The sequence below is a fragment of the Dolichospermum compactum NIES-806 genome (assembly GCF_002368115.1).
Classification (GTDB): Bacteria; Cyanobacteriota; Cyanobacteriia; order Cyanobacteriales; family Nostocaceae; genus Dolichospermum; species Dolichospermum compactum.
The window spans coordinates 2567025-2624695 of sequence record NZ_AP018316.1 but is presented as its reverse complement, the minus strand read 5'-3'; the positions used below and the strand labels follow the sequence as shown (position 1 = coordinate 2624695).

At 38.6% G+C, this 57671-nt stretch carries 48 protein-coding genes (1 of these 48 only partly in view); 23 read left to right on the top strand and 25 right to left on the bottom strand.

Annotation, left to right across the window (positions count from 1 at the left end; translation table 11 throughout):
• The 5 genes from CA730_RS12530 to CA730_RS12515 form a co-directional block, all read left to right on the top strand.
• Window positions 1–967 carry the 3' portion of a sodium-dependent bicarbonate transport family permease gene (locus CA730_RS12530; RefSeq protein ID WP_096667690.1) on the top strand. It extends 146 nt beyond the left edge of the window, so 967 of the gene's 1113 nt are visible here — the last part of the coding sequence; its start codon lies off the left edge, out of view; its stop codon occupies window positions 965–967.
• Window positions 968–1052: 85 nt separating this feature from the next.
• Window positions 1053–1385 (top strand): P-II family nitrogen regulator, encoded by a 333-nt coding sequence (locus tag CA730_RS12525; RefSeq protein ID WP_096667688.1) that lies wholly within the window; start codon window positions 1053–1055, stop codon window positions 1383–1385.
• Window positions 1386–1570: 185 nt separating this feature from the next.
• Complete coding sequence (locus tag CA730_RS25615) at window positions 1571–1708, top strand: hypothetical protein (protein ID WP_157749963.1); 138 nt, start codon at window positions 1571–1573, stop codon at window positions 1706–1708.
• An 11-nt stretch (window positions 1709–1719) separates the two neighbouring features.
• Window positions 1720–2031, top strand: coding sequence for a type II toxin-antitoxin system Phd/YefM family antitoxin (locus CA730_RS12520; protein ID WP_197705440.1), 312 nt, complete (start codon window positions 1720–1722; stop codon window positions 2029–2031).
• Window positions 2028–2354, top strand: a complete 327-nt coding sequence (locus CA730_RS12515; protein ID WP_096667686.1) for a type II toxin-antitoxin system RelE/ParE family toxin — start codon at window positions 2028–2030, stop codon at window positions 2352–2354. Before CA730_RS12520 ends, CA730_RS12515 begins: the two co-directional genes overlap by 4 nt.
• A 206-nt stretch (window positions 2355–2560) precedes the next feature.
• Here CA730_RS12515 and CA730_RS12510 read toward each other — a convergent pair whose 3' ends face one another.
• Window positions 2561–3694, bottom strand: a complete 1134-nt coding sequence (locus CA730_RS12510; RefSeq protein ID WP_096667684.1) for an SAM-dependent methyltransferase — start codon at window positions 3692–3694, stop codon at window positions 2561–2563.
• Between the two features lie 479 nt (window positions 3695–4173).
• Between CA730_RS12510 and CA730_RS12505 the strand changes: the two genes are divergently transcribed.
• Both CA730_RS12505 and CA730_RS12500 read left to right on the top strand, forming a co-directional pair.
• Window positions 4174–5043, top strand: coding sequence for a lipid kinase (locus CA730_RS12505; RefSeq protein ID WP_096671489.1), 870 nt, complete (start codon window positions 4174–4176; stop codon window positions 5041–5043).
• Between the two features lie 203 nt (window positions 5044–5246).
• Entirely contained in the window at window positions 5247–5852 is a 606-nt protein-coding gene (locus CA730_RS12500; RefSeq protein WP_096667682.1) for an exopolysaccharide biosynthesis protein, read from the top strand.
• Window positions 5853–6083: 231 nt separating this feature from the next.
• Here the strand turns inward: CA730_RS12500 and CA730_RS12495 are convergent, their stop codons facing one another.
• Complete coding sequence (locus CA730_RS12495) at window positions 6084–7475, bottom strand: hypothetical protein (protein WP_096667680.1); 1392 nt, start codon at window positions 7473–7475, stop codon at window positions 6084–6086.
• A 162-nt stretch (window positions 7476–7637) separates the two neighbouring features.
• Here CA730_RS12495 and CA730_RS12490 point away from each other — a divergent pair, with 162 nt between their 5' ends.
• Window positions 7638–9236, top strand: a complete 1599-nt coding sequence (locus CA730_RS12490; RefSeq protein WP_096667678.1) for an Hsp70 family protein — start codon at window positions 7638–7640, stop codon at window positions 9234–9236.
• A gap of 138 nt (window positions 9237–9374) precedes the next feature.
• On the opposite strand, the gene CA730_RS12485 is transcribed toward CA730_RS12490, so the two are convergent.
• The 3 genes from CA730_RS12485 to CA730_RS12475 form a co-directional block, all read right to left on the bottom strand.
• A complete protein-coding gene (locus CA730_RS12485; protein WP_096667676.1) occupies window positions 9375–9623 on the bottom strand; it encodes a hypothetical protein in 249 nt (82 codons plus the stop codon).
• 206 nt (window positions 9624–9829) lie between these two features.
• Entirely contained in the window at window positions 9830–10252 is a 423-nt protein-coding gene (locus tag CA730_RS12480) for a tetratricopeptide repeat protein (protein ID WP_027403630.1), read from the bottom strand.
• Between the two features lie 255 nt (window positions 10253–10507).
• A complete protein-coding gene (locus CA730_RS12475) occupies window positions 10508–10864 on the bottom strand; it encodes an iron-sulfur cluster assembly accessory protein (protein ID WP_096667674.1) in 357 nt (118 codons plus the stop codon).
• A 297-nt stretch (window positions 10865–11161) separates the two neighbouring features.
• Here CA730_RS12475 and CA730_RS12470 point away from each other — a divergent pair, with 297 nt between their 5' ends.
• The 6 genes from CA730_RS12470 (at window position 11162) to CA730_RS12445 (ending at window position 16587) form a co-directional block, all read left to right on the top strand.
• Window positions 11162–12778 (top strand): DUF6930 domain-containing protein, encoded by a 1617-nt coding sequence (locus CA730_RS12470; protein WP_096667672.1) that lies wholly within the window; start codon window positions 11162–11164, stop codon window positions 12776–12778.
• A 335-nt stretch (window positions 12779–13113) separates the two neighbouring features.
• Window positions 13114–13284 (top strand): ribbon-helix-helix domain-containing protein, encoded by a 171-nt coding sequence (locus tag CA730_RS12465; protein ID WP_096667670.1) that lies wholly within the window; start codon window positions 13114–13116, stop codon window positions 13282–13284.
• Between the two features lie 125 nt (window positions 13285–13409).
• A complete protein-coding gene (gene zds / locus CA730_RS12460) occupies window positions 13410–14864 on the top strand; it encodes a 9,9'-di-cis-zeta-carotene desaturase (protein ID WP_096667668.1) in 1455 nt (484 codons plus the stop codon).
• 172 nt (window positions 14865–15036) lie between these two features.
• Window positions 15037–15480 carry an SRPBCC family protein gene (locus CA730_RS12455; protein WP_096667666.1) on the top strand — a complete coding sequence of 148 codons (444 nt, stop codon included), beginning with the start codon at window positions 15037–15039 and terminating at the stop codon, window positions 15478–15480.
• A 238-nt stretch (window positions 15481–15718) separates the two neighbouring features.
• The gene (locus CA730_RS12450; protein ID WP_096667664.1) at window positions 15719–15955 is read left to right on the top strand and encodes an Hpt domain-containing protein; all 237 of its coding nucleotides are present in this window, start codon (window positions 15719–15721) and stop codon (window positions 15953–15955) included.
• Window positions 15952–16587, top strand: coding sequence for a phosphoribosyltransferase (locus CA730_RS12445; protein WP_096667662.1), 636 nt, complete (start codon window positions 15952–15954; stop codon window positions 16585–16587). Before CA730_RS12450 ends, CA730_RS12445 begins: the two co-directional genes overlap by 4 nt.
• Window positions 16588–16650: 63 nt before the next feature.
• Here the strand turns inward: CA730_RS12445 and pgmB are convergent, their stop codons facing one another.
• Both pgmB and CA730_RS12435 read right to left on the bottom strand, forming a co-directional pair.
• Window positions 16651–19527, bottom strand: a complete 2877-nt coding sequence (gene pgmB / locus CA730_RS12440) for a beta-phosphoglucomutase (protein ID WP_096667660.1) — start codon at window positions 19525–19527, stop codon at window positions 16651–16653.
• 157 nt (window positions 19528–19684) lie between these two features.
• A complete protein-coding gene (locus tag CA730_RS12435) occupies window positions 19685–22081 on the bottom strand; it encodes a sucrose synthase (RefSeq protein WP_096667658.1) in 2397 nt (798 codons plus the stop codon).
• Between the two features lie 1341 nt (window positions 22082–23422).
• Between CA730_RS12435 and CA730_RS12430 the strand changes: the two genes are divergently transcribed.
• From CA730_RS12430 to CA730_RS12415, 4 genes are all read left to right on the top strand, one after another.
• The gene (locus CA730_RS12430; protein WP_096667656.1) at window positions 23423–23659 is read left to right on the top strand and encodes a HetP family heterocyst commitment protein; all 237 of its coding nucleotides are present in this window, start codon (window positions 23423–23425) and stop codon (window positions 23657–23659) included.
• 400 nt (window positions 23660–24059) lie between these two features.
• Entirely contained in the window at window positions 24060–27668 is a 3609-nt protein-coding gene (gene nifJ / locus CA730_RS12425) for a pyruvate:ferredoxin (flavodoxin) oxidoreductase (protein ID WP_407919737.1), read from the top strand.
• A 159-nt stretch (window positions 27669–27827) separates the two neighbouring features.
• Window positions 27828–28847, top strand: coding sequence for a dihydroorotate dehydrogenase-like protein (locus CA730_RS12420; RefSeq protein WP_096667652.1), 1020 nt, complete (start codon window positions 27828–27830; stop codon window positions 28845–28847).
• 48 nt (window positions 28848–28895) lie between these two features.
• A complete protein-coding gene (locus CA730_RS12415) occupies window positions 28896–29957 on the top strand; it encodes an ATP-dependent 6-phosphofructokinase (protein WP_096667650.1) in 1062 nt (353 codons plus the stop codon).
• Window positions 29958–30018: 61 nt separating this feature from the next.
• Here the strand turns inward: CA730_RS12415 and CA730_RS12410 are convergent, their stop codons facing one another.
• Window positions 30019–30222, bottom strand: coding sequence for a hypothetical protein (locus CA730_RS12410; protein ID WP_096667648.1), 204 nt, complete (start codon window positions 30220–30222; stop codon window positions 30019–30021).
• Window positions 30223–30341: 119 nt separating this feature from the next.
• The gene (locus tag CA730_RS12405; RefSeq protein WP_096667646.1) at window positions 30342–33524 is read right to left on the bottom strand and encodes a PAS domain S-box protein; all 3183 of its coding nucleotides are present in this window, start codon (window positions 33522–33524) and stop codon (window positions 30342–30344) included.
• A gap of 1216 nt (window positions 33525–34740) precedes the next feature.
• On the opposite strand from CA730_RS12405, the gene CA730_RS12400 reads away from it, so the two are divergent.
• Complete coding sequence (locus CA730_RS12400) at window positions 34741–37293, top strand: substrate-binding domain-containing protein (protein ID WP_172891183.1); 2553 nt, start codon at window positions 34741–34743, stop codon at window positions 37291–37293.
• Window positions 37294–37405: 112 nt separating this feature from the next.
• On the opposite strand, the gene recJ is transcribed toward CA730_RS12400, so the two are convergent.
• From recJ to CA730_RS25610, 5 genes are all read right to left on the bottom strand, one after another.
• Entirely contained in the window at window positions 37406–39718 is a 2313-nt protein-coding gene (recJ, locus tag CA730_RS12395; RefSeq protein ID WP_096667642.1) for a single-stranded-DNA-specific exonuclease RecJ, read from the bottom strand.
• Between the two features lie 67 nt (window positions 39719–39785).
• On the bottom strand, window positions 39786–40592 hold the full coding sequence (locus CA730_RS12390; protein ID WP_096667640.1) for a PD-(D/E)XK nuclease family protein: 807 nt from the start codon (window positions 40590–40592) through the stop codon (window positions 39786–39788).
• 137 nt (window positions 40593–40729) lie between these two features.
• A complete protein-coding gene (locus tag CA730_RS12385; protein WP_096667638.1) occupies window positions 40730–40933 on the bottom strand; it encodes a hypothetical protein in 204 nt (67 codons plus the stop codon).
• Window positions 40934–40945: 12 nt separating this feature from the next.
• Window positions 40946–41509, bottom strand: a complete 564-nt coding sequence (def, locus tag CA730_RS12380) for a peptide deformylase (RefSeq protein WP_096667636.1) — start codon at window positions 41507–41509, stop codon at window positions 40946–40948.
• Between the two features lie 475 nt (window positions 41510–41984).
• On the bottom strand, window positions 41985–42227 hold the full coding sequence (locus CA730_RS25610; RefSeq protein WP_157750065.1) for a zinc ribbon domain-containing protein: 243 nt from the start codon (window positions 42225–42227) through the stop codon (window positions 41985–41987).
• Between CA730_RS25610 and CA730_RS26050 the strand changes: the two genes are divergently transcribed.
• The gene (locus CA730_RS26050; protein WP_269076538.1) at window positions 42204–42329 is read left to right on the top strand and encodes a hypothetical protein; all 126 of its coding nucleotides are present in this window, start codon (window positions 42204–42206) and stop codon (window positions 42327–42329) included. The genes CA730_RS25610 and CA730_RS26050 overlap by 24 nt on opposite strands.
• A gap of 64 nt (window positions 42330–42393) precedes the next feature.
• Here CA730_RS26050 and CA730_RS26440 read toward each other — a convergent pair whose 3' ends face one another.
• From CA730_RS26440 to CA730_RS12340, 6 genes are all read right to left on the bottom strand, one after another.
• The gene (locus CA730_RS26440; RefSeq protein WP_096667632.1) at window positions 42394–42654 is read right to left on the bottom strand and encodes a transposase; all 261 of its coding nucleotides are present in this window, start codon (window positions 42652–42654) and stop codon (window positions 42394–42396) included.
• 195 nt (window positions 42655–42849) lie between these two features.
• Complete coding sequence (locus tag CA730_RS12360; RefSeq protein ID WP_096667630.1) at window positions 42850–44490, bottom strand: iron uptake porin; 1641 nt, start codon at window positions 44488–44490, stop codon at window positions 42850–42852.
• Window positions 44491–44706: 216 nt separating this feature from the next.
• On the bottom strand, window positions 44707–45375 hold the full coding sequence (gene phoU / locus CA730_RS12355) for a phosphate signaling complex protein PhoU (protein ID WP_096667628.1): 669 nt from the start codon (window positions 45373–45375) through the stop codon (window positions 44707–44709).
• A 281-nt stretch (window positions 45376–45656) separates the two neighbouring features.
• Complete coding sequence (locus CA730_RS12350; protein ID WP_096667626.1) at window positions 45657–46973, bottom strand: sensor histidine kinase; 1317 nt, start codon at window positions 46971–46973, stop codon at window positions 45657–45659.
• A gap of 50 nt (window positions 46974–47023) precedes the next feature.
• Window positions 47024–47776: a winged helix-turn-helix domain-containing protein gene (locus CA730_RS12345; protein WP_096667624.1), complete on the bottom strand. Its 753-nt coding sequence runs from the start codon at window positions 47774–47776 to the stop codon at window positions 47024–47026.
• 199 nt (window positions 47777–47975) lie between these two features.
• Complete coding sequence (locus tag CA730_RS12340; RefSeq protein ID WP_096667622.1) at window positions 47976–48545, bottom strand: pentapeptide repeat-containing protein; 570 nt, start codon at window positions 48543–48545, stop codon at window positions 47976–47978.
• Window positions 48546–48773: 228 nt separating this feature from the next.
• Between CA730_RS12340 and CA730_RS12335 the strand changes: the two genes are divergently transcribed.
• A complete protein-coding gene (locus CA730_RS12335; protein ID WP_096667620.1) occupies window positions 48774–49352 on the top strand; it encodes a hypothetical protein in 579 nt (192 codons plus the stop codon).
• Between the two features lie 8 nt (window positions 49353–49360).
• On the opposite strand, the gene CA730_RS12330 is transcribed toward CA730_RS12335, so the two are convergent.
• Entirely contained in the window at window positions 49361–51505 is a 2145-nt protein-coding gene (locus CA730_RS12330; RefSeq protein ID WP_096667618.1) for a DNA phosphorothioation-associated putative methyltransferase, read from the bottom strand.
• Between the two features lie 570 nt (window positions 51506–52075).
• On the opposite strand from CA730_RS12330, the gene CA730_RS12320 reads away from it, so the two are divergent.
• Complete coding sequence (locus tag CA730_RS12320) at window positions 52076–52294, top strand: hypothetical protein (RefSeq protein WP_053537647.1); 219 nt, start codon at window positions 52076–52078, stop codon at window positions 52292–52294.
• Window positions 52295–52311: 17 nt separating this feature from the next.
• On the opposite strand, the gene ribD is transcribed toward CA730_RS12320, so the two are convergent.
• On the bottom strand, window positions 52312–53478 hold the full coding sequence (gene ribD / locus CA730_RS12315) for a bifunctional diaminohydroxyphosphoribosylaminopyrimidine deaminase/5-amino-6-(5-phosphoribosylamino)uracil reductase RibD (RefSeq protein WP_096667614.1): 1167 nt from the start codon (window positions 53476–53478) through the stop codon (window positions 52312–52314).
• 5 nt (window positions 53479–53483) lie between these two features.
• Complete coding sequence (mreD, locus tag CA730_RS12310) at window positions 53484–54101, bottom strand: rod shape-determining protein MreD (RefSeq protein WP_096667612.1); 618 nt, start codon at window positions 54099–54101, stop codon at window positions 53484–53486.
• Window positions 54102–54440: 339 nt separating this feature from the next.
• Between mreD and CA730_RS12305 the strand changes: the two genes are divergently transcribed.
• On the top strand, window positions 54441–55190 hold the full coding sequence (locus CA730_RS12305; RefSeq protein WP_096667610.1) for a hypothetical protein: 750 nt from the start codon (window positions 54441–54443) through the stop codon (window positions 55188–55190).
• Between the two features lie 469 nt (window positions 55191–55659).
• Here the strand turns inward: CA730_RS12305 and CA730_RS12300 are convergent, their stop codons facing one another.
• Both CA730_RS12300 and CA730_RS12295 read right to left on the bottom strand, forming a co-directional pair.
• Window positions 55660–56799, bottom strand: a complete 1140-nt coding sequence (locus CA730_RS12300; protein WP_096667608.1) for a quinone-dependent dihydroorotate dehydrogenase — start codon at window positions 56797–56799, stop codon at window positions 55660–55662.
• A gap of 183 nt (window positions 56800–56982) precedes the next feature.
• On the bottom strand, window positions 56983–57671 hold a 689-nt coding region (locus tag CA730_RS12295), incomplete at its 5' end, for a class I SAM-dependent methyltransferase (RefSeq protein WP_096667606.1).

Below are 57671 nucleotides of genomic sequence, written 5' to 3'. Positions count from 1 at the left end.
GTTACTCACCAAAATCGGTCTAACCGGTGGAATTGCGATCCGTAACTCCAACCTAGCGGACATGGTTTTACCCGCATTGTTTGCTGTAGTCACAGGTATTGCGGTTGTATTCATCGCCCGCTATACATTGGCCAAGCTGCCAAAGGTCAAAGTCGTTGATGCGATCGCAACTGGGGGGTTGTTTGGTGCGGTGAGTGGTTCTACCATGGCCGCCGGACTGACGGTACTAGAAGAACAAAAAATTCCATTTGAAGCATGGACTGGTGCACTCTATCCCTTTATGGATATCCCCGCGCTCGTAACTGCGATTGTGGTAGCTAATATTTACCTCAACAAGAAGAAGCTTAAAGAATCACCCGAACTTGCGATGGAAGAGTCTTTGAGTAAGCAGCCCGTTGCGGCTGGTGATTATCCCAGCACCAGGCAGGAGTATCTCAGCCAGCAGAAAGATCCTGATGATAATCGGGTCAAGATATGGCCGATCATTGAGGAAAGCCTCCGGGGTCCTGCCTTATCGGCAATGTTATTAGGAATGGCTCTGGGACTGTTCACCCGTCCGGAAACTGTCTATAAAAGCTTCTACGATCCCGCCTTTCGCGGCTTGCTTTCAATCTTGATGCTGGTGATGGGTATGGAGGCTTGGTCAAGAGTGGGTGAACTGCGTAAGGTTGCCCAATGGTACGTCGTTTATAGTGTGTTAGCACCATTTATACATGGTTTAATTGCCTTCGGACTAGGTATGATTGCCCACTATACAATGAATTTCAGCATGGGCGGTGTCGTGGTACTGGCTGTCATCGCTTCCTCTAGTTCAGACATCTCCGGTCCTCCTACATTGCGAGCAGGTATCCCTTCGGCTAATCCATCGGCATATATAGGCGCGTCTACAGCCATTGGTACGCCAATTGCGATCGGTTTGTGTATACCCTTCTTTATCGGACTTGCCCAGGCGATCGGCGGCAAGTAATCCCAGACCAGTCGCGGTCTGTCGGCTCTCCCTTGACCCCGCAGACGGAGTAGATTAATATACTTGATTTAAGGAGGTAAGCAATATGTCCAAGAAAGCTAACAAGCTCGTCATCGTCACGGAAAAGATTCTGATGAAAAAGGTCGCCAAGATCATTGATGAATGCGGGGCAACCGGTTATACGGTCGTGGATACTGGCGGTAAAGGCAGTCGTAACGTGCGCTCTACAGGTAAACCCAACACTGCTGACACCGATTCAAATGTAAAGTTCGAGGTACTTACCGAAAATCGGGAGATGGCCGAGAAGATTGCGGATCAGGTCGCAATCAAGTTTTTCACCGATTATGCGGGCATTATCTATATCTGTGAAGCAGAGGTACTGTACGGAAGACATTTCTGTGGACCAGACGGCTGTTGAGTTGAAACGACACAGACCTAAAACCCACATTCCGCACCCTAAACTGTCACACAACGAAAATTGGTCGTTTGGGGATTTGGGATTGGCGAACTGCTTGCAGCAGTGCTTCGCTATCGCTACCTAAAATTTAGACCATTTTGTATCAAAATTATCCTTACAGGTCTTCAAAAATCCGATAGCGGAGCGTGGCGTTAGCCATAATTACCGATTGTGACACTGGGGGGGTGCGGAATGTGGGGTGTAACGGTTGGATTAAGCAACAACGCAACCCACTCAAAGCAGTTACCAAAAAATACTTGACAAATACCACCAATTATAATTAACATCTAATTAGATGCTAATTAAACTTGCGGTCATGATCAATCTTAGTAAAGATATACATTCCCTCACCGAATTTAAGCGTAACACTACTGAATTTCTACAACAGATTAAAAAAACAAAACACCCCTTAGTTCTCACTGTCAACGGAAAAGCCGAGTTAGTTGTTCAAGATGCAGAATCTTATCAAGAACTATTAGATGCTGCTGAGTTAGTAGAAACCTTAAAAGGTATTAAACTTGGCTTAGAACAAATGCAGAAAGGTGAAGGAAAAAAAGCCGAAGATTTCTTTAATGAATTGTTTAATAAATTAGACAGTTCCCAATGAATGATAAATATCAAATCATTATCCAACCAGAAGCACAGAAAGCAATAGAAAACGCTTATTTCTGGTTTAGTAATATTTCTCACCAAAAGGCTAGAACATGGTTAGAAGGATTATATAAATCTATTTTATCACTAGAAAAAATGCCTTCTCGTTGTTCTCTAGCATTTGAAAATGAATTTTTTGATCAAGAAATACGACAACTTATATATGGAAAGGGAAGAAACGCCTATCGAATTATTTTTACAATTATTGATGATAATGTTCAAATTATTTTTGTGCGACACACGGCTCAAAAACCAATGAGAGACGAAGAATCAGAATAACTAATGTAGGTTGGGTTAAGCAACAGCGCAACCCAAAAACAGCTTTAATTATCAAGTTTAATAATGTTGGGTTTCCTTATAACTAGTGTAAGTTAGGTTAAGCAACAGCGTAACCCAACAACAACTTTAATCATCAGGTTTAATAATGTTGGGTTTCCTTGCGTCAACCCAACCTACTGAAGCAATGCTATCACTAAAATCAAAGATTAGGCATGAACCATTAAGTATTGTCCATTACCGTTGTATTCACCATCGCAACTGGCGAAATTAGCACCTAACCAAATTAAATAAAATCTCCAGATGCGACGAAATTTAGCATAGTCAATACCGTAGTCCAAATCTTTGACTATTGCCTGAGAATTATCAAAGTTTTTTAACCAACTGGCAAAAGTTCGGGAATAATTAGAACCATTAAGATACCATTGGTCAATAGTTTTCAGGTCTTGATTGTGGCTGGTAATTGCGTCATATTTCCAGTAACGACCATGAGGAAAAATGTATTTGTGAGTGAAAACACTGGATATGTTATTGGGGGTACGGACTGTGATAATATGAATAAAAACTTTGCCGTTATCCTTGAGAAAAGATGCCAGTTTTCGGAAAGCCTTTGTTAAATTACCTACATGACAAAAAACGCCAATTGAGAGAATTTTGTCAAATTTTGTTTCAAATTGGGCATCGTTTAAATCTCCTTCGTAGAGAGTAAAACGACCGGAACTAAGGTAACTTTCAGGATCTTGCATTTTCTGACGCATATATTCACATTGGTGGTGACTCAAGTTAATTCCTGTGAATTTGACATGGGGAAATTTGGCAAGAATATAATTAGCTACACAGCCCCAACCACAGCCAAAATCTAAAATATGATCACCATCTTTGATGTCTAATTTGTCAATGACATCATCAATCATTTGCATTTGTGATTGTTCGAGATTGGTTGCTCCTTTTTCCCACAATCCCATGCTATATTTAGGATAAATAAGTTTTCCATCACCTAACATGGTATTCAGCATAGCTTGAGGTAAGTCGTACTGAATCTTCATTAATTCCTGGGAACCTTCGGCGGTATGGTCTGTTTCTGTTAATACCCATTCATAGGGTGCAAGCAGGGATGGAAAATACTTAAAAAAGATAGGCATACAACTATCAAAAAGCGATCGCAACACAGCATCCGGTACTTCTAATCCATTGATATAAGACTCGGCTATTGCCATTTGCACTGCATTAACTGTACTAACTGCAAGACGGGTTGCTTTGTAAGCAATTGGACTTTTAGTATGCACATCTCCCACTAGAGGAAGATGTTTTTCAATGTTTTGTAAAATCGTTGATGAACTCATGTTGATCTTGGGTTGCAAAACTGCCGCTATTCTAGATCAATAAAATCAAGTCAAAATATTATTAAATAATAGATATTTCTTTAGATAGAAATGAGGAGAAAAAAGGAATAAATAATGATTACTATAGCAGTTATCTTTCTTTAGGATGCAATAAAATAGAGGGCGGGGAAACCCCTATAAGCTTGACGACTGCTATATAGGATTACTATTTGATTTATGAACAAAATTAAGTATTATCAGGTGCGGATGGCACTTCGCTATGAGATTAAATCCGTAACGCAGGACTAGCAAGGGTTTAGTGTGTTACGCTGTCGCTAACATAGCTTACGGATCTTTTCAATAATCAAACTGGATTCCGATAAAACCATATTACTGTATTCTATAATCAGTTAAGTCTCAACCTTTTGATCATCCTGCACTGAGATTTTTAATAAATGGATGTAAATAATGCCATATACAAACTACAAAAGGTAGCTAAAATGAGTCTCCGCGCACTATTGTTAGTAAATAGTAATTCTCGTCAAGGACAAGAACGTTACCAAGAAGCGATAAATTGTTTAAATCAATTGGGTTTAGAGATAATTACAGAATCTACAGAACATCCAAATCAATTAGGTGATCTGATTCGGCGTTATCAACAAGAAATAAATTTGGTAATTGTGGGTGGTGGGGATGGTACACTGAATGCTGCTATTGAGGCGATAGTCGAGACTCAATTACCTTTGGGGATTTTACCATTAGGAACTGCTAACGACTTAGCAAGGACTTTAGGAATTCCTAACTCTTTAACGGAAGCGTGTCAAATTATTGCTTCTGGAAAGTTACGCAGGATTGATTTAGGTTGTGTAAATGGTAAATATTTTTTTAATGTGGCTAGTTTGGGGTTAAGTGTAAAAATTACTCAACAATTAACTAAGGAAATTAAACGGCGTTGGGGTATATTTGCTTACGCGGCAATTGCATTGCAAGTAATTTGGAGATCTCGCCCTTTTAGTGCAGAAATTCGTATGAATGATGAATCAATTTATGTTAAAACTGTGCAAATTGCTGTAGGTAATGGTCGCTATTATGGTGGTGGTATGGCTGTAGTTCACGATGCAGCTATAGATGATCAAAGGCTGGATCTTTATAGTTTAGAAATTGATCATTGGTGGCAAATTCTGCCTTTGCTGCCGGCTATGCGTCAAGGACGACATATTCATTCGCCAAATGTTCGCGCCCTTGAAGGGCAGGAAATTACAGTATACACTCGCAGACCCCATTCTATTAATACAGATGGAGAAATCACAACTCATACTCCGGCTGTGTTTCGGGTTGTTCCTCAAGCGATCGCTGTTTTAGCTCCCTAACTATCATCTTAAACTATGATTTACCTGATTTATTTGATGACATCTTGACTATATATTTATGTAATTAAACAGCAGGTTGCCAGTAACCAAGGTAAAAAATGAAAATCAAAACTCCTATCTGTCAATAAGCAAGTATCTAGCGGTTTTCACTCCTGAATTTTGCTGTATCATAAAGAATCACAAAAATCATTAAAATCATAATTATGAATTTACGCTTTTCTCAAGAAATTAAATCTCTTCTAGAACGTTTAAGTGAACAGCCGCTAACTTTAGGTGATATTCTGACAGAAACTTCTGAACGGGGTTTTAGCTTGGTAATCACCTTACTAGTATTACCTTTTTTATTCCCCATGCCTCCAGGCTTGAGTAGTCCTTTAGGTGGTGCTTGTTTATTATTATCATTGCAAATGGTTTTAGGAAGAAGAACACCTTGGCTACCCAAAAAAATTGCTAATTATAAATTTCCCAACGCTTTCGCTAAAATCATCTTACAAAATCTACGTCGCGTCACTAGGGTATTAGAAAAAATTGCCCGTCCCCGATTACAAACAGTCGCTAATCATGCTTGGATTTGGCGATTTAATGGGCTGTGCATCTCTTGGTTAACAATATTATTAATTTCCCCCATTCCTTTTACCAATCCTATTCCGACTGTGGGAATTTTACTGTTAGCAGTTGCCACCATTGAATCGGATGGTTTGTTAATGTGTATTAGCTATATTGCTACTCTCTTGATTACTTTACTATTCGGTTTTATAGGTTATGCCCTATGGTTAGCCCCCAATTTGCTGCCCGCTATTTTCAAATAAAAGTTTTGACATTTCCTCTGATAAGTTGCTAGAATAGAAATCCCAAAGCCAAGAAAAACCCCCAGCTAAAAGCCGAGGGTAATAGTTTAATTAAGGTGCATCTACTATTTAAGTATCCATCTCTTGTATTACTCCATCCGGATAGTTTGGGTGGAACTTTGATTTTTTTATGCTACTAAAATACCACGTCCCCAAATCCCCGACTTCTTCAAGAAGCCGGGAATATAATATCTAATTCTCTTGTAAATTATACCATCCGTACCAATGTAGCACAGCCAACCAAGTGGCTGATAGTAACCCAGCAATACTCAAAGTTAAGCCACTAAAAGGAATTAATAACCCAAAGACAGGTACAACAACTCCAGAGATTGTACAAATAATTGCGGCTAAAGAAACACGACGATTTGCGCCTAAACCATAACTTAAAGCTAATAAAATTAATGCAATTGTCAACCAAGCTAATTCAGTATTAATTATCCGTGATAGATAGGTTAGTGTTAATAAACAAGCAAAGAAAATACCTCCAGCAATGACGACATTTTTCAACGTCATGGGTAGGGATAAGTACAGCAGCAATATCCACCATAAAAACAAAGCTGGTGCTAACAATAATAACCGGGGAATAATACCAGTTTTGCCAATAGGTTTAGTGCTAGTAAAGACACCAAAAGGGTTTTTTACAGACACATTTTCGGCAAAAGTCCAAGTAAATTGGATACTTTTGCCATCAACTTTAATATTATCAGGAGTAATCCCACTGGCAAAGTCAGCATTATTAAAATTAGCGATCGCCACTAGACGGAATTGCGAAAGTAACTGATTTGTGGCACTATAAACCCAGCGGGGACCACCATCGGCTTTATAGGTAACTTTAAAAGTAGTTTCTTGTCCTGGTTCTAAGCGGAAAGGAAAACTATAATTATCGTTATTTGTTTGTTTTAGTCTTGTCCCATCCCGTTCTACTTTGTAATCACGCAATATTGAAGAACCATTAGGTGGTGGTATTTCCAAGAAAAAACTATTAATATCACTCAGTTGGTTAATAACTTTGTAATTAGCTGTATAGTCTGTTTGATAAATAGAACTACGATTTTGGACATCCACACTTTGATTAATTTTAACTTGAATTTCTGAACTGGCTAAAGCAAGGTAACGAGTAACTTTTTGTTTGTCGTTAACTTTAACTATCTTACCATTAACTTGGGTAGTATAAACATAAGGTTCTTCAGTAATGTAGCGAATTTGGGGAGAAACTTGTTCGAGTTTATCACCTGCTACAGTAGCCGCAACTTGGGAGACTTTTGCCTGTTCCCAATAATGGTAACGATTGCTTAAGGTTGAACATAGAAAAAAGCCAGTTACTAACAAAATTAAGATTAAAGCTAAATGCTGTAATCCTTGTAATAATTGGAAGTAACGAATTGACCATTGACCAAAAAAAACCGCTTGTTCAGTCGAATATCTTCGCCCAGAAAAACTAATTAAGGCCATTGCCACTCCCAAGGCTATAATTAAAAAAAATAATAATAGCGAACTTTGGAGTAATTGAGTACCAAATTGCAGTAATTCCTGGGGATGTGTTAAATCAGGTAAACCGGGAATACCTTTAGCGTCAACAGACATAAATAGATATTTGGGTAGTTTTTACACTCTGACAGATTTAATACCACAAAAGTTGCTAGTTAGATAGTTTATTCTGGTAATAGGTAGTGGGTAATTGGTAATAAGTAATTATCCCCATGCCCCCTCCATTCTGTTCTCTATTTTCGGAAATAATATTAAGATATGGCGATCGCTATTGATTTTGGCACAAGTAACACAGTTATCACTCGTTGGAATCCTGTCACTCAACAAGCAGAAACCCTAAATCTGCCCGGTTTATCAGCGCAACAATTCCTCAACCCACCACTAATACCCAGCTTAGTTTATGTAGAAAATGCCAGTGCGGAGACAATTATAGCTGGACAACAGGTATGCGATCGCGGTTTAGATATAAAAACCGATCAAAGATTTTTCCGTAACTTTAAACGTGGAATCGGTGCAGATATCCAGGGTTTTTTACCAGAACTGGATGGTAAAAATATTACCTTTGAACAAGTAGGAAAATGGTTTTTAAGCCAGGTAATTGCCGAATTAGCCATCCTGGAAGGGAAAATAGATTCTTTAGTTTTGACTGCACCTGTAGACAGCTTTGAAGCCTATCGTTACTGGTTAGGGAAAGTTTGTCAATCACTACCAGTCGAACAAATACGAATGTTAGATGAACCTACTGCTGCGGCTTTGGGGTATGGTTTAGCAGATCAAGGAACTCTCTTGGTTGTTGACTTTGGTGGAGGAACGTTAGATTTATCTTTAGTCAGCTTAGATCAGGGAAAACAAGCTAAAACCAAACCTTTAGGATTTCTCCTGAAATGGGGTGATAAAACTCTAGGTGAAGATTCTAAACAAAAGACTAAAACAGCCCGTGTATTAGCCAAAGCAGGGCAAAATCTCGGCGGAACTGATATTGATAATTGGATAGTAGATTATTTTGCCAAAACCCAAGGCTTACCAGTTAGTTCTCTTACAGCACGACTCGCGGAACGAGTGAAAATTCAGTTATCTACCTGCGATAAAGCTAGTGAAGTTTATTTTAACGATCAAACTTTTGAAAGTTATGAAATGGATCTTGATCTTTACACCTTTGAAAATATTTTGAAAGAAAACGGATTTTTCGATAAGCTGCATGATTCAATGATGACATTATTACAGCAAGGGCGACGCTATGGGATTGAAATTGATGATATTAATGCAGTATTATTAGTTGGTGGAACTGTACAATTACCAGTGGTGCAGACATGGATAGAACAATATTTTGAACCCGAAAAAATCCGTCGTCAATTACCTTTTGAAGCGATCGCGCATGGTGCATTACAAATCACCCAAGGCATAGAAATCAAAGACTATCTTTATCATAGCTATGGTGTGCGTTATTGGGATCGCCGTAATCAAAGTCATAGTTGGCATCCTATCATTAAAACCGGACAACCTTACCCGATGATTCAACCCGTAGAATTAGTTTTAGGTGCTTCCGTAGACAATCAACCCAGCATTGAGTTAATTATCGGGGAATTAGGCGCAGAAACAGGCACAACAGAGATATACTTTGATGGCGATCGCTTAATTACTCGTCAACTGGATACTCGTGTAACTACTGTTAAACCCCTCAATGATAGTGTAAATGCCAGTAAAATCGCCAAACTCAAACCTCCAGGATTTCCCGGCAGCGATCGCATTAAAATCTATTTTCAAGTAGATGAACAACGGTTTTTAAGAGTTACAGTTGAAGACTTATTAACCAACAACACCTTAGTAGAAAATCAACTGGTGGCACAATTGAGTTGAGGATATGGTAAGCGCCAAGGCAGTTAGGACATCAATTAACGGTCAGACTCTTGCTAACAAAAGGTTTTTCTCCTGACTCCTGACTCCTGACTCCTGACTCCTGACTCCTGACTCCTGACTCCTGACTCCTGACTCCTCCTATAACTCATTTTTAGTCAGCTTTTTGGATATCCAGCTAATAATACCACTAAGTAATGCACCGCCCATCAATATACCAATAGCAGGGTTAAATACTGGTATCCACAGTTGGTGCCACAAATCTAATCCCAGGTTAATTCCAGAAGCATCACCAATCACGGCTATCACAAGCCACCCAAAACCAAAAATTACGAGGAAAACATCAGCAACTAATATGAGATTGAGCCAGTTTAATAATTTGTCTTTCATTTTGATTGGTCAGTTGTCAGTTGTCAGTTGTTCGTTGACTATTCCCTATTCCCTATTCCCTATTCCCTATTCCCTATTCCCTATTCCCTATTCCCTATTCCCTGTTCCCTATTCCCTATTCCCTATTCCCTATTCCCTATTCCCTGTTCCCTATTCCCTGTCACCTGTCACCTGTCACCTGTCACCTGTCACTTGTCACCTATTCCCTATTCTTCAAATAACCATTTTTTAACTTTGGCTAAATTTTTCCAATCAGGTTTTCTGGTTAAACCATCTTCAATGCTATTTTTAACTTCTTCTTGCCATTCTTCATTGACAAATATCAATTGTTGTGCTACATCAATGTGTTCCCGTAAACCTTTCTGACCTGTTTCTAGCATAGCTAAAGCTAGATTAATTCTTCCTTGTGGGTCTTGGGGATTGAGTTTCACGGCTTTATTAGCAGCGTTGAAAGCTAATTTACCTTTGTTATCAAGGAGATATAACCAAGCTAAACAAATCCAGGCTGAACTAGCTTTAGGAGAGCGATCGCATACCTCTTTAAATACAGGAATCAAAGATTCTACAGATTCTCCAGCTTTATAACGTTCTAAACCTGTATCAAATAGGGAATCAATTGTATTAGTCATTTCTTCTTTGTCAGTTGTCAGTTGTCATTTGTTCTTTGTCAGTTGTCAGTTGTGAATCAGGGGTTTTCGCGTCAAGCTTAATAATTTATGGTAAAAATTGCTTCTCTGTATTCCTGATGCAAACAAATATTCTAACTTCTGACTCGGTGAATCCTCACAATATTATCAGAAATTAGGCTGATAACCCCGGAATTGACACCTAAAATCCCAAAAGTTTTTAGGTGTTAATGTCTTTTAAGCCGGGGATGTACGCTGTCAAACGCCGAAAGACTTACCGCAACCGCAAGTTTGAGCGGCATTGGGGTTAGTGAATTGGAAACCACCACCAATCATGGCATCACTATAATCGAGCATTAAGCCGTAAAGGTAAAGTAGACTTTTGCGATCGCTAATAATTTTGAAGCCATCGTAATCGAAAACCTCATCATCAGGGGTAATCTTGCTGACATCCTCAAAATCCATCATGTAAGACATTCCCGAACAACCACCTTGTCTGACTCCCACCCGCAAGCATAAATCTTGCCCTTGCTTATCTTGAAGAGACTTAACCTGACGCAATGCCGCGTCAGATAACAGAATTCCCCGTTGTTGAGTTTGAGTCGCTTGGGTCATAAATTTTTAACTCCTGAACTAGTTTTATCAATATCCCAGCAGGCATTCTTGTACCTCTGAGTTGCTATGAATGTTTTTGTATTTATTTTAGCGACATTACGACGGCAAAAAAGCATAAGAAGATGGGAAGATAGAAAGATAGGAGAAAATTTTAGAATAATCCCTTCTCTATCAAGTGTTGTTCCTTTGTCAGCAACCTGAGATTTTTATCCTAGAATTGAGGGGTTAGGTGTGTTGAAAGATTAACCATTCCCGAAATTCCCATTCTCAATCGCTTTGTTTTGATTCACTTACTCTATGACAAGTTTTAATCGCTCTACCAGTCGCCGGTTGCAGAAATTAACCCAGATTCCTTCTGTATGGGAGGGCGATCGCCGTCCATTGTCATCACCACACACCCCATTTACAGATCCAGACACCAAAGGAGACTGCATTCTTTGGGTAGATGCCTCAGAAGGCATTGTTAGAGGTATGGACATGATAGACCCCGCCCTGGGTCCCGAAGCCATTGTGCGTACCCTCATGCGGGCAATAGAACATCCCCAAAGCCCAGCTAAACCCGGTAGACCACAAAGAATAGTGGTGCGCGATCGGGAAATTCAATTTTACCTGCGCGGAGTCTTGCAGGATTTAGACATTGCCATCGACTACGTACCGGAATTACCGATAATTGACGAACTATTTCGCTCCTTTGCCGAAGTCATTGATAGCCAAACTCCCGACTTACCCCCCAAATACGCCAAACTCCTCCATGATAAAGCCTTAGAAGTCTGGCAAGCTGCCCCTTGGAGATTTCTAGAAGAACAGCAAATTTTATCCATAGAAATCAATCAATGGGACGTAGAAAAACTCTATGCATCCGTCATGGGAATGTTGGGCATTGAATATGGAATTTTGTTTTATCGTTCGGAAGATTCCCTCAAACGGTTTCGGGCTGCTGTTTTAGCTGACGAAGATGAACTAAATCAAGATTTAGAAGAAGCCTTCCTTAAACAAGACTGTCTATTTCTCACCTTTGACTCCCTGCACGACAACGAAGATGATGATTTGGGTAATTTGGCACAAATGCCCCTGTCCGAAATTCAACCTACCTTCGGCAATATTCACCCCCTAGAAGGGTTACGTTCCGTTTTGTATGAAGAAGAAGCACTACTCACTTTTGTTGCCGTAGAAAGTTTATTGCGGTTTCTCCGTGACCACCATCGGCAATTATATGACGAAGATTTTCTTACCCTGAGCCAACGTTATCGAATTTCCCTACCAGAACCCGGCAACAATCGCAAATCCTTAACTGTCATCGTTTCTACCATGCCAGAATTGACAGCAGAACTAGAGGAAATGGCTGGTTTTGATTTAGATGACGAAGATGAAGACGACGAAGATGATTCCATATTTGAAGCCTTAAGAGACGATTTAATCCCAGAGGATGCTTTCATGAGTTTGGGTGTCTTACCCTGGGAAACATTAAATCACCTGCGTCAAGCACCTAATTACCAAGCAGCAGGGGAATTTGAACCAGCCGGTGATGGTTTACCTGTGATTGTCATTCAAACCTCCCGTCCTAAAGCTAAAGGAATTATTGAAAATATTCAAGCCGCTGGAGGATTAAACGCCATCTGCTTTTACACCGTCACAGATCCAGTAGATGATGATCTATACGATTTAGGTTTATTACAAACGCATAACAGTGAATTATTTTTGTTTGGGCAATTTTTAGATGACGACCCAGTGCATATAGAAGCCAAGCGAAAATGGCATCAACGGTGTCAAAATACTAAAGGACATTGTGGGTTAATTATTGCCAAAGGATTAACTGGAGCTTCTCGTGGTAATCCCCAGTTAAGAGATATGATGGCTTTATTAGAAGCTCATGTACTTTCCTCGGAAGAATTAAGCTTGGAAACGGTTGACTAAATCAATAGATATACCTAGAATTTATAAATTAAATTACAGGATATCTATAACAATCCAATCTTGTTCTTGTAAGATTATCCTGATCTATTTTCTTCCCTGTTCCCTATTTACACATTGATAGGTCGAATCAATGACACTCAGGCTAAAATTACCAGGAGTTTCCAGTATTCAAGCAAGGTTATCGCCAAATTTATTTGGGTAAGTAGTTGACAAACTAAAGATTTTAAATAAGATTAGTATTTTTGTTACATTTTTAATTCAGACTAACTCTCATAGTCTCATTTTTGTTTTGAGTGACCAAACTCTCTAAATCAAGTTAATATACAGCAAAGTGCATGATAATGACAAACAAAAAATGGGCGGTTAAACGCATAACAGTGAATCTAGCCACACAAGAGGCAGAAAAACTAGAAAAATATTGTCAACAGACAGGTAGACCAGCCACAGATGTGATTCGAGAACTGATTAGAAGTCTCCCTCAAGGTGAAGAGATTACAGGAGGGTGATAGACGACCGGGAGCAGGGAGTAGGGGGCAGGGAGCAGGGAAAAGATATTGACAACTGACAACTAACAACTGACAACCGACTAATTCAGTTACAATTTGTAAAGAAACTGAACAAGGAAGAGGGAATGCGCGTTGCAATTGTGGGTGCGGGATTAGCAGGGTTAGCAACTGCTGTAGATTTAGTAGATGCTGGCTGTGAAGTAGAAATTTTCGAGTCTCGTCCGTTTGTGGGGGGTAAAGTTAGCAGTTGGGTGGATGGTGACGGCAACCATATTGAAATGGGGCTGCACGTCTTTTTCGGCTGCTACTACAATCTGTTTGAGTTAATGGAGAAGGTGGGGGCTGGTGATAACTTACGCCTCAAGGAACATAGTCATACTTTTATCAATAAAGGCGGACAAACTGGGGCGTTAGATTTTCGCTTTTTCACGGGTGCGCCTTTTAATGGATTAAAGGCGTTTTTTACCACTTCTCAACTTTCGGTACGGGATAAAATCCAAAATGCGATCGCTCTGGGGACTAGCCCAATAGTTCAAGGTTTGGTAGACTTTGACGGGGCAATGAAAACTATTCGCAAATTAGATAAAATCAGTTTTTCCGACTGGTTCTATAGTCACGGAGGCAGTAAAGGCAGCATCAAACGTCTCTGGAATCCTATTGCTTACGCCTTGGGATTTATAGATTGTGATAATATATCCGCCCGGTGTATGTTGACAATTTTCCAGTTTTTTGCAGTCAGAACAGAAGCTTCAATTCTGCGAATGTTGGAAGGTTCACCCCAGGAATATTTACACAAACCTATTGTTAAGTATTTAGAAGAAAGAGGCACAAAAATATACACCCGTCGTCAAGTCCGAGAAATTAAATTTGCTGAGTCTGGAGAACAAACCCAAGTGACTGGGATATTAGTTGCCCAAGGTGATGCAGAAGAGGTGATCACTGCTGATGCTTATCTTTGCGCTTGTGATGTTCCCGGAATTCAGCGAGTTTTACCCCAACCTTGGCGAAAATGGCCAGAATTTGATAACATTTATAAACTAGATGCTGTCCCCGTCGCTACAGTGCAGCTACGTTTTGATGGTTGGGTGACAGAACTACAAGATGAGAAAAAACGGGGTAAAGGCGGAGTGACACCACCCTTACAGGCAGCAGGGATAGATAATTTGTTGTATACTGCTGATGCTGATTTCTCCTGTTTTGCTGATTTGGCTTTGACTAGTCCTGCCGATTATTATCGTCCTGGGGAGGGTTCATTATTGCAACTGGTATTGACACCGGGAGATCCTTTCATTAAACAAAGTAATGAAGCGATCGCTAATCACGTTCTCAAACAAGTTCATGAACTGTTCCCCTCGTCAAGAGATTTAAACATGACTTGGTATAGTGTCGTCAAACTGGCTCAATCTTTGTACAGAGAAGCACCAGGAATGGATGTCTACCGTCCCAATCAAAAAACACCTGTTCCTAACTTTTTCCTAGCTGGAAGTTACACACAACAAGATTATATTGACAGCATGGAAGGAGCAACAGTCTCTGGAAAACGTGCGGCTAAAGTAATTCTCGAAAGTGTTAAAAAATAGGTATTGGGGACTGGGGACTGGGGACTGGGGACTGGGGACTGGGGACTGGGGACTGGGGACTGGGAACAGTTAAGAGGGAATAGGGAATAGGGAATAAGTAAAAGTTTACCAATTACCAATTACCAATTACCCATTACCAATCTAAAATCTAAAATCTAAAATCTAAAATCCTATGAGTGAATGGTTAGAACACAGCGTCCAAGTAGAAGTAGAAGTTCCCATAGAACTAGCATGGGGATTGTGGTCTGATTTAGAGCAAATGCCTAAATGGATGAAATGGATTGATTCAGTCACAATTTCCCCGGATAACCCAGAAATTTCTCTGTGGAAACTAAGTACAGGAGGGTTAGAATTTACTTGGAAATCCCGAATTACGAAAATGATTCCTAATCAAATTATTCAATGGGAATCGGTTGATGGTTTGCCAAATCAAGGGGCTATTCGCTTTTATAATCGCCATGATATAAGTATTGTGAAAATGACAGTTTCCTATGCTATTCCTGGACTAATTGGTAAACTTATGGATAACTTATTTTTAGGAAAAGTGGTAGAATCCACAATTCAAGCAGATTTGGAAAGGTTTAAGGAATATGCCTTGAACGTGAAAACCAATTAAATGTAAAATTGATTGTCATAAGTATAATGTATGCACTGAGTGTAATATTAATTCAAGTTTAGCGAGGAAAATACAAGTAGTGACTCCCTCTATTCACACAAATCATACATTACTGTTAGTTGTAAATGATGACTTAGTTATACAAATGCAACTACGCCTTGCTATGGAAAAAGAGAGGTATTCGTTGACATTCTCAGGGCTTTAGTCCTGAAAGTGTCTACGAATACAGATACTAGTGATGCAATTTATAACATCTGCAAGCCAGAGAGATGCTGATAATATGGGAAAAACAGCCCATAACTTAAAGTCTAGCAGTGCTTCTTTGGGAGCAATGGATGTCCATCAGCTTTGCTTAGAGTTAGAATTGAAAAGGAAGAATGCCAATTTGGCAGGGTCTTTAGAATTGGTGTCACAGTTGATTAATGAGTATGCACAGGTTGAAATTGCTTTAAAGAAAGTATTACAAGTGTCATGAGCAAAAAATTCTCTAACCGCATTCAAGCTGGTCAAATGTTAGCTCAACATTTGCAAGCTTATAGTAACCGTGAGGATGTATTGGTACTGGCTTTACCTCGTGGTGGTGTACCTGTAGCCTTTGAGGTTGCTAAACTTTTGAATGCGGCAATGGATGTGTGCATAGTCAGAAAACTTGGTGTACCTAGACACAAAGAACTGGCAATGGGGGCGATAGCTTCTGAAAATATTATCGTTTTCAACCAAGATGTAATTGACTCTTTAGGAATAGATCAAGAACAAATTACCGCTGTAGTTAACCAAGAACTGCAAGAATTAAGACGACGAAATCAGACTTATCGAGGGAATAAACCCGCAATTAATGTTAAAAATAAGATAGTTATTTTAATAGATGACGGTATTGCTACGGGTGCGACTATGCGGGCTGCACTAACCGTTATTCAGCAACAACAGCCAGCAAAAATTGTTGTTGCAGTTCCAGTTGCCCCCTTAAATACTTGTGAAGAATTGCGTTTAGAAGTGGATGACGTAGTTTGTTTGCAATCTCCAGAAATTATGTCTGCAATTGGTTTATGGTACGATGATTTTAGCCAAACCACAGATAACGAAGTTCGCGCACTTCTCGGCAATTGACTATCACAGAAATCAAGAAGCAAATTCAAAATACCATCTCCCAAACTCTCACTCTCCGCGCCTCTACGCCTCTGCGTGAAATAAACTCCTAATCAGTTCCTCCCATATTACTCCGGCTAAACTAGGCAAAACCACATCAGCAGCCCCCACCCTCTCCTCTGGTCCCAAGCCTACCGCCCACATATTTGCTGCTTTAGCGGCTGTAATACCTACGGATGCATCTTCAAAAACCACACATTCATCTGGGGGAATTCCTAACTGGTTGGCAGCATTAAGAAATAAATCTGGCGCTGGTTTGGCGGCTTGGACAGTATCACCATCAGTAACAACATCTACTTTACCACCAATTCCCAATTTTTCAATCACCATGCGGGCATTTTTACTAGCAGAACCAATGGCGATTTTGATCCCAGCTTGATGCAATTCATCCAACAAAGCCACAGCCCCTGGTAATAAATCTGCGGGTGTAATATTATGAATTAGTTCTACATAATAATCATTTTTTCGAGCCATCATTTCCTGAATATGCACTTCTGAATATTCTCGATTACCAATAATTAACATCAAAGAAGCGCGACGAGACACACCCCGCAAGGATTCATTAATTTCTCGATTAAAAAATAACCCTTCCTCATTGGCTAACTTTTGCCAAGCTTGGTAATGATATTCTGCGGTATCAGTCAACACGCCATCTAAATCAAAAATCACGCCCCGGATGTTAGTTTTCCCTACCCTTGGCAATTCCTGACGCAAATCGAACTCGTGCCATTTACCATGCCACTGTAACTTAAATTTCAGCCTTGTCCAAGTTGGGGGTAGGTGAGAATGGGCAACGGGGACATTTTCCCGAAATTGAATACCACCGAAACCGAATACTACAGCTTGCCAAATGCCTCCAGCGCTAGCGCCATGTATCCCATCTTGGGTATTTCCGCGTTTATCTTCTAAATCTACCATTGCCGCTTGCATAAAGCATTCATAAGCCTCCTGTGATTTGCCTAAATCAGCGGCTAAAATGGCGTGAATGGCCGGTCCCAAGGAAGAACCATAACTAATATCTGTGCGGGGGGCGTAATAGTCCCAATTTACCTGTAATGTTGACTGATTATAGGGAAAATCGGCAGATTCTCGCATCAAATACAGAAGCATTAATACATCTGGTTGTTTAATTACTTGTCCTTGATTGGTCTTTTCCATCCCCAAAATAATTTGGATTGATTTTTCTCGCGGTTCATAAGCGGCTAAGTTAATATCATCTAGTTGAAAAAATCCCTCACATTGCTCAATTAGTAAGGTTTCTGGATTGTGAAGCATGAGAATTTTAGTGATAATTTCGCGCCAATCTGTGAGGACTTCGGAGGTGATTTGTAATTTTTGCTCCAGTTTTATAGCTACTTCTGGGAAAGTGGAATGCAGCCAATTATAGATGAATAAAGATTTTTCTAAATGCCATTGAACCATCCGATTTGTAAAACAATTGTTATGGACTGATTCGTGATATTCATCTGCACCAATAACTCCACGAATTTCATAACATTCTAATTGGGGATTAAATTCAACTCGACTACTCCAGAAAATGGCGGTATCTAAAATAATTTCTGCACCATAATCTCGCATCCACTCATTATCTTCTGTCACTTGCCAATAATACCAAATGGCGTAAGCAATATCCGCACTAATATGAATTTCTCGATCGCGACACCATATACGGATATCTTCGGCATAAAAGTCACTTCGTAGTGACCAGCGCGGTGTGGCTTCATCTCCAGTTACCGCACTTTCCCAAGCAAACATCGCCCCCTGATACCCATAATGGGCGGCTTTGCGTCGCGCCCCTGGTAAAGTATGATAACGGTAACTGAGTAAATTACGGGCTAAGTTTGGTTGGGTAAAGGTAAAAAATGGCAGAATAAAAATCTCTGTATCCCAAAAAATATGACCGTGATAACCAAAGCCGGATAGGGTTTTTGCAGGTATACTGACTTGAGGATTATTTCTAGGTGCAGCAATTAGTAACTGAAACAGATTGTAACGCACTGCAAAAGCCGCTGTAACATCTCCCTCAATAATAATGTCACTTTGTTGCCAAACTGTATCCCAGGCTTGGGCATTGGCATCAATTAAAGTTATGTAATCTGGTAAACTTACGAGTTTTTCTTTAGCGGTGGCAACTGGTTCGGCAATTTCATTAGATGTAAAAATACTCACAATTTTTGCTATAGTAATTGTCTGTTGAATTTGACCTATAACAGTCATATTCAAGCCCGGATAACCAGGTGTGGTATTAATTTGGAAGTCTGTATTAGTTTCCGAAATATTTATTTTGGCCGCTATACCGACATCTATGCGGCTGTTGCGAGTGCGACTATGCAACCAGAATCCTTGTGTAGTTTTACCTTGATCTAATCCTTCCCAGTGATTGAATCCTTGATTTTCTGAATAGCTGTTTACACTGGCTTGAATTTCAATTAAACCATCAAAATTTATCGGTGTTAATTGGCAACGTTGCCCTACTATATGTTGATCAGCTAAACTAGCAAAGCGTTCAAAATGGATATCTATTACTTTACCATTGGGACTACACCAACGTAAGCAACGACTAAGAATGCCATGATGTAAGTCTAGTTTACGGTGATATTTTAATGTTTTACCTTGATCAAGGCGAAAGCGTTCTCCTTCAATTATAAATGTTAATGGTAGCCAATCTGGACAGTTAACGAGTTCGGTGTAAACTACGGGAACATCATCGTAAACGCCGTTAATAAATGTCGCTGATAATGCACGGGGATAGCCTTCTTCAAATGTTCCTCTTGTTCCTAAATAGCCATTACCGATGGTGAAAATGGTTTCTCGGCTGTGTAAATATTCGGGATTAAACTGGGTTTCAGTTAATATCCAATCTGTATAGCTAAGGTTACGAAAATGGTCTTTTTTATCCATGATTTTGGATTATGTCTCAATAATTTAAATTTATGTTTCGCGCAAAGGTACAAAGGAGCAAAGGCGCAAAGTTTAAGATGAAGATTAAACGGGTTTTAATTCTGAATCTCTCCTGGGCGCACGCCCTGCGCTCCTACTTTCTGAATTTGCCGATATGTTATGATAAAATCCTGTCAGCGATAGGTTTATAAAGCAGATGAAATAAACTTTCCATATAACGATCTCTAGCTTCGTTATCTTCAGGATAAACGAAGTTCCAAAAACTAAACATTTTGGCTAATAATAGAAGTTGATTGGTGTGAGAATTCCAGTTATATTTATGGCGAATGCGTTCAATCATCCATTGGGAATTTTCTAGCCAATGTTCTGGATAATCATGACATTTTTCTAAGAAGTTAGTAATTGTTTTGGCTGTTCCTTCGAGGTCTGTGGGATTGAGATTAAATCCTTGATCGTGATTTTCAATAATTTCCAATGAACCACCAAATTGAGTTGTGAAAGTTGGTAATCCAGAAATCATGGCTTCTAAAACACTTCTGCTAAAGGATTCATAAAGGGCAAAGTGAATATAAATTCCTTGAAAATCGGCAATTACACGATAGGTTTCGGCGATATCGCTCAAAGGAAGACGCATTCCTAACCAGCGAATTTTATGGTGAAGATGATATTGATGAATAATCGCGTGAATTTTTTCTATTTCTTGAATTTCTTCGGGGTTTGTTCCTGAATCTGGATGCAGTTTACTAGTTAATAAAATTAGGTTACATTGTTCTTGTAATTCTTGACTTTTACCGAAACATTCCACTAAACCTGTGAGGTTTTTAATTGAGGTAGTAGGACTAACAGAAAAAATTGGTTTTTTATGGGGATGTTCTAATTTACCGAAAATTTGTGGGTGTTCTGCCTGAAAAATCAGATTTTGGATATGTTGACGACGGTGGGATTCTCTATTGGTTGTTTCGTTGTAGGGAAAAAATATATTTTCACTAACTCCTGGGAGAACCATGTTGAATTTAGGACTAAATAAATCAATGCCATCAATTACATGATATAAGTTGGGCATGGTGAAACATTTATAAGATTCATATTGTCCCATTGTATCTGGTGTACCGACAATCTCCTGATAGGATGATGTGATGATGAAATCTGCGGCATTCATGCTGATTAAATCAGCGGTAAATTGGGCGGAGAAGTGATATTGTGCTTCTAAATCTTGCCAATATAAGTTACTAAATAGAAATTTGGGTTTCTCTAGGGAATGGGCAATGTTACATTGGGTAACTTTCATTTTTCGGGAGAGGATAAAAGCGACTAAGTTACCATCACTGTAATTACCAATAATTAGATTTGGCTTGCCTTGAAATTGTTTTAAAAGTTCTGTTTCGGCAGCCAGAGCAAATTTTTCTAAGTAAGGCCAAATTTCAAATTTAGAAATCCAGTTGTTGGTAATTTCTGGTTGAGATTCTACAAAAGGAACGCGCAAAATCCAAGCATTTTCTGTACCATCAACTTTTTCTAATGGTAAGTTACAAAATGTGCCTTCGCAATGGGGAATTAGTCTAGTTAATATAATGATATGGGGTTTAATTCCTAATGTATCTAAACCTGCAAGTTCAATTTCTGCTCGCATTTTGTTTTCTAAACTGCGGGCTTGTTCTAAAACATAAATAACTTGTCCTAATGTTTCATCTCTGCCTAAAACATCTTCTTGTGCAACCCAACCATGTATGGAAATGAGGACGACCCGGAAAACTGCACAAATTCGAGAAACAAAGGTTTCTAAGATGGCAGGTTCGGGATTATCCATGAGTTTTTCGAGAAGTTCTAAGGTTTCTCTAACTCTGGCTGCATTGTTACCCCAACCTGGTTCTAAACCAAGTTCTTGGAGATGACAACCAAATTTTTCATAAGGTGTATGGGGAGATAAATTACTAACAAATTCTAAAGCTAGTTTGATTTGTTTGGTTAGTTGTAATCCTGAATAAATGTGATTACTAATTAATAGGCTAATGCCATTATATTCTAATCTCTGTAGTGATTGAAATAATGCGTGAATCCAATATTCAGGATCTGTTAATGATTGATTACAAAAATAATGATTAAGAACGGTTAAACCTTGTCCAATGTTTCGAGAATCACTAATTCTCGGCGCTGCTGGGTAGAAGGGATGAAGATCAATTTCTAAAATGTGGGGTTGGTAACGGTTGACTAAGCGATCGCTCACATCTAATAATGCTTGTGGTGTCATTAAGTCAAACTTGGTCAAATCAGCGCTTAATAACCATACCTCTTGACTGGCAATTTTTGGTCTAAGGACGAACCAAGTATTTTCACTATCTAGAATTATTTCATGTGTGTACTGAATAAATGTTCCTAGTGAGGAAGAGTGATAAAAATAAGCAGGTTTTTGGAATTGGTGACAATAATCTGCAAATGCTTGTAAAATCTCGTTTCTTAAAAAGTAACGTTTATGATTATTACCCAATCCTAAGATAAACTCACCTAAAGCATTTTTTTCATCACTGTTAATAATAGTTTGCACCAATTTATACATTGTACATTACCAAACTCTAGCGAAGGTCAGAATTATTGATATACTGTTCCGAGTTAATCGTAAATAAGTTACTCAACCATTTACTTCTAGCTAAAGGATGAACCCTTACCTCTTCTTATAGATAGAGAAATATCTATTCGTTACAGCATAGTTCTGAAGTATATTAATTACCATTTTGTATATCTTACTTGTGACACTTTTTTAATAGTCCATTAAAATAAGAATCAAATATTACATATACTGAATACTCATATCCTCAACGAATTTTGTAGGTTGGGTATTTCGTGATGAAGTGTAACTAATTTAGCCAAAATATTAAAAATAATTGAAAATAAATTTATGTTTTTGTTTTTATGGCAGATTTAATTTTGTAAATAGTCCTTGTGCCACTATTTAAATAGTCATACATCACTAAATCAATTTTGATTTAATGCTTTGTAAATAGCCCTTGTGACAGTATTTAAATAGTCATGCAACATTGGAGTACATTTTATATACAATTTTGTAAATAGTCCTTGTGACAGTATTTAAATAGTCATGCAACATTGGAGTACATTTTATATACAATTTTGTAAATACCCCTTGTGACAGTATTTAAATAGTTATTTAATTCACAATTTGTAACCGATATTTTCTATAGTATTTATAGAAACAAAGTGCCAATTTGGCTGACTAGTTACGGGAAACATAGTATTCTGCATATAATAGTGTCACAAGGAGTATTTACAAAACTGTAAACAGGAAATATCTCAATGTTGTATGACTATTTAAATAGTGTCATAATACGAATATCTGTATTTCCTATTTTTTACCAAACAATCAACTTGGGCATACAATGCTAGAAATTTGCCTGTATTTTTACTAACACAAGGGTAATGTGTTCAGTAATTTTTTCAATTTATACACTCAAAAATTGCAGGATTTAATCTATTTAGATTACAAATTGCTAATGAGATATCACTGATTGAATGTATACCAATGCTCACAAAACCTCACAGAAAATTAATAAAATTCTCTCATAACCACAAATAATGTTGATATTTAATCGGTAAGTTATCGCTATACTCGAATTTAGATATCGAAGTTATTCACCAAGAGAATTAAATCCTGTGCATATCATCTGTATATATTGCTGTGATTGCACAAATATCCCCTTGATTTCTCCCTATTATTCGGAATTTAGGAGATAAAAAGTCAGGACTTAAAAGGCTTGTCAAATCAGGAGTAAAATTCCTAAACTTGACTATAAAAGTCTAATTAGTTTGGACTAAAAAGATTTTCTGTTCTGAATATTTACGAATTATTAACTTTCCATCCTACAAGATTAGATCAGGGTTAGTTATGAACTATCAAGCTTCTTCTGCTCAGAACGATTTTCATAGTGCCATCACTCCCGAACAGTTCAATCATATCATTGAAGCTATTGCTGATGGACGGTATTCTTGGGCTTGTGTACTGATTTTACGTTGTATTGATTACAATCCCATTCACTATATTCCTCAACGGACTTACAGCCGATTAATTAAAGAAAACCGTCAAAGTCCTGGAACAGCTAGTAAACAAAAAGCAGATATTTGAGTCTTTTGTTAATAGTTATAGTTACAAGGATTCATATCAATTACTAAGTAGGTGAACAGAAAAATTTAAAGGTATGTGAAGAAAAGTAAAATCACTCAAAACTCTCTTCCTGTTCCCAGTTAAGAGTTCCCTTTTCCCTTGCCCCAACGACAATTTTTAAGGCCCACCTACTTAAGTCAAAAGGTAGAGTAACTCAGCAGAAAGTTATTCCCTAAAACTAATAATTTGGGATTTTGTTCCTATCTAGTACAGCACGGCGGAAATAAATAGACCATTCCAAACTACTGGAAAGCTCATTGTATATTCGTTTTGACTTTTGACGAACGCCCTGCGGTACTAGTTTTACTCCTGAATCCTGACTGGATGTTTTGGTAGTTATTTAAGGTTAAGGAATATAAAAATGAAACCCTTTGCAACTATAGATGGTAATGAAGCTGTGGCTAAAGTCGTTTACCAATTAAACGAAGTTATTGCCATTTACCCGATTACACCATCTTCACCGATGGCGGAATGGTCTGATACTTGGATGAGTGAGGGAAAACCGAACATTTGGGGAACTGTTCCTGCGGTGGTGCAGTTGCAGAGTGAAGGGGGGGTTGCAGGTGCTGTGCATGGGGCTTTACAAACTGGTTCACTGACAACAACCTTTACAGCATCTCAGGGGTTAATGTTGATGCTACCAAATATGTACAAAATTGCCGGTGAACTTACACCTACAGTATTTCATATTGCGGCGCGATCGCTTGCAGCCCAATCCCTCTCCATTTTCGGAGATCATAGTGATGTCATGGCCGCAAGAACCACAGGTTTTGCCATGTTATGCGCTGCTTCTGTGCAAGAAGCCCATGATTTTGCCCTAATTTCCACAAAAGCAACTTTATTATCTCGGATACCTTACTTACACTTTTTTGATGGTTTTCGCACTTCCCACGAAGTCAATAAAGTAGAAATATTAACAACTGAAGACTTACAAAAATTTATTCCCATAGAGTTAGTAATTGCCCATCGTTCACGGGCTTTAACACCTGATCATCCGGTATTACGAGGAACAGCCCAAAACCCTGATGTTTATTTTCAAGCCAGGGAAACAGTAAACTCTTTTTATTCAGCTTGTCCAGATATTACTCAACAGGTAATGGATGAATTTGCCCAAAATATAGGGAGAAAATATCAACTATTTGATTATCATGGACATCCAGCAGCAGAAAAAATAATTATTCTCATGGGTTCTGGTTGTGAAACAGTTCATGAAACCGTAGATTATCTCAATCAACAAGGTGAAAAAGTCGGAGTTATCAAAGTTAGATTATATCGTCCCTTTGATACCCAAAGATTTATTGATTCTCTTCCCCAAACTATTCGCAAAATTGCTGTTTTAGATAGAACAAAAGAACCAGGGGCAATTGGTGAACCTTTATATGTAGATGTAATCACTGCAATTCAAGAAGCAAATCCAAAATCCAAAATCCAAAATCTAAAATTGATTGTGGGGGGAAGATATGGTTTATCTTCTAAAGAATTTACACCAGCAATGGTAAAAGTGGTATTTGATAATTTGGATTTAGAAACACCAAAAAATCATTTTACTGTCGGGATTAATGATGATGTTACCCATACCAGTTTAGCATATAATCCCGAATTTAACATTGAAGCTGACAATATAGTTAGGGCAATTTTTTATGGTTTAGGTGCAGATGGTACAGTGGGGGCAAATAAAAACTCAATTAAAATTATTGGCGAAGAAACAGATAATTATGCCCAAGGTTATTTCGTTTACGATTCTAAAAAATCTGGTTCTGTCACAGTCTCTCATTTACGCTTTGGTGATCAACCAATACATTCTACCTATTTAATTACTAAAGCTAACTTTGTCGCTTGTCACCAATGGGATTTTATCGAGAAATTCCCGATATTGAAAGATATTATTCCTGGTGGCACTTTTTTACTAAATTCACATTATGACAGAAATGAAGTGTGGGATAAATTACCTACCACCATGCAAACAGAGATAATTAACAAAAATCTCAAATTCTATGTCATTAATGCCTATAAAGTCGCCCGTGAAGCGGGAATGGGTGGACATATTAACATCGTTATGCAGGTTTGTTTCTTTGCTGTTTCTGGTGTTTTACCAAGAGAAGAAGCTATAGATGAAATTAAAAAATCTATTCGTAAAACCTACGGTAAAAAAGGCGAAGAACTTGTACAAATGAATATGCAAGCAGTTGATAAAACCTTAGAAAATCTTCATGAAATTAGGGAACGGGGAACGGGGAACAGGGAACAAGAAAATACTCAAATTTCACCTATCCTCAATAATGCACCTGCTTTTATTCGTGATGTATTAGGGAAAATGATAGTCCGTGAAGGTGATGATTTACCTGTAAGTGCATTACCTGTAGATGGTACATATCCCACAGGAACATCTAAATGGGAAAAACGCAACATTGCTGAAGAAATTCCGGTGTGGGATGCTGACGTTTGTATTCAATGTGGTAAATGTGTGATGGTGTGTCCTCATAGTGTCATTCGCGCTAAGGTATATGCACCAGAAGAATTAGAAAATGCCCCAACAACTTTTAAAAGTGCAAATGCCAAAGAACATGATTGGCATGATTTAAAGTTTACCATTCAAGTAGCAGCAGAAGATTGTACAGGTTGTGGTATTTGTGTTGATGTTTGTCCCGCCAAAAATAAAGCCGAACCGCGCAAAAAAGCCATTAATATGGCAGCGCAAAAACTATTGCGAGAACAAGAACGAGAAAACTGGGATTTCTTCTTAAATCTGCCTAACCCAGATAGACGGAATTTAAAGTTAAATCATATTAATCAACAACAAATGCAAGAACCGTTGTTTGAGTTTTCTGGTGCTTGTGCTGGATGTGGAGAAACACCTTATATTAAACTTGTAACACAATTATTTGGCGATCGCATGATCGTTGCCAACGCCACCGGTTGTTCCTCTATCTATGGTGGTAACTTACCCACCACACCTTGGACAAAAAATGCCGCAGGTAGAGGTCCTGCTTGGTCTAACAGTCTATTTGAAGATAACGCCGAATTTGGCTTAGGTTTCCGGGTTTCCATAGACAAACAAGCCGAATTTGCCGCTTATTTACTCCAACAACTTGCACCCCAAATAGGTGAAACCCTAGTCACAGATATCCTCAACGCTGAACAAAAAGACGAATCGGATATTTACTCTCAACGAGAACGAGTTTCTATCCTGAAAGAAAAACTAGATGAAATGTTAAATAATGTAGAGACGTTACATGGAAAGTCTCTACCAAAAAATGATATAACAAATCTAAAATCCAAAATCCAAAATCTTCAATCCCTCGTTGATTATTTAGTGAAAAAAAGTGTTTGGATCATTGGTGGCGACGGTTGGGCATATGATATTGGTTACGGTGGATTAGATCATGTAATCGCTAGTGGCCGCAACCTTAATATTCTCGTATTAGACACAGAAGTTTACTCTAATACTGGCGGTCAAATGTCCAAATCTACCCCTAAAGGTGCAGTAGCAAAATTCGCCGCAGGTGGTAAACCCTCAACTAAAAAAGACTTAGGTTTAATCGCTATGACCTACGGTAACGTTTATGTTGCTAGTGTAGCAATGGGCGCAAAAGATGAACAAACCCTGAAAACTTTCTTAGAAGCCGAAGCTTACGAAGGTCCATCATTAATTATTGCCTACAGCCATTGTATTGCTCACGGTATCAACATGAGTACAGCCATGCAAAACCAAAAAGCCGCTGTAGACTCTGGACGCTGGTTATTATATCGCTATCACCCCGACCGCATTAAACAGGGAGAAAACCCCCTACAACTCGATTCTCGCACCCCTCGCATACCAATAGAAAATTCCATGTACATGGAAAACCGTTTTAAAATGTTAACCAAAATTAACCCAGAAACAGCAAAAGAACTCCTCAAAGAAGCCCAACTCGATGTTAACACCCGTTGGCAAATGTACCAATATTTAGCCGCCAGAAAATTACAATAAAGCTAAATTACGAGTCATACCATTTCTTTGTGAAAATGCGCCAAATTTTTTGAGATTTTCTGTCTCTGTGTCCTCTGTGCCTCTGTGGTTCATTTATCTTAATTGAATTAATATCAGGAGTCAGGAGACAGAAAGAAAAAATTACCCATTACCAAATGTATGAACTTAACTACCACATATTTAGGTTTAGAATTAAAATCTCCCTTAGTTCCCTCCGCGTCTCCACTTTCAGAAGACATTGATAATATTAAACTAATGGAAGATGCAGGTGCAGGTGCTGTTGTTATGCACTCACTATTTGAAGAACAATTAAACTTAGAAAAATCCGCACTTCATCATCATTTAAGCTATGGTACAGAAAGTTTTGCAGAAGCTTTAACCTATTTCCCAAACATCGCTAATTTCCGAGTCGGACCAGAAGAATATTTAGATCATATTCGCAAAGCTAAAGAAAAAGTGGATATTCCCATTATTGCTAGTTTGAATGGTTCTTCCGTTGGTGGTTGGACTGAATATGGTAAACTCATGCAAGAAGCAGGAGCATCAGCACTAGAATTAAATATTTACTATGTTCCTACAGATCCAGATTTAAGTAGTCACGATATCGAGCAAAATTATCTTGATATTCTCACATCTGTTAAAGCCGCCGTTACTATTCCTGTAGCCGTAAAACTCAGTCCTTACTTTACTAATACTGCGAATATTGCTAAACGTTTAGATCATGCCGGGGCTGATGGATTAGTATTATTTAATCGGTTTTATCAACCAGATATTAACTTAGAAAATTTAGAAGTTGAACCTCATGTACTTTTAAGTACCCCCCAAGCTATGCGTTTACCCCTGCGCTGGATAGCCATTCTCTATGGTCATATTCAGGGTAGTTTAGCTGCAACTAGCGGTATTCATAATGCCCATGATGTGATCAAAATGTTAATGGTAGGCGCAAATGTAACTATGTTATGTTCAATATTATTACGGGAAGGTATTAACCATATTCAGTGTTTAGAAAAAGACCTCCGGGAATGGATGAAAATACATGAATATGAATCTGTCAAGCAAATGCAAGGTAGCATGAGCCAGTTAAAATGTCCTAATCCTAGTGCTTTTGAACGCGCTCAATATATGAAAGCTTTGCAAACTTATAATCCAGATTTGGGTAGAGTTTATACACCATCTTAGTCCTGACTCCTGACTGGGCGCAGGCCCTGCGCCCCTACCTCCTGACCTATGAAAAAACGTATCGGTATTCTTACCAGTGGTGGTGATTGTCCTGGTCTAAATTGTGTGATTCGCGCGGCTGTGAGTCATGCCACACGGACTTTTAATTGGCAGGTAGTGGGTATCCCTTACGCTACCCAAGGGTTGCTAGAACGGAAAACAGTGCCGTTAAGTATACATGGTTGGGATTTACGCGGGATTGACCCTTTGCTAAATATGGGGGGAACGATTTTAGGTAGTATTAACAAAGGGGATACTTTAGCTCATGCTGATGAAATATTAGCGGGCTATGAGGCGATCGCTTTAGATGCTTTAATTATTGTGGGTGGAGATGGTAGTTTAGAGATTATTCATCAATTAGCAGTTTTAGGTCATTGGAATTTAATTGCTATTCCCAAAACCATTGATCATGATGTCGCTTTTACAGAACATTCAATCGGCTTTGATACGGCAGTTAATACCATTGTTGATGCCATTAACCGACTCATATTTACCGCTGCTAGTCATGACCGCGTGATGATTATCGAAGTTATGGGACGCAACGCCGGACACCTAGCTTTACACTCAGGAATTGCCGGCGGTGCTGATGTGATTTTAATTCCCGAAGTCCCCTATACTATTCAGGGAATATGTAATCATCTGACCGAATTACGCGAACAGTGGCAAAAAAAATTCGCCATTATAGTTGTTGCTGAAGGTATATCTGTTTGTACAGAAGATGCCAATAATCCTTCTACTTGCACAACTGCTAAATGTGGTCAAGGTCAATATATTGCCGAAAAAATTGCCAATTGTAGTCATCACCTGATTGATACCAGAGTTTCTGTATTAGGACATATTCAACGCGGAGGTATTCCCTCAGCTTTAGACCGTCTCACAGCCACCATGTTTGGTAAAGTTGCCATTGATTTAATTGCCCAAAATCAATACGATCAAATGTTAGCTTGGCAAAATGGCAAAGTTGTTACTTTCCCCATTCAAGATGTTATAGATAAAAATCCCTCTCTTGTTGATCCTCAAGGTGATTTAGTTCAAACCGCTCGATCTTTAGGCATATATATTGGTGAATAAGGTAATAGGCAATAATTCCTGATATTCCCCCTGCCCCCTGCTCCCCCAACTCCCTTACGTATTACTCGGCTTCAGCGAGCGCTTCTAAATGAAAAGCCACATTTTTCAGCGCCATCTCAATTTCGTTACTATATGAAAGACTTCTCCATCTTGGGGCTGTGGCATGATCCAAAGCAGTTGTATCCAAGTATTCTGCAAAAACTATCAGTTTTTCGGGGTCTGTTGCGGCTGTTGCCAACTTTACTAAAAACTCTTGAGGTGTCATAGATTTGTCAGGAAAGAATAAAAGTCTCATGAATCGGTCAATTCTATGAGCATAAGTGCTACCATCCTCAAAAATCTGTTCAAAATACTCAAATATTGGTAATTGATAATTGGGTAATTTTATTCTTCTTTCTTCTTTCTTCTTTCTTCTTTCTTCCTGACTCCTGATTCCTTGAGTACATAACTCAATGTTTCCAGTAATTCTTGATTAGTGTAGGGTTTTAATAAAATCGCAGGAACTTGATTTTCATTACTTGGTTCCAGCATATTTTGGATATTGCGTCCACTACAAGCAATTATTTTGACTTGAGGATTAATTTTTTTCAAATTGGAGATAGCAGAACTTCCATCCATTTCTGGCATCATCATATCCATCAACACTACTCTAATTTGCTGTTTGTACCGTGCATAAATAGCGATCGCCTCCATCCCATTTTTAGCAGTAATAGTTTGATAATTGTAACTTTCTAAAATATTTTTCGTAACTTCCAGCACTTGGGGTTCATCATCTACCACCAAAATTAACTCTCCCCGTCCTGGATACATTTCCAGATAATCCGGTTCTAAAGCGATAACTTCCTGATTTACCGATGGTAAAAATACTTTAAATTTACTGCCTTTCCCCACTTCACTATCAACATTAATAAAACCCTTGTGACTTTTAATCGTTCCTAGCACTGTTGATAGTCCTAATCCTGTTCCCTTGCCAATATCCTTAGTAGTAAAAAATGGCTCAAATATTCTTTCTAATATTTCCGGTGGCATCCCCGTCCCCGTATCTTCCACGGTAATCACAATATAATTCCCCACAGCAGCATAATGATTTATCCGTCTCATCTCTTCACTAATATACAAATTTTCCGCAGAAATAGACAGATTGCCACCATTAGGCATAGCATGACCAGCATTAACCATTAAGTTAATTAATACTTGTTCCAGTTCATTCTTATCCCCAGATACCGTCCATAATTTTGGCGGGATATCGGTGAAAAATGTGATAGATTGGGGAAAAGAAAATGTTTCCTTAGCTATCTGAATAGTATCCCTAATCAAATCACTAATCTGAATAATTGTATATTGAATCTCTACGCCCTTCGCAAAAGATAAAAGTTGTCTTACCAAAGCTGCCCCTTTTTTAGCATTAGCCTCAATAGTTGTTAACATTTGCAAACAATTATCTTTATCTAACGAAGATTTACTTTTAAGCAATTGAGCATATCCTAAAATCGGTGTTAAATGATTATTGATATTGTGAGCAATCCCACCAGCTAAAGTTCCAATACTTTCCATTCTCTTAGCATGAATTTCCATTTGTTGAGCGCGGGCAAACTGCTCTTCTAGTTGTTTCTTCTCAGTAATATCAGTATCTACCGTGAGAATAGATTTAGGCTGTCCATCAGTATCTAACATCAATGTCCAACGACTTTGAACAATAATTAGTTGATTTGATTGTGTCCGTTTGCGTAATTCACCCTGCCAACTTCCCAATCTCACTACAGTTTTCAGAGGAATGATCTCTTGCTCATGGGAAGTTGAATCATAAAAAATATCCCTGGGATTCTTGTCTAAAACCTCCTGACTTTTCCACCCATATATCTTCTCTGCACCCTGATTCCAAAAAAGAATCTGGGCTTGAAAATCACGGACGAAAATTGCATCAGTTGCAATATCTAAAAGGGCAGCTTGTTCAGAGATTTGCTGTTCAGTTGCCTTCCGTTCAGAAATATCTCTAGTAGTACCAATCATCCGCATCGGTTCACCATTTTCATTACAGTAAACTTTTCCTCTAGAACTCAACCAAGTTAGACTACTATCACCACCAACTATCCGATACTCACAGACAAAATCAACTTTTTTCTCAATAGAGGCACTCACACATTTTTGAAACCGCTCACGGTCTTCAGGATAGATTAACTTGAGAAATTCTTCACAATTAGGAGATAAAGTATCAATAGGTAAACCATACATTAAACCCAAATTAGGAGACCAGAGAGTTTCATTGATTTGGATCTGCCAATCCCAAATCCCAATTTTACCTGCTTCCAATGCCAATGTGAGTCGAGCTTCACTTTCTTGTAAAGACTCTTGAATCTGTTCCCGTTCCACGATTTCCTGTTGCAATCGCTCATTAGCAATCACTAATTCTGCCGTGCGTTCTTTTACTCTGGTTTCCAAAACATCGCTATCTTGACGGAGGGCTGCCTCTAATTTCTTGCTATCGCTAATATCAGTTATTGACCACAATAACCCAGTTTGCTTACCTTCACTATCAGATATAGGATTTACTCTCACACTGGCATAAAATAACACACCTTTGCGAGGCTGGAAATTTATTTCCCATTCCTGTAAATGCTGCAATTTTTTTAACTGGGATACGAATTGAGAGCGGTTTTGTTCAGCAATATACACCACTAACGGCTTGCCAGTCAGATGATTTTGACGTACAGATAATAAGGATGCTGCTGCATAATTAGCCTGTTGAATTATACCTAAACTATCAGTTACTAAATAACCATTAGGTGCAAATTCAAATAAATTTTGATAACGCTGTCTTTCTGCTTCAGTAATTTCACGAGAATAGATCAATTGTTCATTTTGTTGCCGCAGTTCTTCTTCTGCAATTTGCAATTCTTCTAAGGTTTCTTGAAGTTGCAGATTAATTTCTACACTATCAGCAACCTCTTCTTTCACCCATTGTTGTAAATAATTATAAGTTTGCCAGCGAATTACTTCTAATTCTTGATTAATTGCTGTGTGTTTTGTATGAGAATCTGCACAATTTTCCTGTAATGCCTCAAGCACACCCACTATTTTTTCTATATTTAAGCTTTGTAATAAGTCTTTTTCATGGACAATACCGATTAAGTTTTCTTCATCATCTACTATAGGTAAATGTTGAATACCATGCTGCTTTAAAAGTGCCAACACGGTCAAAATATGCTCATAATCTGATTTTTTTAGGGTAATTGGTGGCCGATTCATCACATCCGCCATTTTCATCGCTGATAGGTTAGTATTTGAAGCAACTACCCTCAATACATCCTTAATTGTAAAAATTCCTTGTAATTTCTTACCCTCTACCACCAAAACATAGTCTTTTGCTTCTTGGGTTGGATGATTAACTGTAACCTGGTTCATCAAGTTAAGAGCATCCATCACATAACTATCATGACTAATAGTTACAGGAGAATAATCAATAATTTGATGTAAACTAGGTAAATCAATTAACTTCTCATTCAGTCCATCAACTAATGGGTTTAATGGCTTTATTTGATCAATAAATACTTCTGTAACTACTTTCATACCGATAAGACTATGCTAATGAGGGTTTACTAAAAAAATCGGTTCTACCGCTCCCCTTATGAAAGAGAATATTAATTTAATTTTCGTAGCTTGGGTTGAACGAAGTGAAACCCAACATGGTTCTTCCGTACCTGTTATGCCAAATATGAGTTTATTTACCCCATAACCCATATAAATAAAGGGTTTCATTGTTTTTGATGGCAAATTTATATCAAATTCACCGATGAATTAACGTAAAATCCTTACGATATCAGGATTTTAGGGGTTGACAAAATTATTTAGCATAATAAGTACCGAAGAACCAAAATTGTCGTTATGGCAAAGGAATAGGAAAGGGGGAACAGAAAAATCAGTTGTGTCATTAATTTTGTCATAGGACTTGTTAGCGATCAAGAGGCCTACACTGCTGCAAATTTTGGGATATTTTGTTTAATTTGGATAACTCTAACAGACTATGAGCAGTAATAAGGATTAAAACTGTTTTGGTGTCTGGCTTTGCAGTTATATCTTGTACGTTATTAATCTGCAATTTAAGTAGGTGAACAGAAAAATTTAAAGGTATGTGAAGAAAAGTAAAATCACTCAAAACTCTCTTCCTGTTCCCAGTTAAGAGTTCCCTGTTCCCTTGCCCCAACGACAATTTTTAACGCCCATCTACTTACTCTATCTAAATTTTAATTGTTTTATCAAATTAAATACTTAAAAATCTATATATAAATTTTCAGTTTTGTCAACATTTTCAATAGTCAGTAATCGCCACTTTGCTTCAAAGGACATCTTGGAACAACTATAGCACACTTTTAACTTAATAGTGCTTGGTTGAAATAAAATTTAAATTAAACACAAAGCGCAAATATAAAGCATATATTAATTTCGCCTTCTCTACAAGTTTAGGTTGAGCATTGCTAAATCCCTACTGATTCCTCCTGACTCCTGTTTTAATTTAATCACTTGTGTTATTACAGATAAAAATAACTCAGGCTGTATAATTAACCCATCTTCTCAATCAATACCTTAGCCATTTTCTGTAGGTTGGGTTAAGCCAAAGCGTAACCTAACGCATTTTTTAAATTTTATGCTATGGCTGGTTAACGCTAAAGCAAACAGTTTAACCTACAAATCAAGGCTTTTTCCAATTTGGATAAGGCATTGCTCAATCAAACAATATTTTGATTATTGGCGAGTAGTTCATTTATATTGGCTAAATCAGAGATATATGTGGCAACAACAACAAAAAAATCCTGTAATTATCAAACTGGCCTTAGTAGTGGCTATAGTTACCAGTCCAATGGTAGCAAATTTCTTAATTTCCCTACCCATCCAAGCAGAATCCAAGAATGAGACTCCAGATTTTCCCCTACCAGAAAAAGTAGAAAATGGGACTGTAGTTAAAGTTGATAGTTCTCGTAACTCCCTACTTGTCAACAAACGCTTAAAAGAAAACTTTGAAACCCAGTTTTCGGGAACTAAGGTAGAAATTGCTATCAATGGCAATGAAGATGCCGTAAAAGCGGTTGTAAATGGTAAAGCTGATATAGCATCCCTTGGTCGCAAACTCACTCCAGAAGAAAAAGCACAAGGTTTAAAACAGGTGCTAGTGCGTCGAGAACAAATCGCCATCATTGTTGGTATGAATAATCCCTTCTATGATGGTCTGACTACTGAGCAATTTGCCAAGGTTTTTCGCGGAGAAATTACAGATTGGTCACAATTGGGAAATGCTAAAGGTAATATTAGATTTATAGATCGTCCCTTCGATAGTGATACTCGTAATTCCTTTGGTGAATATTCAGTATTTAAATCTGGCCAACTATTAACAGGTACTAATGCGGTGCAAATGGTGGAAGATAACACACCTAACATTATTAATGAATTAAGTAATGACGGCATTAGCTATGTGTTAGCAAGTCAAATTTCTAAGTTGCCAGATGTGCGGGTATTAAAAGTACAAGATCTTTTGCCAGATAATTCTAAATATCCTTTTTTCCAGTCTTTTGTTTACGTTTATAAAGAAAATCCCAGTCCTAAAGTTAGAGATTTTCTAGGTTTTGTTTTAGCCAAACCAGGAGAAGAGTCTATAAAAGCTGCTAAAGAAGCAGAGGCAATTGCTATTGCAGCCAGATCAATACAAACTATGTCTGTACCTATGGCTAACGTCTCTACAGCAATTCCTACAGTAACCTCTTCAGAAACTCCTACAGCAACCCCTTCAGTTTCTCAAAGTCCCTCTTTAGTAATACCAACGCCAGAAACATTAGTTATACCCGAACCTAAAAAAGCTGAAGGGGAAACACAGTTAATAAATCCCTTTGATAATCCCTCAATGATTACCAAAAATATGAGGTTTTTCTTACTAATGCCTTTATTGCTAATTGCGGGATTAAGTACCTTTTTACCATTGTGGTTGAGAAGAAAAAAGCGAACTGCCAACAGCGGCGCTTCGCTAGAACTTGAAAAAGCGCAGATATCCTCAAATCCAGACAGTGATTCTCTGCCAGAGACCATGTTTACTCTGTCAGATTCAGAAGCATTTGCATCAATATTAAATAGTAATGGCAATGGACTTAATGGTGCAAATTCCTACAAAGAAGATGATGACAAGGAAATAACGGCAGTCAGTAATATAGCCACTATAGATGTACCACAGACGACTTCTCCCAATAATCAAATTCAGAAAATGCCCGAAATTAATCTTGATCTCAACTATGATGAAGTGGCTTGGGAGACAGAAGATCCTGTTATTGTCGTCAATAGTCACTTTCCACAAATCCTGAATATTCACCACCAGCCAATTAATGCAGATATTTCCACAAATGAAGTCAGTAATGTTCCATTAGAAGCACTAGAAAGGCCTGTAACTAAATCTAATCAAAAGATTACGTCCTTATCAGAATTACTTGGTATTACCCCCACACCAGTGAAGCCAGATAACAGCGTAACAGAAGTTCTGAACCTAACCCAAACACCTCAACCAGTCAGCCAATCACGACAAACTCAAGATTTATTATCTGATTTACCAATTGACTTACCATTCGAGTTAGGTGAGGCTTTAAACGCTATTACTAGTCAAATTACGCTCAATACCCCGGAAATAGAAGAAGAGATATATCCTACTCCCTTGCATCTCCCAGCTACAAATGAAGCCATAGCAATGGAATTAGATGCTGAAATAGAAGCCTGGACTAATATTAATCCCATCAATGCGACTGGAAATACTAGAATTATTTTCACACCCCGTACTCCCAAATGGGCTTACCTATCTTGGTATATTTCTGAAGATCATCAACAAGCATTACACAATCAAGGATTTACCATGTTGGCTATCCGGGTCTATGATGTTACCAATCTTGATCTGAGCTATCAGCGTCCTCAGTTCGATGCACAATACGAATGTGAAACCGCAATCAATGATTGTTATGTACCTATTCCTAGAGGTGAACGGGACTATATGACAGAAATTGGTTATGTGAATCGGGATAATCAGTGGTTGTGTTTAGCGCGTTCTGGGACAGTTCGTATTTTCAGTCGTCCCAGTACAGATTTCTGGGTTATTGTTGACACAGAATTGGTTTTTTATGGCTTTACAGAAGCAGGTGCAAATGTCGCCATTGATGGTCAAAAAGTCAAGGTTAATCCCGATGGTACATTTAAGTTAACTGTTCCCTTTGTGGATAATTCAGTTGACTATCATATAACGGCTACTTCTGCTAATAGAGAATATACGAAAACTATTGATCAGAAGTTTTTCCAAGAACAAAAAGAGGGTTAAGGAGTTCGGAGTTCGGAGTTCGGAGTTCGGAATTTGGAGTTTGGAGTTCGGAGTAAAAAAAAGAAGATTTTTTCTTCTATCACCTCTTCCCTCTTCCCTGTTTCCTACGAGATTATTTACCAATCATGGCAATGATAATAGATAAAGGCACATGAAAAAAATAATCTCGTTGGAATTGTTCTTCTCTGACTGCGGCTAAAAATTGGTTAATAACATTATCTGCGGGTTGGAGATGATGTGTAGAATCCCAGATTATTTGTAAATGATTATCTTGACGTTGGATGATAAATCCCAGGTGTTTTAATGCTTGAAAACCCAAATATAGGCTTTGGTCACTAATACCTAGTTTTTCTAAAAGTTTGATTCTGGTAACAGGTTGGTTTGTGCGACTGAGGTATTTAGAAATTCCTACTAAAGTTAGCCAAATGTCCTTGGGGTTTAAATTCTGGGGTTTTCTCCAAGTAATAACTAATTGTTTTTTTTGATTGAGCGATTGCTTGAACCATAAACGTAAATGATCCCAATTAGTAGGACAATCTTGCATAATTAATAATGATTGTTCTGGGTTTAGTTCGGTTAAGTTTTCCTGATTTCGCCAATCTAAAACCAATGCTGAATTTTTGGTTTTTAATTCGCTTTCGTTATTAGGACGGACGGTGATTAATCTAATTTCATAACGTTTTTTAAAGCTGTTGAAATCAATTTCGGCAATACAATCACATCTACCCATAGGCAGTTCTTCTTTATAATGTCCCCACCAAATCCCCGGAAACGGATTATTGGTAGAATTATCTCGAATATTAAAGTCAGTTTTAATATATTGGATTTTATTGCCTTTGAAATCTTGTTCATTTTTATGCCAAGAATTTTCAAACCAACAGTTTTTAATTAATAATTTGGGAATAGGATTACCCATTCCACAGGGTTCTAACAGTTTTAATTCTAAAAATAAATCTTTGCCTAAATCGGCAACTGTCACCACCAAATCAGCTTGTACTGTCGGAGTGAGATTTATTCCTCCTAGAGATTGACGTAATTTCTGGTTAATTGCGGCTGTAAATAGGGGGATATTTTCTACTAATAAACTCAACCCTGCTGCAAAGGGATGTCCACCAAAACGATGTAATAAATGGGCTTGTTCTTGAACTAATTGATATAAGTCAACGGAGTTAATGGAACGGGCTGAACCTCGTGCTAGAGATGGGCTAGAATCCGTCTTATTTTCTTTTGCTTCTGTACTTAACAAAATTGTTGGTCGCCCTGTTTCTTGGGCAATTTGTCCGGCAACCAGACCTAAAACACCACCTGCCCATTGAGGATCTTCTAAAACAATAACGCTGGTGGTTGATAAGTCTAATTGACTGAGTTTTTTAGTAACTTGGGCTTGGACATCTTTTTGTAAAGATTTGCGACGAGAATTAGCTAATTCTGTTTCTTCTGCAAGTTGTTGACAACGTTGCATATCTCTACTGGTTAATAATTCTACACAGAAACTAGCGTCACCATGAATGCGACTAACGGCGTTAATGCGGGGTCCCAAACCAAAGGAAATATCTGTGGGGCGATCGCCACTTTTCTGGCATAATTCTAATAACTTCCCCACTCCTGGTCTTCTTCTGGCTGATGGTGTTTTTTTAAAGTCTGTGTGTAATTGTTGAATTCCCAACTGTGCCAAATAGCGACAATCACCACTTAATTGGACTAAATCGGCAATTAATCCTACTGCTACTAAATCTAATAAATCTGTTAATGGATGTTCGGGAATATCTGGCAACCTGATATATAATGCTTCTACCAATTTATAAGCAACTGCCACACCAGAAAGATGATATAAAGGATGTTCTTGTGCTAAATAACGCGGGTTAATAATGGCGATGACTGGAGGGCGTTCGGGTGGTAATGTATGATGGTCAGTCACAATTACATCTAGCCCTAAATTTTGGGCATAGATGATTTCTGAAATATTTGTACTGCCTGTATCACAAGTAATAATTAATTTACAACCTTGGGCTGCTAAATTATCAATTCCTGATTTATTTAAACCATGAGATTCTGTTAAGCGATTGGGAATATAATAACTTAATTGACGATGTTGCTGAAAAAATTCACCCAAACCATCCCATAATACCGCTGTCGAGGTAATTCCATCGGCATCAAAATCTCCCCAAATAGCAATTTTTTCTCCTGTTTTGCCCGCAGTTATTAATCGTTGTACAGCCAAATTCATTTCTTGTCCAAATTCAAAAGAACTGGCAGGTTGATAACTTTGATAATTAATAAAAGCCGCTAACTTTTCCTGATCTTGAATTCCTCTTTGCCAAAATAATTGAGCAGCAAAGTTAACACCTGTTGTTGGTGCGTATTTTTTCACTAATTCAATAAACCAATCTGGGGGTTTCTCTTGTGTTGTTAAAATCCATTCCATCTTAAATCACATTCTAACTTTTGTATTTCTCTCCGCGCCTCTGCGTGAGACAATCTTATTCATTAATTCAAACTGATACTTCGGCAATATTTTCTAAACTAGGAAAATTCTGGTTAATATCTATAGTTACTTCCTTAATCTTTTGACGTTGACACCTCATGGCATATTGACAAGATTCACATATTTTCTGGGATTTGGCAATTTGGGGTAATGATATATGATTTTGATAATCTTTCACCCACTGTGTGAGATTGTTTAATAGTTGATTTAATTCCTGCGCTGTTTTCTGATGTTCTTTTTCATTATAACAAAATTTAATATTTGTAGTTTGCTCTTTTGATTTTACAAACCAGTAAGTTAGGGAAATATTTTCTAATAAATAGTTGCTAGTTTCTGCCATGACGTACATATAAAGTTTTGTTTGCCAATTTTGAGCTAATTTTTCTCTTTTAGGTGGTTGGGGATAGGTTTTCCAGTCGAGAATTTGGGCTTGATTTTGGTCGGCAATTAATAAATCATAAATGACTGTGAGGAGATAATTGCCAATTTGTAATGTTCGATAATGTTCGCTTTCTCGAAAGGTTTGATTATCAATATTAGTTATAAATATTTCTGGAGCAATTTTGCTAAATTCAGTCATCCAATTTTGTAATTGAGGATCTGCTTGTAGTAATTTATTAATAGGTAAATTCATTTCTCGTTGCTGCATCAGCAAGTGAAACCGACTACCTAAAATTTGATATTCTTCGTGTGTAGGATCTAGAGGAGTATTTAGTTGTTCTAAGTAGCTATGTTGGAATTTGCGCGGACAAGCTGTGAGTAAGTTGAGATGTCCTTGGGAAAGTCGGAGTATGGGGGTAGAAGTTGGTAGCATGATTCTCTTTTATTGATCTAAATCCAAAAATAAAGATTCTACCTCTCAATTACCAATTACTTAGTAAAAAATAAAAGGTAAAAGGGTGAAGTGTGCATTCCTCATTCATCCTCTTACCTTTTTCATATACCTGATGCTTATCCTATATTATCTCGTGCATCCTTCACTGCGGCAATAAAAAATAATACTGTGAGCGGAATGCTCAAAGCTAGGATAATGGCAGTGGTTGGGACACCAAAATCTGGTTCTCCATAACTTAATTCAAAAACTGAACCAACAGCCGCGATCGCTGCAATACAAGCACCACCTAAAAATAAACCGCTTTTTGGAGTTAAATACACTACTAGACCACCCTATGCTACTGGTTTCACTGCCTGATACGAGAAGCCATTTTTAGATAACTCTTCGTTTAAAGTCAAGGAATTTTCTACACGATCTACAAATACCACACCATTAAGGTGATCCAATTCGTGAAGAATACAGCGACCGAGTAAATCACCTGCTGTTAATGTTTGGGGACGGCCATACTCGTCTTTATAGGCGATTGTTACCACTTCTGGACGTTTTACATCTAGAAAGACGTTAGGAATACTCAAACATCCTTCCTGAGCTACACAGAGCTTACTGCTAACCTGTTTAATGGTAGGGTTAATTAATACTAATGGCGGATGATGAGGTTGATCTGGCTGGCAGTCAATCACGATCAGTTGTTTATTGATACCAACTTGAGGTGCAGCCAAACCAATGCCATCTGAGCTATACATAGTTTGCAGCATTTCGCGCACTAGTTGGCGGAGTTCGTCATCTATTTTGGTAACACGCTTTGCCGGCTGACGCAAAACGCGATCGCCTAAGTAGTGCATTTGCAAAGGTGGATTTTTTAATTTTTTCTTCTCGACAGCAATATCAGATGGCATGGTTTTTGATGGCTTGATAGTGAACAATATATTCTAATTCTATCGTTATTGACACTCCCTGGTCTAAAGACGCGGGGATTCTTAATCGAATAATTGTAAAGACAACTGCTCGAATAATATCCGCTTTTCAAGTATTACCTTAGATGTACGGTTCTTGCCCTGATCCTGTTTGCCATTACTGGCAGAATCATCTCTGACAAGCGTAACTTTCCGAGAGTCCCCCGGTAGGTTTTTAATGTCTTTGCTGACAAATTTTAAATTAGCTCTTCGTAAAATTGTCCGAGAAGCCTGAGTATCAGCATGGTCAACAGATTTTGGATTTACGATTTTGGATTTTGGATTGACTCCAACAAACAAGTATGGAGCTTGAGGATTTTAGATTGGCGAAAGCGTTGCGTACGCAGCGCAGCGAGTATTTTTGATTAATTCCGCCCTGAAGGGGCGGGGCTTGTACCGAAAATTCCCAATCCAAAATCTAAAATCCAAAATCTAAAATTTTTCGGTCAATATGTCCACAATTTTCACAAATGAACTTTTCGCTATCTCTATTAGCTTTACTAATATGATGACAAGCCGAACATTCTTGAGAAGTAAATTTAGGATTAACGGATAATACTGGCTTATAGCGGTTCTCGATTGAGTGAGATACAAGAACCCCACCCCCAACCCCCTCCCCGCAAGCGATGAGGGGGCTATGATGTATCTCATGCAAGTGCATATCGCCATACCAGACTTCAATGCCAGCCAAGTAATCTTAGAAAATAATTCGCCCCAACTTGCATCAGAAATAGAGCGATTTAATCCACGTTTTGCAGATTGACCATTAGCCATAAATCGTCCTTGCTGCCTTTTGGGTTTGCAGCGGGACTTCATAGCCTTAACATTTAGATCATCTTGGACAATTGCCTCAGCGGTGTTAACAACTTTATTGGCTGCTTTCCATTGATGATCAGATCATTTCGCTTATCTGCATTTTTTTTATGTAGCTTGGCAACTATTTTCCCAGCTTTTTTGCGATTGTTAGAACCCTTGACTTTACGATTAACTCGGCGCTGTCTAATTCTTAATTGACGGCGAATTTTCTTATTAGTTGCAAGCTTAGGATTTTCAATAAACTCTTTCTCTCCAAACCCGTAGGGGCGCAAGGCCTGCGTCCTCTATTGTATTTCACGTAGGGGTAGCGCCCCCGTGCCTACCCCGGTATTTGGGGCAACCACAGGGGGTTTGCCCCTACAAATGTTGGGTTTTGTTGGGGTTTTATCAATTTTTACATACAAAATAGGGGTTTAGCATTGCTAAACCCCTATACGAATCAATCCTGATTACTTCCTAACCTAATTCTAGAAAGTGAAGGTAGTCCGTAAAGTACCAACCAATTCGTTGGCGTTCTTGTCGTTATTTTCAGGATTCAAGATTACCAACACACCAGGAGTTACCAGAATATTGTCGGAAAGCTTAATCTTGTACAGACCTTCGATGTGATAAGAATCACCTGCTTCAAAACCTGCATTTTTCAAAGCATTGATATTTGATTGCCCACGTACTGCACTTTCAGTAATTTTAGGTGATTGACCAAAGATAAAACCTAGAGTATTACCTTCTCTCAAGAAATCTTTGACACCTATTGTACTAGCCCAATAAAATATTTCAGCACTTTCTGGAGTACCGACTAAAGAGCTAGCTGTTGTATAACCTGCCCAACCGCCTAATGTAATTTTTGGTGTAGGTTGCAAACTAACTTGTACACCGTAGTTGTTAGATTCAGTTCTATCGGCAGCAACAGTGCCCAGATTATTCGCCGAGGCACTTCCAGTGTTTCCAAAGAAATTGGCAACACCTCTTTGATAACTATGGGCGTAGGTTAGACCAACGTTGATTGCTTTGTTAGGCTTGAAAGCCAACTGACCAAAGATAGTGTTGCTACCATCGAATAGTCCGCTTCCAGGTGCAGGGTTAGCTGCGTTATCTCTACCTGTAGCAAAATAAGCTGCGCTCAAAACAAATTTATCACTAGGGGTGACGTTAACAGTGATACCCGCACCATCAGCTGCTTGACGATAAATCGGGCTGAAACGTCCGTAGCGAGATAGAGAACCTGAACCACTGCTTCTAAAGTCAGGGTTGAAAACATTGACGTTTTCGTTTAACTCACCACCAGTAGCATCAATCTTGACACGAATTTTGTCGCTCAAGTTGAAAGCGTAGTTAAGTTTGTCAATAGTAACAGCATTGGCGTTAGCACCAGTGTCATAACCCAACCGGCTCATATTGGTTCCGGTAGTACCTGCATTACTAGCAATATTCCCCGCATTCAACCGAGTTTGCAATTGGTCTTTACCAGTGAAGCTGGTGTTCAAAGTCAACCGCACTCGGTCAGAGAAAGTTGCATTGTTGTCTGCGTCTCTTGTTGGTGCGCCAGAAGCAACTGCTACCTTATCACCAAAAGCTTGGGATACGCTGAAAATTGCTTCACCAGATAGTTTGGTGGTGGTAGAGAACTGATTAGCTTCTAGTTCGCCAGTACGAGCTTCTAAAGCATCTACTTGACCGCGAATAGTTGCTAATTCGGTAGAATATTCTTCTTGCAAGCGCTGTAAGGTAGCTAGATCTTGCTTGCTTACCATGTCAGCAGTTGCAGTAGCAATGAGTTCATTAACGCGGTCTAGGCAGGAATTTAAACCAGCCGCAAATTCATAACGACTCAAAGCGCGATTACCTCGGAAATTACCGTTAGGATAACCAGCTACGCAACCATAACGTTCAACTAATGACTGTAAAGCTTGAAACGCCCAATCTGTAGGTTGTACGTCGGAAAACTGAGAAACGGATGTTACTTGACCCAAGCTGTTGGACTCTTGGGATAACTGAGCAACGCTTGTTACTTTTTCGTTAGCTTCACCAGCAAAGGCACTATTACCAGTTAGTAGGATCAAAGCGATAGCAGGGCTAACTTTGAGAATATTCCAAAAAGCTTTTTTCATAAATTTTAGTCTCTCACACACCTAAATGAATCCAACTTATGGTAATGTCCTGATGGAATTTACACATAAATGTTCTATGGTGATTCTACACCATTAATGACAATTAAAACAACTAAATATCAAAATTTTTATACAAAGTTATAATTTATTTATGATCTGGTAAATTTGAGATTATACTCTGTTTATGGTACGTATTGATAAAGATCAATATCAAATTTACGATCGCTGACCTGTGACAATATATGTAACTCGTTGGGCAATATTAGTTGCGTGATCTGCCATGCGTTCTAAACAACGAATTGCTAAGGTTAACAGCAGAATTGGTTCAATGACTCCGGGAAAATTTTCTAGTTGGGCAAAGGTTTGATAAAGATGCTCATAAGCATTATCTACAGCATCATCTAGCTGCTTCATTCTTTGTCCGCTGGTTTCATCCAAATCTGCCAAAGCAACCAAACAAGTTGCTAACATTGCTTGGGCGTGCTGGGACATAATGGCAATTTCTGGCAAAGAACTATGTTGAGGATAAGGAAAGAGTTTAATGGCAATTTTTGCTAAATCTTTGGCATAATCCCCAATCCGCTCTAGATCACGAACTAACTGCATAAAAGCACTTAAACATCGTAGATCTTTTTCTGTAGGTGCTTGACGAATGATAATAGTTGTGCACTCAGATTCTATTTGCCGATAAAAGCGATCAATTTTTTTATCTAGTTTGGGTATTTGTTCCGCTGCTATTAAGTCACCGGCAAATAAGGCTTGATGACTAAGACGAAATGATTGTTCTACTAAAGCACCCATGCGTAATAAATCCCGTTCTAAACGCCTAATGGAGCGTTCTATCTGCGGTATTTCATGATTTTGTGGATCAAATACAGTTTTCACGCTGGTTATATAAAAAGTGTATATATTTTATTAACTATAACGTGAGTTCGACATAACGATAATTTGTGGAAAACTCACCCCACGTAGGAGTCTCAAGCCCTTATTCTCTCGTTGAAAAAATCATAAGTAGGTGGGCGTTAAAAATTGTCGTTGGGGCAAGAGAACAGGGGACTCTTAACTGGGAACAGGAAGAGAGTTTTGAGTGATTTTACTTTTCTTCACATACCTTTAAATTTTTCTGTTCACCTACTTAACTCCTAACTCCTAACTCCGAACTCACGTTAACTATAGTCTTGGGTAGGTGTATTTGTCATGATCTGAGAGAATTGAAGTTGAAGCCACGCCCCACCTGTTTCTGGATGGTTCATGGCTTTAATTGCACCACCGTGAGCAATGACTATTTGCTGGACAATGGCTAAACCTAATCCACTACCGGCAATTCCCGTTGTCGAATTGACTTCAACGGGTGAACGATATCGAGCTTTGTCTCCGCGATAAAAGCGTTCAAATACGTGGGGTAAATCGGCAACAGCAAAGCCAATACCGGAATCAATAATATTGATTTCTAACATTTGACCGTTATCAGTAGAAATTATGTTAGTTTCAACCTCAATAGTTGTTTGAGCGGGACTATATTTAATGCTATTATCTAGCAAGTTGATAAACACTTGATAAAGTTGAGATTTATCTGCTTGAATATAGATGTTTTCTAGTCCAGTATAGTTAATACTCAAAGACTGACGTTGGGCAATTGGTTCTAGAGTTTCCCATGCTGAGATGATGAGTGATCGCATTTCCACCATTTCCAACTTTAACTGCATGGTGGGATTATTTTCCATTTGCGTCAGTTCCAACCAACTTTGCACCAAATTAATCAATCGGTCAACTTCTTGCATCAACCTATTAACCCAACGGTCTAAAGGTGGTTCTAGACGGGTTTGCAGAGTTTCCACTACCAGACGAATAGCCGTGAGGGGTGTTCGTAGTTCGTGGGCTAAATCAGAAAAAGAGCGATCGCGTTCTTGCTTCATATCTAACACAGATTGGCAATTTTCCAAAAATACCCCCACTTGTCCCGTTGTCAGAGGTAAACTAGAAGCCCGCAGAAACATAGATTTTACCGCTGTCATCTCCCTAGCATCCTCACAAGAAGGGTGAAAAACCCATTCTTGCACCTGTGGCTTTTGCCAATCACGAGTTTGTTCAATTAACTGATCTAATTCATAAGACCGCACCAACTCTAACAACAAACGCACCTGTCCTGGTTGCCACCTTTGAAGATATAAAATTTCTCGCGCTTGCTGATTACACCATAACAGTTGATTTTCCTCATCTACCTGCAAATACCCCACAGGTGCAAAATCTAGCAATTTCTGATACATAGACAATGATTGCTGCAAATCCTGTCTTTGTTTATTCACCATAGAAATATCCTGCCGTAAGCGAGGTCTTAGCAGCAACTTAATGTTATTGATTTTATGGGAATGAGAATTTAACGGTTGCAATAATCGCTCTAAATACCAGTTCAGGTGAACCTGTTGCCAAACCCAAAAACCAAGGCCGACAACTAAACCCAGAAAAAATCCCAAAAAAAGCATAGAAGTCGTTAGTTGGTGTATGATTCAAAACTAACAACTATCTTCGCAAATCACCCAAATCTGTAACCAAAACCCCTCACAGTCACAATATATTCTGGATGACTAGGATCTTCCTCCAGCTTTTCGCGCAACCAGCGAATATGAACATCCACAGTTTTGCTATCCCCCACAAAATCTGGACCCCATATCTGATCCAACAACTGCTCCCGTGACCACACTCGTCGTGTATAACTCATAAATAATTCTAACAGCCGGAACTCCTTCGGAGATAAATTCGCCTCTTCTCCACGCACAGTTACCCGACACTCTTGAGCATTTAAAGTTATATCTTTGTGCTTAAGAACCGGAACCTGTGGCAATGCACTTAAACGTTGACGACGAAGTAACGCCCGACACCGCGCCACCAATTCTCGCATACTAAACGGTTTCGTCAAATAGTCATCAGCACCCACCTCCAAGCCCAGCACTCGGTCAGTTTCACTACCTTTAGCACTCAACATCAAAATTGGCACTGAGTTGCCTTGGTGACGCAAAAAACGGCAAATATCCAGACCATTAATTTGCGGCAACATCAAATCTAACAGCACCAAATCCAAAGACAGTTCTTCAGAATTATTTTCACAATTTTTCAGATATTCTATCGCTGTTCTGCCGTCACTAGCAACAATTACATCATAACCTTCCCCTTCCAAGGCTACAACTAACATTTCCCGAATTAGTTCTTCGTCTTCGACTACGAGAATACGGCTTGTTTGTCCAATATCTGCCCTGGCAGAATACTTAGCTAATTCACTGGTATACATTAATTTTTTCAGTGTATAATAAAGCCTAGTATATTATAAATCATACCAATCATAGATTTATTTTAATTTTCTTTGTATTTAAGTTAATTGCAATACTGTTCGGTTAGGGAAATGTAGGTTGGGTTGAGCGACTCTTAACCCAACAGGATTATTGATTTGCTTGGGTTTCCTTACGTCAACCCAACCTACGATGTAAAAATCAACTATGAATGCTACCATCAGGCATAATTGCCCCAGTTAAAAAAGTCTCACTCATATCTGTATCATCTAAATTAGCACCTGTTAAATTCACTTCGCATAAATTAGCCTCGCTTAAATCTGCACCACTCAAATCTGCACCTTGTAAGTCTGCTTTCCACATTCTCACACCTCCCATTTTTGCGCCACTGAGGTTTGCACCCTGCAAATTTGCGGCGGAAATTGATGCCATGTGTAAATTAGCATCACATAAATTAGCACAACTCAACAATGCACCACTGAGGTCTGATTCATTTAAATGAGCAGTTTTTAATGTGGCTTGAGTTAAATCAGCACCACAAAGAATAACCTCAGATAAATGCGCTCTTGTTAAGATTGCTCCTTGAAGATTCGCTTTACTCAAATTAGCTCCACTTAAAGAAGCTGCTGTCAGGTTTGCTCCTCTTAAATCTGCTCTGCCGAAGTCTACACCACCCAAGTTGACTCCTTGCAAATTCGCTCCTGGTAAAGCAATACAGTTAAAGCTTCTTTCTCCTGTTGCGTACCTAGCCAAAAGTTCTTGAACATTCATACTTTTTAGACCTTGGTAAGTAGTCGGACAAAATTAAAAAATAATTAAATTAGATATGAGAGCATAATTATCGAGAATATAGTTTAACACTGTCGTTTATTTAATCTAAACATAAATACATTTCCAATGATAAATTTATTCACATTTTTTAACTTCTGAGCAATCAAGAAACTAGAATTTAAATAAATGCTACAATGAAATTACAGGTCTTATAGCTATCCAGTATTTATGAATACTCATAATTTAAAACTAGGAAAATATCTAACTTTAGAAGAATTTTGTACCTGCACTCAAACCTATCATAAATATGCCCAAAATATCAATCCTTATCCACAAAATCTACCAGAAGTAATTCCCGCATTAGAGGATTTAAATAAATTTATCATTGACCCAGTGATAGATTATTTTGGTAGAGAAAGATTTCGTCTTACCTACGGTTTTTGTTCTCCAGACTTAAAAAAGTATCTTGAGAAAAAAGACCCAATGACAGGGCAAAAAAATGGACGAGTAGCTCCGAATCTCGACCAACATATCAGCCATGAAATCAACAAAAACGGTAAATACTACTGTGAAAGATTAGGTGCTGCTTGTGATTTTCTAATTACAGACTTACCCAGCACAGAATTAGTAGAATGGGTATTACAAACAAAACTACCCTTTGATTCCCTCTACTTTTACAGTTATAACCAACCAATTCATATTAGTTATGGACAACAACATAAACGAGATATTTGGACATTTAATAACTCAGGAATCCCCACAAAAAAAGGAATCGAAGACTGGATAAAACTAGCAAAACAAACATAAATAACCCTCTATTCCTCTTCTCTGCGCCTCTGCGTCTCTGCGTCAGCAACATTCTTTTTTCTTTGTCGAGTTCTCAAAGCTGCCTTAAGTGCTTTCAATTTATAAGCATCTGCATCTTTAGCCCAAGATAACCGATAACCATCAATAACAGTACAATTTTCTTTTAGACATTTTTCCCAACCAGAAACATGACTAATACTGTGCCAATTATCCAAAAGACCCCTATCTTCTTCTTGACAAGTTAGTTTAACTAATTTCTCATATTGGGGATAATCGGGAGTAACTAAAGCTTCTATTTGGTGTAAGATTAGTGGGTCATTTTCTTGATCATAATCTTGATAGGTAACGTGCAAATCTCGCAAATCAATTGTCATGACTTTTGATAAAATGGGATGAGGATTAATATCAAAATCAGGGTAAAATAAATAAGATATCTTAGGCGTTTTTAGATGAAATTTAATTACATTGGCTGCTTCTAACCGTCCAATAGTGCGACTAGCGCAACCTTCATAAAGACGTAATAAGGGGTCAACTGCTTGTAATGCAGAAATGTGAACCCAAAGGGAATTAGGTAATTTTTTCCCGACTTTGCTTTCTTGACAACGTTTAATAATTAGTTCTGTATTTCCCAAACTGCGTAACATTTGGTCAGCATCTAAACAGGCTTGTTTATAACTACTATATAAACCCAGGATGTCCTCTTGTACTGCTGGTGCTAATTGTCCTAATCGGGGACGACGGCTAAAATTACACAATGCTAAATAAACCATTAGATCTTGACGGCGTTTGTCAGCGATCGCTTGCCATTCTTCCGAATCAGTTGCCTGTATAATGGTATTAAAGGCTCGGCGTAAACTCCCAAATTCCTCAGCAATTGCCGCTTCTTGGGGTAATTCTCCCTTAATAGGCATTCTTCCGCGTTCCGTCAGAAAATTCATCAGCGGTGTTAATAATTCCTGATGTTCCTCAAACCGTTTTACACAAAGACGGATTCTGGGAGTAGTCGCACGGGAACGGAAGCGAGAAGCACGAAATAACTCCGCTTCAGCATCATCTCGAAACACAAAATACACCCCCAAAGCCACAGGAATTGCGTCAACTCCTAATACTTGGTCAATGTAAATTTTTAATTCTTCCTGCTCATAATATTTCTGAAATGTGTTGCGGTTAGTGATAATACCATCGCCATAAGCAATTACACCCCGCTTCATATCAGATATCAACACTTGGGCTGCTACTAGCAACACCTTTTGAGTTAGTTCCCAAGCTTGAATTAAGGCTTCTCGGCGCTCGCTTTGATTTTCAATCACATTGATGACAAAACCAATATTGACAATATCCGCAGCTATTTTCGGCGTATATGGCGAGTAATAAGGGTCCCAGCCACAACTTGTATAACCATGTTCAGCAATGCGGGTAACATCTCCACCATGTCCACAACCATAATCAAAAAAGGTGGTTTCTGGACTAAATAAGCTCAATTCCAAAGCTAACCGCACGGGACGAGACAAATCAGGGCGAATAATTGCGGCTTTGTGACGGTCTATTTTTGGAACTATATTTGTAGTTATAGAACTGCTTTCCCGTTTAATTAAACAGTGTCCTTGCACTTTCACACCAAAAACTTGTAGCCGTTGTTCCCAACCCAACTTAGTGCCAATTCCTTTAGTGTAATTAAGTAAACCTAAAGCAACTTGAGCGCGAGTTAAAGCTGCAAACTCCTCATAGAGGGGATATTCTGGAGTCACAAAAGTTTCTTTGCGGTGCAGAATGGGGGGATTTTCTGAATCGCTATAATCCCGATAACCAACTTCTAGAGTTTCTACGTCAACCTGAATACTAGCTTGTAAAGCCGGATGAGGATCAGTATCAAAATCAGGATAAAATAGATAGGAAATCTTGGGTTTGTTTGTGCTAAACTTGACTATAGTTGCCACCTGAACTTTAGGTAAGGCACTACGGGCGCGGCTTTCATATTCCTGAAGCCAAGGATCAAGAGTATGTAGAGCTAAAATGTGAATGTAAAAGGCATCAGGTAACATTTTGCCAACAGGATTGTTTTGGCAATATTGATTTATGTTATTTATATCAATAGAGTGAAACGTTGAGAGGTTTTCCTCAACCGCATTCCTTATGTTATCAGGTTGAACCATTACTTTGTCATCTTGTAAAAATATAGATAACCTGGTTACATTTACTTTAGTACAAAAAATCGGAAATTGGAAGTTAATAAACTTTAAAACTAAAGTAAAAACAGTTCAAGCCATTGTTTATCAATATGTTGGAGTAGTTTGTTATTGTTTTGATCAAAATTACTCAAAGGGAACAAAAAGAACTCATGTTTTTAAACATGAGATTGAAATAATGACACTGTTGTTTTCGTGCTACGCATCTTGTAAAAACATCTTTTTTGTGAATGAAGCTCTAAACGGGTGCAAATGCGTGTTTCTTCCCTGTTCTCTGTTCCCTGTTCCCTGTTCCCTTTTTTTGTAAAAAGAGTAAAACACAACAAAAAATAACGTTCACTAATGACAAATTGTGGTCTTAGTTAAGTTAAATTAAGTTAATTCATATAACTTGACATTTCTTAATTTTCAGCAAAACATTTGGTCATTTATTAAATTTTTAATAATAGTTATATCTAGTTGTAGATTTATGCAGTCAGTTAATATCAGAATTGTGTAATCTGAAAAGAACTAAACTAATGACTAAATAGAGGTCTAATGACTCCAACTATCATGCGTCAACTTTGGTCTATCGTTGAAGCCACCCACACAGTAACACTTTTACAGCTTGATGATGCTAGTTTGGTGCAGTGGTTGGTGAAACAAATAACTAATCAAGCTTTTTTAGATCCTCATGAAATTGATTTCTTGTGTGATTACATCCAATCTCGGCTGAGTCTGATTCGTGATTTAGCTTATGAACGCCAACAGTCATAGTGAAGTAGTTGTGCTGTTTATTTAACTTTCGATGGTAAATAACCTTCTACTAAGCAATCATTACCGACAATTCGCCAACTTACCCGCTCCAACGGTAAGGCTTCAGTCATACTGGTTAAACCCAAGTCTCCCACAGGTGTAGGAGCATGATCTCCACCAATAATTTTGGGGGCGATAAATGCCATGATTTTTTGGACAGCGCCTTGAGCGATCGCACTAGCTGCTAAAATACCACCACATTCCCATAGCACGCTACAAAAACCGCGCTCATATAAATAACCCATGACTATTTCTGGAGTGAGGGAGCTAAATTCTACCACTTCCACACCTTCTGACCGCAGCATTTTTTGAAAAGCTTGTGAACTGCCAACTTCCGTTACAACCAAAGTTGGAGCTTCCTGAGTATCCCATAGCCAAGCCTGTTCTGGTAAATTCAGACTACGACTCATCACCACTCGTAGAGGATTATGAGCCGCAACTTGATGGCTAGTCAAGAAAGGATTATCTTTTCTCACTGTATTCCCACCAACAATCACCGCATCACAAGCGGCTCGCAATTGATACACCTCAGTGCGAGCATCTTGATTTGTTACCCAAGCGCTATGACCAGCAGTAGTGGCAATTTTACCATCTAAAGTCATAGCATATTTCAAAATACCTAAAGGTCGTTGATAGAGAATGCGATGAATAAACCCTTCATTTAAACGCCGACAAGCCGCTTCCTCTACTCCAACTACAACTTCGATCCCCGCAGCCCTTAGCCGCGCAATCCCACCACCTGCTACCAAGGGATTAGGATCAACCATCCCTACCACCACCTTAGACACACCAGCATTGATTAATCCTTCCGAACAGGGAGGAGTCCGTCCATAGTGATTACAAGGCTCAAGACTCACATAAACAGTGCTTGAGTGCGCCCGTTCTCCCGCTGCTCTGAGAGCAAAAACCTCAGCGTGAGGTTCACCGGCACGGGGATGAAAACCTTCTCCCACAATCTCCCCATTCTGGACAACCACCGCCCCCACTAGGGGATTTGGTGAAGTGTATCCCAACGCCAGACGAGCTAATTCCACGCACCGTAGCATCATCCGCGAATCAAAGTCATTACTTACTAATTCTGGGACTACAGGATGGTTTTCAGTTAAGGATGTAGATGCTGGAGAGACTCCTGGAAAATTATCCATTTGACTTACGAATTACGAATTAATTTCATTTGCTGCCACCAGCGATTAAGAGGATAATAAACCACAGGCGCCCACAAACTACTAAGAATTGCCGAAGCTAAGGTTGCACGCTGGTAATATGTCCAAATACTGGCTACATGACGATTTCCTTCCCAAGATAACTGGAAAGCAAAAATAGTGTCTGCCACCACAGCCATCACAAATACAATTAAAGCAATAGAAATAAAGTCTTCTTGAATAAACCGCTGTTTTTGCATCAGGGCGGTTAACATTCCCACAATTCCCAAACACAAGGCATGAGTGGGATCTGGTGATGTCATTGCATCTCGCAGTAGTCCCAAAATGATTCCTGACAGCAGCCCAGAAAATACTGGGCGATTAACACTCCAAGCCACGACCCAAATCAGTAGCCAGTTAGGGCCAATGCCTAATAATTCCATCCCAGGAAGACGAGTTGGCAACATTAGTAAGCATAACATTACAGTTAAAAATATTACCATCCAATCCACAATTTGATGCCACCAAGGATGCCAAAGTGCTAATGGGGGAATCAAAAAATAGGATTTTCGTCTAGTTGAAGTTGATTTTTTATCTCTGTTACTGGTAAATCCAGGTATCTTCATATTTTAATGATTATTGATTGATTATTATAATAGCTTTGGGCGGTCAGCAATCAGGAGTCAAATCTTTTCGGTGTAAGCCTCTGGGATGAAAATTAGGATCTCATGCCAGTGCATACCTCCATATCACTGCTTAATTTTAATCTTTGTGAACCTAATCTGACTACACACCAATTTTTCAAAGGCTTGAAATACATACTGATATAGTTAGGTACTTTTTATGGCATCAGTAGCTTTTGCCGAATAATTGGCGACAATTTTGCCAAAAGATACAAACAAATGTCCAAATTTTTGCCAAGATAGAAATATTATTTTCTAAAAATTAATTTGGCAAAAATCAGCATGAATGAAAAAATCATAGAAAACTCAGGCAAAAGTTTTCTCGTTCTAATTTTGCCGATATCGTTTTTGATTGTTTTCCTAGTCAATACCTGGAAAGTTTTACTGGTAATCTTAGGTCTGTTAATGGTTTTCAATCTTTGGCAGCAATCTAGATGGGAAAAGTGGTGCAATCAAGTTAATCCGCTTTTTTATGAGTTAATTCAGGAAAATCAGGGGAAAATTACGCCCATGGACTTGGCAATCAAGGGTAATTTTTCTGGAGAGGCGGCAAAAAGCTATTTAGATGGCAAAGCTAGGGAATTTGGTGCTAGTGTACTAGATTCAGAAAATGAGGAGTATCAATCGTACTACTTTATTAATGCCAGTATTCTCGGCGATATTCTTGATAGTAGTGAATTAGTAGAAAAACTTCCCGCTCAACCAGTTACTAAGATTGTCCGTTCGTTTTTGGCTCCACCTCCACCCATTCCCCAGGAGGAGGAAACGCAATCTGAATCTAAATTGGAATCTGAATCTGAATCTTTACCTGTTCCTACCCATGAGGAAGTGAGAAAACCTCTAGAAGAACAGTTAGTTTTTGGTTCTTTGATCCAATCTGAATTAGCCAAACGGCTAAATGTCTATTCCAGTACGGTGTACAAACGACGCAATGACCCAGATTTTGCTGAGTGGTGTCGTAGCCGTGATCCTGATGGTATTGCTTGGTCCTATTCTCGTAGGTCTAAGGAGTTTTTCCCAATTCAGGAATAGGCAACAGGAAAAAGAGTTGTTTTTAGCTTGGGGGGTGTTTGAAAAGTCATGGTTGCTGGATCAAATGTTTTACCCCTCCCTAACTCTCCCCTTAGAGGTTGTTTGAAAAGTATTAGATGAAACCGATAATCTCCAAAAACCTAACCCCCTGCCCCCCTTCCCTACGTTAGCGCAGCGTGCCGAAGGCTGGGAAGGGGGGTTTCAAAGCCTCTCCCCGAAGCGGGGAGAGGTTTGGAGAGGGGTTTGTTTATTAAAAACTTTTCAACCATCGCCTTATAAAGGCTACGGTGTACACACAAGTTATCGAATCACCATTATTCCTCAAATTACCCCTCCCTAAACCTCCCCGATGCTTTGGGGAGGGAACTAATTTTTCCGGTTTTCCCCCAAAGCATCGGGGGGACTAAGGGGGGTAACAATGTGATGAAAATTATGGGATACCACTTTTAAAACATCCTCTAAAATCGTATTACCTATTACCCATCCCTATCGCTTGACTGATGGATGTTAAGCCGTTTTCTTCTAATTTGGTTAATAAACCGGCGAGGATGCGGCGTACCATTATTGGTCCTTCATATATCCAGCCTGTATAAGTTTGGACTAGACAAGCACCGGCTGTGATTTTTTCCCAAGCATCCTGGGCGGTAAATATGCCACCTACGCCAATGATGGGCATTTGTCCCTGGGTTTGTTGGTAAATAAAGCGAATGACTTCTGTGGAGCGATCGCGCACTGGTTTTCCACTAATTCCTCCCGCTTCTTCTTGGGGAGATTTGCCAGTTTTTTCAATGATTTGGGTTTTGAGTCCTTCCCGGCTAATAGTGGTGTTGGTGGCGATTAAACCAGCGATTTGGTAAGTTTTTACCAGAGCAATAATGTCAGATATGGCCTCCCACTCTAAATCGGGGGCTATTTTCACAAATATGGGTTTTTTCGCGGTGTTTTCCTGTTGTATTCCGTCCAATATTTGATTGAGCATGGCAGCATCCTGGAGCGATCGCAATCCCGGTGTATTGGGAGAGGAAACATTAACTACAAAATAATCACCCAAATCCTTAAGTAATCGAAAACTCTCTAGATAATCCTGCGCTGCTAGTTCCAAGGATGTTATCTTAGATTTACCTAAGTTTATTCCTATCGGTATCGGGACTGGGTGAATTAAATGTTGTTTTGCCTCTGTTAATCTTGCAGCCATAGCGACTGCACCAGAATTATTAAAACCCATCCGGTTAAGTGCTGCTTGATCTAAAGGTAAACGAAACAACCGAGGGGGCGGATTTCCCGGTTGGGGGTGATAAGTAACAGTACCCAATTCAGCAAAACCAAAACCAAAATTATGCCAAATATTAGCAGCAATACCATCTTTATCAAATCCAGCGGCTAACCCCAAAGGATTGGGAAATTTCATTCCCAGTATGGTTTGTTCCAATCGTGGATCATTTAGACACAGATACTGCTGAAGGAGGCTGTTTAACCAATTGGTATAAGGATAATAACTGGCTTTCGACAGCCAATTTAGACTACCGATGGTTTGTTTGTGCAACCACTCCGGTTCGGTTTTCACCAGAGTAAATAGGAAATGACCAACTAATGATTTATAAAGATCCAATTTATGTTACGAGTCAGTTAACGTAGAATTATATTCATATTATAGCTTTACGTGAATCTGAGAATTTTAAAAAATGTTTTGCTTCTTTCAATTCTGATTTCGTAGATGTAATTTATAAAACTGATAATTTGCAAAAATCCCAACTGAGAAGATTTTTTTAAGTCTAAATTTTCCAGTTTAATTTCACTTTTTATAACCGATTACTGCAAGATTACCAGCGGGAATAGAAACGGGTAAGTAGCCGATTTTTGTCTTCTTCAGAAAAGAAAGACAGAAGCGCTTGAGTTTTAAAGGAAGTGGGAATAATTTTACCCAGTAATGTAAAGGATAACGATTAAAGATAACTTTAGTTGTTATCGTTGTAAAACCATTCGTTTTTAAAAGATATCTAGCACTTTTTTCCGAGAACAATTGTAAATGTTCAATATCAAAAATGGGAGATCTCATTCTCAAAATTTTAGCTGAGAGAGCGCGATGATTATGACAAATGAAAAAAACAGCCCCACCTTTTTTGACAAGAGTATAAGCATCTTGACACATTTGTTTAGGGTCATACAAATGTTCTAGAGTTTGAAAACAAGTAATAAGACTAAAAGTTCCCGCTTGAAAATCCTCAACTCTGAAAAGACCATGCTTAATTAATGGTTGTATTTCCTCCTTAGCAGCTAGAATAGGTGCTTGGGAAGGTTCTACTCCAATAACAGAAGTAAACCCTGTACGCAGCAATTCCTCTAAAAATGCTCCATCCCCTGTGCCAATATCAATCGCACCATCTAAATTAGGAATATGTTGCATAATTTCGGGTAAAAAACTGGCATAAGTACGACTCGCATAATGGGCTTCTTCTGAACTATCAAAAGCAGCTTCATGAT

Excerpts from the sequence above, each read along its gene's own strand:
- CA730_RS12525 (WP_096667688.1), top strand. The coding sequence starts at position 1,053 with ATGTCCAAGAAAGCTAACAAGCTCGTCATCGTCACGGAAAAGATTCTG.
- CA730_RS12520 (WP_197705440.1), top strand. The coding sequence starts at position 1,720 with ATGCTAATTAAACTTGCGGTCATGATCAATCTTAGTAAAGATATACAT.
- CA730_RS12515 (WP_096667686.1), top strand. The coding sequence starts at position 2,028 with ATGAATGATAAATATCAAATCATTATCCAACCAGAAGCACAGAAAGCA.
- CA730_RS12510 (WP_096667684.1), bottom strand. The coding sequence starts at position 3,694 with ATGAGTTCATCAACGATTTTACAAAACATTGAAAAACATCTTCCTCTA.
- CA730_RS12505 (WP_096671489.1), top strand. The coding sequence starts at position 4,174 with ATGAGTCTCCGCGCACTATTGTTAGTAAATAGTAATTCTCGTCAAGGA.
- CA730_RS12500 (WP_096667682.1), top strand. The coding sequence starts at position 5,247 with ATGAATTTACGCTTTTCTCAAGAAATTAAATCTCTTCTAGAACGTTTA.
- CA730_RS12495 (WP_096667680.1), bottom strand. The coding sequence starts at position 7,475 with ATGTCTGTTGACGCTAAAGGTATTCCCGGTTTACCTGATTTAACACAT.
- CA730_RS12490 (WP_096667678.1), top strand. The coding sequence starts at position 7,638 with ATGGCGATCGCTATTGATTTTGGCACAAGTAACACAGTTATCACTCGT.
- CA730_RS12485 (WP_096667676.1), bottom strand. The coding sequence starts at position 9,623 with ATGAAAGACAAATTATTAAACTGGCTCAATCTCATATTAGTTGCTGAT.
- CA730_RS12480 (WP_027403630.1), bottom strand. The coding sequence starts at position 10,252 with ATGACTAATACAATTGATTCCCTATTTGATACAGGTTTAGAACGTTAT.
- CA730_RS12475 (WP_096667674.1), bottom strand. The coding sequence starts at position 10,864 with ATGACCCAAGCGACTCAAACTCAACAACGGGGAATTCTGTTATCTGAC.
- CA730_RS12470 (WP_096667672.1), top strand. The coding sequence starts at position 11,162 with ATGACAAGTTTTAATCGCTCTACCAGTCGCCGGTTGCAGAAATTAACC.
- CA730_RS12465 (WP_096667670.1), top strand. The coding sequence starts at position 13,114 with ATGATAATGACAAACAAAAAATGGGCGGTTAAACGCATAACAGTGAAT.
- zds (WP_096667668.1), top strand. The coding sequence starts at position 13,410 with ATGCGCGTTGCAATTGTGGGTGCGGGATTAGCAGGGTTAGCAACTGCT.
- CA730_RS12455 (WP_096667666.1), top strand. The coding sequence starts at position 15,037 with ATGAGTGAATGGTTAGAACACAGCGTCCAAGTAGAAGTAGAAGTTCCC.
- CA730_RS12450 (WP_096667664.1), top strand. The coding sequence starts at position 15,719 with ATGCAATTTATAACATCTGCAAGCCAGAGAGATGCTGATAATATGGGA.
- CA730_RS12445 (WP_096667662.1), top strand. The coding sequence starts at position 15,952 with ATGAGCAAAAAATTCTCTAACCGCATTCAAGCTGGTCAAATGTTAGCT.
- pgmB (WP_096667660.1), bottom strand. The coding sequence starts at position 19,527 with ATGGATAAAAAAGACCATTTTCGTAACCTTAGCTATACAGATTGGATA.
- CA730_RS12435 (WP_096667658.1), bottom strand. The coding sequence starts at position 22,081 with ATGTATAAATTGGTGCAAACTATTATTAACAGTGATGAAAAAAATGCT.
- CA730_RS12430 (WP_096667656.1), top strand. The coding sequence starts at position 23,423 with ATGAACTATCAAGCTTCTTCTGCTCAGAACGATTTTCATAGTGCCATC.
- nifJ (WP_407919737.1), top strand. The coding sequence starts at position 24,060 with ATGAAACCCTTTGCAACTATAGATGGTAATGAAGCTGTGGCTAAAGTC.
- CA730_RS12420 (WP_096667652.1), top strand. The coding sequence starts at position 27,828 with ATGAACTTAACTACCACATATTTAGGTTTAGAATTAAAATCTCCCTTA.
- CA730_RS12415 (WP_096667650.1), top strand. The coding sequence starts at position 28,896 with ATGAAAAAACGTATCGGTATTCTTACCAGTGGTGGTGATTGTCCTGGT.
- CA730_RS12410 (WP_096667648.1), bottom strand. The coding sequence starts at position 30,222 with ATGACACCTCAAGAGTTTTTAGTAAAGTTGGCAACAGCCGCAACAGAC.
- CA730_RS12405 (WP_096667646.1), bottom strand. The coding sequence starts at position 33,524 with ATGAAAGTAGTTACAGAAGTATTTATTGATCAAATAAAGCCATTAAAC.
- CA730_RS12400 (WP_172891183.1), top strand. The coding sequence starts at position 34,741 with ATGTGGCAACAACAACAAAAAAATCCTGTAATTATCAAACTGGCCTTA.
- recJ (WP_096667642.1), bottom strand. The coding sequence starts at position 39,718 with ATGGAATGGATTTTAACAACACAAGAGAAACCCCCAGATTGGTTTATT.
- CA730_RS12390 (WP_096667640.1), bottom strand. The coding sequence starts at position 40,592 with ATGCTACCAACTTCTACCCCCATACTCCGACTTTCCCAAGGACATCTC.
- def (WP_096667636.1), bottom strand. The coding sequence starts at position 41,509 with ATGCCATCTGATATTGCTGTCGAGAAGAAAAAATTAAAAAATCCACCT.
- CA730_RS26050 (WP_269076538.1), top strand. The coding sequence starts at position 42,204 with ATGATGTATCTCATGCAAGTGCATATCGCCATACCAGACTTCAATGCC.
- CA730_RS25610 (WP_157750065.1), bottom strand. The coding sequence starts at position 42,227 with ATGCACTTGCATGAGATACATCATAGCCCCCTCATCGCTTGCGGGGAG.
- CA730_RS12360 (WP_096667630.1), bottom strand. The coding sequence starts at position 44,490 with ATGAAAAAAGCTTTTTGGAATATTCTCAAAGTTAGCCCTGCTATCGCT.
- CA730_RS12350 (WP_096667626.1), bottom strand. The coding sequence starts at position 46,973 with ATGCTTTTTTTGGGATTTTTTCTGGGTTTAGTTGTCGGCCTTGGTTTT.
- CA730_RS12345 (WP_096667624.1), bottom strand. The coding sequence starts at position 47,776 with ATGTATACCAGTGAATTAGCTAAGTATTCTGCCAGGGCAGATATTGGA.
- CA730_RS12340 (WP_096667622.1), bottom strand. The coding sequence starts at position 48,545 with ATGAATGTTCAAGAACTTTTGGCTAGGTACGCAACAGGAGAAAGAAGC.
- CA730_RS12335 (WP_096667620.1), top strand. The coding sequence starts at position 48,774 with ATGAATACTCATAATTTAAAACTAGGAAAATATCTAACTTTAGAAGAA.
- CA730_RS12330 (WP_096667618.1), bottom strand. The coding sequence starts at position 51,505 with ATGGTTCAACCTGATAACATAAGGAATGCGGTTGAGGAAAACCTCTCA.
- CA730_RS12320 (WP_053537647.1), top strand. The coding sequence starts at position 52,076 with ATGACTCCAACTATCATGCGTCAACTTTGGTCTATCGTTGAAGCCACC.
- ribD (WP_096667614.1), bottom strand. The coding sequence starts at position 53,478 with ATGGATAATTTTCCAGGAGTCTCTCCAGCATCTACATCCTTAACTGAA.
- mreD (WP_096667612.1), bottom strand. The coding sequence starts at position 54,101 with ATGAAGATACCTGGATTTACCAGTAACAGAGATAAAAAATCAACTTCA.
- CA730_RS12305 (WP_096667610.1), top strand. The coding sequence starts at position 54,441 with ATGAATGAAAAAATCATAGAAAACTCAGGCAAAAGTTTTCTCGTTCTA.